We start from the raw sequence: 56,858 nt of genomic DNA on the forward strand, positions 1-56,858 counted from the left end.
ATCCTCACCGGTATGGCGCTGTTTCTGACCATGTTCATCATGGCGCCGGTCTTTGATCGGGTGAATCGGGATGCCTTGCAGCCTTACCTGGCCGAGAAGCTTACCGCTCAGGATGCCGTGGCCAAGGCGCAAGTACCGATCAAGGACTTCATGCTGGCGCAGACCCGCAGCAGCGACCTTGAGCTGTTCATGCGCCTGTCCAAACGCACGGACATCGCTACGCCAGATCAGGCTCCGTTGACCATCCTGGTGCCGGCTTTCGTGACGTCGGAACTGAAAACCGCATTCCAGATTGGTTTCATGATCTTCATTCCGTTCCTGATCATCGACCTGGTCGTCGCCAGTGTGCTGATGGCCATGGGTATGATGATGCTCTCGCCGCTGATCATTTCGCTGCCGTTCAAAATCATGTTGTTTGTGCTGGTGGATGGCTGGGCATTGATCATCGGTACGCTGGCGAGCAGTTTCGGTGGCGTTTAGAACCTTGTGGGCGGGTAGGGCGATATGACTCCTGAAGTTGCGGTAGACCTGTTCCGGGAAGCACTCTGGCTGACCACCATGATGGTCGCCATACTGGTCGTTCCGAGTTTGCTGGTGGGCCTGCTGGTGGCGATGTTTCAGGCTGCCACCCAGATCAACGAACAGACCCTGAGTTTCCTGCCGCGTTTGCTGGTGATGCTGGTGACCCTGATCGTTGCCGGCCCTTGGCTGATACAAACGTTCATGGAATACATCCTGCGCTTGTACACCAGTATTCCGCAGTTGATCGGCTAAGCCATGTCGTTGCTGGCGCTGACCGACGCGCAAATCAGTACCTGGGTGGCGAGCTTCATGCTGCCGCTGTTCCGGGTCGGCGCGGTGCTGATGACCATGCCGGTCTTCGGCACGACCCTGGTGCCCAGGCGTATACGGATGTATTTCGCGCTGGCGATAACGGTGGTCATCACGCCGGGCCTGCCGCCGATGCCGCAGGTCAATCCGCTGGATTTGAGTGGTCTGCTGCTGATTGCCGAACAGATCCTCATTGGCTCACTGCTGGGGTTCTCCTTGCAGTTGTTCTTCCAGGCGTTTGTCGTCGCCGGTCAAATTATTTCGATCCAGATGGGCATGGGCTTCGCGTCCATGGTCGACCCCACCAACGGCGTATCGGCGGCGGTGATCGGGCAGTTTCTGACGATGCTGGTGACGCTACTGTTCCTGGGGATGAACGGCCATCTGGTGGTGTTCGAAGTCCTCACTGAAAGCTTCACTACGTTGCCGGTCGGCAGCGCAACGCTGGTCAATCATTTCTGGGAAATGGCCGGCAAGATGGGCTGGGTGCTGGGAGCGGCAATGTTGCTGGTATTACCGGCAATCACCGCGCTGCTGGTGGTCAACATTGCCTTCGGGATCATGACCCGCGCGGCACCGCAGCTCAATATCTTCTCTATCGGTTTTCCGCTGACCCTGGTGCTGGGCCTGGTGATTTTCTGGGTCAGTCTGGGGGACATTCTCAATCAGTACCAACCGTTGGCCACCGAGGCCTTGCAGTTGTTGCGTGATATGGCACAGGCGCGCTGAGTCATGGCTGAAAGCGAGAGCGGTCAGGACAAGACGGAAGACCCCACGGAGAAGCGCAAAAAGGATTCCCGTGAAAAGGGCGAGATCGCCCGCTCCAAAGAACTCAATACCTTGGCGGTGATGCTGGCCGGGGCGGGTGCGCTGCTGATCTACGGCGGTGGACTGGCGCTGGACCTGCTGGAAATCATGCGCCTGAATTTCTCGCTGCCTCGTGAAGTGGTGCTCACTCCAGGCGCCATGGGCCTGTATTTGCTGAACTCGGGCAAGATCGCGATTCTCGCGGTGCAACCGGTGCTGATCAGCTTGCTGCTGGCGGCAATCATTGGTCCGATTTCTCTGGGGGGCTGGCTGTTTGCGGGCAGCAGCCTGGCGCCCAAGTTCAGTCGAATGAACCCGGCCAACGGCCTCAAGCGGATGTTTTCCTCCACGGCGTTGATCGAGTTGCTCAAGGCCCTGGCAAAATTCCTGCTGGTGCTGTTCGTTGCGCTAAGCGTGCTGCGCTCGGACATCGACGACTTGTTGCGAATCGCCCATGAACCGCTGGAACAGGCGATTATCCACAGTGTGCAACTGGTGGGTTGGAGCACCTTATGGATGGCCTGCGGGTTGATTCTGATCGCCGCAGTCGATGTGCCGGTTCAGTTGTACCAGAGCCACAAGAAACTGCTGATGACCAAGCAGGAAGTGCGCGATGAGCACAAGGACCAGGAAGGTCGCCCTGAGGTTAAACAGCGGATTCGCCAGCTACAGCGTGAAATGTCTCAGCGGCGGATGATGGCGGCCATTCCTGAGGCCGATGTGATCATCACCAACCCGACCCACTATGCCGTGGCGCTCAAGTACGACCCGGAAAAGGGCGGCGCGCCGATGCTGGTGGCCAAGGGTAACGACTTCCTGGCGCTGAAAATCCGCGAAATCGCTGTGGCAAACGGGGTCCTGTTGCTTGAATCGCCGGCCCTGGCGCGTTCGATCTACTACTCCACCGAACTCGACCAGGAAATTCCCGGCGGGCTCTATCTGGCGGTCGCCCAGGTACTGGCCTACGTCTACCAGATCCGCCAGCACCGCGCTGGCAAGGGCAAACGCCCGGATCCGCTCAAGGACGATTTGCCGATTCCACCGGATCTGCGCCGCGATTCCTGACCGGCTCATCTCTTGGCGGTGTACGCCGATCAAAATTGGGGGAGCTTGCTTGCCTGCGATGGCGGCCTGACAGCCGGCCAACCCCTTACAGATGTACATCAATCAAAACTGTGGGAGCTGGCTTGCCTGCGAAGACGGCCTGACAGTCGACCCATCTCCCGCAGACGTACACCAATCAAAACTGTGGGAGCGAGCCTGCTCGCGAAGGCCGCACCGCGGTGTATCAGGAGAATCGCTAATAGCTGTTTGAGCTGATGACCAAACACCTGAAAGCCCCCGCCTTCAAGAGACGCGCGGGGCTTTTTATTCAATCGCGATTATTACCTGGCGCCTCCAGCACCTTCACCACGTCATCGATGACGGCTTTGCTCATCTCCTGCAAGTAGTGGGAGGCCCAGGCATAGCGGTCGGTTTTGCGCTCCATCGCTGCATCTTCGGCCAGCATCTTGGAGAGGTGGAGCAAGTCGGACACGTGGGACAAGGCTTCGTGGATCGAGACGCCACTGTTGACGCGGAACAGGGCTTGATCGTTGTGGATGGAGAAGGGGGTGAGGCCGGCGGTTTTTAAATCATGGAGGTGCGAAGGTTTGTTCATGGCGAGGATCTCGTTTACTGGTTGGAGCTGCCACGTTCGTTTCCAAGCGAATGGGTGGCAGCTGTACGCAGGTTGGAAAACCGGGGTAAACGAGCCCGGCAGACCCCGAAGGTCTCCCGCGCACAGCCGCCATAAAGCATGGGCGTAAAAAAGCGCCAGCATACGTTATGAAGGGCGCTTTTGCGCCGTTTACTCGCCGGGTTTCCAAGCCCGGCCGCTGATTTGGCAGCGACTGCCGAAGACTAGCGATGCCACTTCCGAGCGGCAACCTTGAAAACCTGTCGGAAGTTTCCCTGTGTTGATCGTTCCCACAGGAGTGTGGGAGCGATCCGGATTTGCCGATTCCACCGGATCTGCGTCGCGACGCTTGATGACGCCTACCGTTCGTCTTAAAAGTGCCACCGCCTGTTAGTTCTGACAGTAGACCCCGACGGCTTTACATCATTTGATGAGTGCTGGGGCCTGATGCGGGTTTGGAGGCTGTACACCGGGCCATGATTGACTACTCAGTGAGGCAAGTATCATGAGCGATCGTCTGTACAGGCGGCTTGAAGGCATGGCGTTGGAGTTTGTATCCGGGGTGCTGGAAGAGAAACCGGCAGAGGGAGCCATCGGTTATACGGTGACGTTTAAGTTGCTCTTGGATTTTACGCATTTTGTGCACATGGCCAATCGGTACATTCCTGGGTACCTGGAGAGTCCGATCAACGCGATTCGTCCCGAGCTTGGTGGGTTGGCCTACCATCTTTCTTACGACTACTTTTCTGGTGCTGCTGGCAACATTCACTCCTCGCAAGCGTTGTTCAACATCTTCTCAAACCCTGAGTTTTATATGAGTGAGTGGTCAAGTGGTGGTCTTTCAAGGCGCTATGCGAATCCTGACCTCAAGGTGGAGGGTAACGAGTTAATTATCAAAGCGACTCAAGACTTCCGTTGGGACAAGGATAAGCGCCAGGTGGTCATTGGCGACTTGCCGGTGATTGGATTTAACTGGGCGCTCAACCTTTTACAGGGACATACAACGGCGCCAGATATCCAGGCGCCGACGACCAAAGTGGTTTTGGGGTATGCCCAAGAAGACAGCGTGATCGTCGAGGGTGCCAAGATGCTTCGGGGAACGCTCTACATGACCGCAAGCAAGCTGCGGTTTGGCGCCATCACCGCAAGCGATATCAAGGTCGCGTAATAGTCCGCGTGGCGGTTTTTTGCTGTATCGGAACGCTAAGCGCTGATTTCGCCATCTTCAAGCGATCTGCCGATTTTGCCAGATTTGCGTCTGGCCCCTGAGCCCCTCTATTCCCGTCCCCTGCAAAAGTTGGAAGGCTTCTTGCAATAGCCCGCCTGCGCCCGCTTCAGGCGTCAAAAGTTTGCTTCAAGGAACGGGGAATACCGGTGGATCGCTCTCAGTTAATCAACAGTGCCCGCAGCAACCTGGCAGACCTCAGTCGAGGCAATCTGGGTGTGCCGCTGTTGCTGTTGGTCATGCTGGCCATGATGATGTTGCCGGTTCCGCCGTTCCTGCTCGACGTGTTCTTCACCTTCAACATTGCGCTGTCGATTGTCGTGCTGCTGGTCTGCGTCTACGCCTTGCGGCCGCTGGACTTTGCGGTGTTTCCGACCATCCTGCTGGTCGCCACGCTGTTGCGACTGGCATTGAACGTGGCCTCGACCCGGGTGGTGATGCTTCACGGTCAGGACGGCCATGCCGCCGCCGGTAAGGTGATCCAGGCCTTCGGTGAGGTGGTGATCGGCGGTAACTACGTGGTCGGTATCGTGGTGTTCGCGATTTTGATGATCATCAACTTCGTCGTGGTGACCAAAGGTGCCGGACGGATTTCCGAGGTCAGCGCGCGCTTCACCCTCGATGCGATGCCGGGCAAACAGATGGCGATCGATGCCGACTTGAACGCCGGCCTGATCGACCAGCCCCAGGCCAAGCTGCGCCGTATGGAAGTGGCCCAGGAGGCCGAGTTCTACGGTTCGATGGACGGTGCCAGCAAGTTCGTGCGCGGTGACGCCATTGCCGGTCTGCTGATTCTGTTCATCAACCTGATCGGCGGCATGGCGGTCGGGATCTTTCAGCACGGTATGACCTTCGGTGATGCCGGCAAGGTCTACGCGTTGCTGACCATCGGTGACGGTTTGGTGGCGCAATTGCCATCACTGCTGCTGTCCACCGCAGCGGCGATCATGGTGACCCGTGCTTCCGGTTCGGAAGACATGGGCAAGCAGATCAATCGGCAGATGTTCGCCTCGCCAAAAGCCTTGGCGGTGGCGGCCGGTTTGATGGCGGTCATGGGCCTGGTGCCAGGCATGCCGCACTTCTCCTTTCTCAGCATGGCCGCCGTGGCGGCGGGTGCTGCGTATCTGTTCTGGAAGAAGCAGAACATCGTCAAGGTTCAGGCTCTGGAAGAGGTCAAGCGCCAGCAGGAGCTGCTGCCGTCGCCGGCACGGGCCATGGAAACCAAAGAGCTGGGCTGGGATGACGTGACCCCGATCGACATGATCGGCCTGGAAGTCGGTTACCGGCTGATTCCACTGGTGGATCGCAACCAGGGCGGTCAGTTGCTGGCGCGAATCAAGGGTGTGCGCAAGAAGCTTTCCCAGGACCTGGGCTTCCTGATGCCGACCGTGCACATCCGCGACAACCTCGACCTGGCACCGAGCGCCTACCGCCTGACGCTGATGGGGGTGATCCTCGCCGAGGCGGAGATTTATCCGGATCGCGAGCTGGCGATCAACCCTGGGCAGGTCTACGGCTCACTCAATGGCATTACCGCCAAAGATCCGGCCTTCGGTCTGGAGGCGGTCTGGATCGAAATCAGCCAGCGTGCTCAGGCGCAGTCTCTGGGTTACACCGTGGTCGACGCCAGCACGGTGGTGGCGACTCACCTCAATCAGATTTTGTACAAGCACTCCAGTGAACTGATCGGCCACGAAGAAGTTCAGCAGCTCATGCAGTTGCTGGCCAAAAGCTCGCCAAAACTGGCCGAGGAACTGGTGCCGGGTGTTGTTTCGCTGTCGCAGCTGCTCAAAGTACTGCAAGCCTTGTTGGCCGAACAGGTTCCGGTTCGCGACATTCGCAGCATTGCCGAAGCCATCGCCAACAATGCCTCCAAGAGTCAAGATACTGCCGCTCTGGTGGCCGCCGTACGGGTAGGCGTATCACGCGCTATCGTCCAAAGCATTGTAGGTACTGAGTCCGAGCTGCCTGTCATCACCTTGGAACCAAGGTTGGAACAAATATTGCTCAATAGTCTTCAGAAGGCAGGACAAGGCTCGGAAGAGGGTGTTCTGCTGGAGCCAAGCATGGCAGAGAAGCTGCAGCGCTCGTTGATCGAAGCCGCGCAGCGTCAGGAAATGCAAGGTCATCCGGTAATTCTGTTGGTAGCAGGTCCGGTTCGCGCGATGCTTTCGCGATTCGGACGTCTGGCAGTCCCGGGGTTGCATGTGTTGGCGTACCAGGAAATTCCTGACAACAAGCAAGTGACCATCGTTGCGACAGTAGGGCCCAACGGCTGAGGTAGTGGTTTATGCAAGTTAAGCGTTTTTTCGCCGCCGATATGCGTCAGGCCATGAAGCTGGTTCGCGATGAGCTGGGCGCTGATGCCGCCATTATCGGTAATCGCCGGATCGCCGGCGGTGTCGAGCTGACGGCTGCCCTGGATTACAAGCTGTCGGCGCTGGCCCCGCGTGTGCCGAACATCGAACTCGAAGACGAGCTGCGCAAGACCCAGTCGCGGATCGTCACGGCTCAGGCCGAATTGAGCCTGCGTGGCGAGGGTGATGTCGATGCGAGCGCCGGCACCAATCGCCAGCTGTTCGCCGGCCTGCCGCTGACCGCTGCGGAACCTTTGATCGAGCCGACCTTTGCTGAGCGGCCGCGTCCTGCCCCCGCGCCGACGCCGTCCGCCGGGGTCGACCCACGGGCTTTCGACTCGATGCGTTTCGAACTCAATGGTCTGCGTGAGTTACTTGAAGTGCAGCTGGGTTCTCTGGCCTGGAACCAGCTGCAAGGCAGTCGCCCGCAACAAGCCAACCTCTGGCGTCGCCTGCAGCGCATCGGCCTGTCCGGTCCGCTGTCGCGCGATCTGCTGGAGCTGATTACCGAAATTGAAGAGCCTCGTCAGGCCTGGCGCATGCTGTTGGCGCACCTGGCGCGGATGATCGTCACCCCCGAGATCGAACCGCTCGAAGAGGGTGGTGTGATTGCCATGGTCGGCCCTGCCGGCATGGGCAAGACCACGACGCTGGCCAAGCTCGCCGCCCGTTATGTGCTCAAGTACGGCGCGCAGAACATCGCGCTGGTGAGCATGGACAGCTACCGCATTGGTGCTCAGGAACAACTCAAGACCCTGGGGCGTATCCTCAATGTCTCGGTGACTCACGTCGACCCGGGCCAGTCCCTGGCGCAAGCCCTTGATCCGCTGCTGCGCAAGCGTGTGGTGTTGATCGACACTGCCGGTCTGCAAGCCAGTGACCCGGCGTTGCGCATGCAACTGGAAAGCCTCGCCGGTCGCGGGATCAAGTCAAAGAATTATCTGGTGCTGGCCACTACCAGTCAGAAACAGGTGCTGACTGCCGCTTATCACAGTTACAAGCGTTGCGGGCTGGCAGGCTGCATCCTGACTAAACTGGATGAGACGGCGAGCCTGGGCGAAGTGTTGAGCCTGGCGATCAGTCACGAATTACCTGTTGCCTATCTGACTGACGGGCCGCGGATTCCAGATGATCTACATTTACCGCGCCGGCATCAGTTGGTCAGTCGCGCCGTGAGTGTGCAGATGCAGGAAGAACCCAGCGAAGAAGCCATGGCTGATATGTTCGCTGACCTCTACCACAGCCCGACCAAGCGCGTCGGCTGAGGTAATAATGAATAGATTTGTATCTACATCGATGGCCTGCCACGCATTGTTCCGAAGTGAACGCGCAGCCAGTCATGTAGCCCGCGTCTAAGCAAGACAAGGTAAAGAAAGAACATGGGCAGCATGCATCCCGTACAGGTGATCGCGGTGACCGGCGGCAAAGGTGGCGTCGGGAAGACTAACGTGTCAGTGAACTTGTCCTTGGCTCTCGCTGAGCTCGGCCGGCGCGTCATGCTGCTGGACGCCGATCTGGGGCTGGCGAACGTCGACGTCCTGCTGGGGCTGACACCCAAACGTACGCTGGCCGACGTCATCGAGGGCCGCTGTGAGCTGCGCGATGTATTACTGCAGGGGCCGGGCGGAATTCGTATTGTTCCAGCAGCGTCCGGTACCCAGAGCATGGTCCACCTGAGCCCGGCCCAGCATGCTGGCCTGATTCAGGCGTTCAGCGATATCGGCGATAACCTCGACGTATTGGTGATCGACACGGCGGCGGGTATTGGTGAATCGGTCGTCAGTTTTGTTCGCGCAGCCCAGGAAGTGTTGCTGGTGGTGTGCGACGAGCCGACCTCGATCACCGACGCCTACGCGCTGATCAAGTTGCTGAACCGCGATTACGGCATGAACCGCTTCCGCGTGTTGGCCAACATGGCGCAAAGCCCTCAGGAAGGGCGAAACCTGTTCGCCAAGTTGACCAAGGTCACGGATCGCTTCCTGGACGTCGCCTTACAATACGTCGGTGCGGTGCCTTACGACGAAAGCGTGCGCAAGGCCGTGCAGAAACAACGCGCCGTGTATGAAGCCTTTCCGCGTTCCAAATGTGCACTGGCGTTCAAGGCCATCGCGCAGAAAGTCGATACCTGGCCGCTGCCTGCCAACCCGCGTGGGCACCTGGAGTTTTTCGTCGAGCGTCTGGTGCAGCAAACTGCGGGTCCGGTGTTATGACAGCCAGCGGTTACAACCTGTACAAGAAGTCGGCGCGTGACGCGCAGTACGAACTGATCGAGCGTTACGCGCCACTGGTAAAACGCATTGCCTATCACCTGTTGGCACGCTTGCCGGCCAGTGTTCAGGTCGAAGACCTGATCCAGGCCGGAATGATCGGGTTGCTCGAAGTGTCGACCAAATACGACGCGAGCAAAGGTGCGAGTTTCGAGACGTATGCGGGGATCCGTATCCGTGGTGCGATGCTCGATGAAGTCCGCAAGGGTGACTGGGCGCCACGCTCGGTACACCGTAATACCCGGATGGTGAGTGACGCGATTCGCTCAATTGAAGCTAAAACCGGACGTGACGCTAAAGATCACGAGGTTGCGGCCGAACTCCAATTGAGTCTCGACGATTATTACGGGATTTTGAACGATACCTTGGGCAGTCGCCTGTTCAGCTTCGACGACCTGTTGCAGGACGGCGAGCATGAAGGGCTGCACGAGGATGGCGCGAGTGCTCATCTCGAACCGTCGCGCGACCTGGAAGATGAACGTTTCCAGGCTGCGCTGGCGGATGCGATTGCCAATTTGCCGGAGCGTGAGCGACTGGTGTTGGCGCTGTACTACGACGAAGAGCTGAACCTCAAGGAAATCGGTGAGGTCCTGGGGGTCAGTGAATCGCGGGTCAGCCAGTTACACAGCCAGTGCGCGGCCCGTTTGCGGGGGCGTTTGGGGGAGTGGCGAGCGCGCTGACAGCAGTGTGGGGACACTGCGAACGAAACAGGTATGGCGTCACGCTGTGCCGGTCTCAATCCGTTGTGCTCCAGACAGTCGTTGAGTGCTCTGCCTGATTGATTGAATGGCGCGTTCAGGTGCTGGACGCGTTTAAGACTGCTTGGAGGTCGAATTGGACAAGAACATGAAAATCCTCATCGTTGATGACTTCTCAACGATGCGGCGGATCATAAAAAACCTGTTGCGTGACCTTGGGTTCACCAACACGGTCGAGGCGGACGACGGTACTACCGCCATTCCCGTCCTCAACAGCGGGAGCATCGACTTTCTGGTAACGGACTGGAACATGCCTGGCATGACCGGTATCGATCTACTGCGCCATGTGCGCGCCGATGAAAAGCTCAAGCACCTGCCAGTGCTGATGGTTACCGCCGAAGCCAAGCGCGAGCAGATCATCGAAGCCGCTCAAGCCGGTGTAAACGGCTATGTGGTCAAACCCTTCACGGCCCAGGCGTTGAAAGAGAAGATCGAAAAAATCTTCGAACGCATCGGTTGATGTGTGAAGCCACTGCGCCACGGGGGAGCTATGGAGCAAAGAGAATCTTCACAGGGCGATTTTGAGTCGACCCTGAAAAAACATGCCCACGAACTGGTCGAAAGCCTTGAAAAGGGCAGGTTCGGCGACGCTGTGCAACTGATCCATGAGCTCAATCAGACCCGTGACCGCGGCCTGTACCAGGAAGTGGGCAAGCTCACTCGCGAACTGCATAGCGCGATCGTCAATTTTCAGATTGACCCGCACATGCCGCAAGCCGAGGAAGTCTCGCAGATCACGGATGCCACCGAACGCCTGTCCTATGTGGTCAAGCTGACCGAGGCGGCTGCGAACCGCACCATGGACCTGGTTGAGAACAGCACTCCGCTGGTCAGCGGTCTGAGCACTGACGCCCAGGCCTTGAGCGCGGACTGGGGGCGTTTCATGCGCCGCGAAGTCGGTGCCGAAGAATTCCGCGAGCTGGCCCGACGTGTCGACGGTTTCCTGACGCGTAGCGTTGAGCAGACCCAGGTCGTCTCGGGCAACCTCAACGATATCCTGCTGGCTCAGGATTACCAGGATCTAACCGGTCAGGTAATCAAGCGCGTGACCCAATTGGTCACCGAAGTCGAAAGCAACCTGCTCAAGCTCGTGCTCATGGCAAGTCAGGTGGACCGCTTTGCGGGCATCGAACACGACCATGAAGCGATGCTGGCTGAAAAAGATCCGCAAAAACATCTCTCGCAGGGTGAAGGTCCGCAGATTCATGCCGATAAACGAGAAGACGTTGTGTCCGGTCAGGACGATGTGGACGATTTGCTATCCAGTCTTGGATTTTAGGTTTTTTAGGTTTTTAGACCTTTAGGAGCACCCCCTTAATGAGCTTCGGCGCCGATGAAGAGATCCTTCAGGATTTCCTGGTTGAGGCCGGCGAGATTCTAGAGCAACTGTCCGAGCAACTGGTTGAGCTGGAAAGCCGACCAGATGATGCGGATCTGCTCAATGCAATTTTTCGCGGTTTTCACACTGTAAAAGGGGGCGCCGGCTTCCTCCAGCTCAACGAGTTGGTGGAGTGCTGTCACATCGCCGAGAACGTGTTCGACATCCTGCGCAAGGGTGAGCGTCGCGTCGACTCGGAGCTGATGGACGTGGTTCTCGAAGCGCTGGACGCGGTGAACAGCATGTTCAGCGAAGTCCGTGAGCGTGCACCGATCACTGCGGCTACGCCGGAACTGCTGGCGGCTCTGGCCCGTCTGGCCGAGCCTCAAACGGCCGATGAGGCGCAACCTGTTGCTGAAGTGGCCGAAGCACCAGCGGCTGAAAGCGAATCGGGCGACATCACTGACAACGAATTCGAACTGCTGCTCGACTCGTTGAACGCGGTCAAGGCGCAAGCGCAAGCCGTGGCGTCCGTTGCCCAGGCACCTGGAGCGGCTGCCGGCAGCGATGAAATCACCGATGCCGAGTTCGAGTCGTTGCTCGATCAACTGCACGGTAAGGGCCAGTTCGCCGTCGATGCGGTAGCAGCGCCAACCGCGCCGGCTACCCCGAAAGCGGCAGGCGACAGCTCCGACATTACCGATGATGAATTCGAAGCATTGCTCGATCAGTTGCATGGCAAGGGCAACTTTGCCGTTGATGCACTGGAATCGGCAATTGCCGCCGTTCCGGCGCCAGCCGCACCTGTGGCCGCGGCCGCCGGCAGCGACCTGATCTCCGATCACGAGTTCGAGTCGCTGCTCGACGAATTGCATGGCAAAGGCAAGTTCACTGAGGTCGGCACAGGTTCTGCTGCTTCGGTGGCGGCGCCAGTCGCCAAGGCCGCGGCACCCAAGCCTGTTGCCAAAGCACCCGAGCCAAAAGCCGAAGCGCCGAAGCCTGCTGCCGCTGCTGCACCGGCCCCGGCCCGCGCACCGGCTTCACCGCCACCTGAAAAACCGGCCAGTGAAGCCGAGACCACCGTGCGTGTGGATACCGCACGTCTCGACGAAATCATGAACATGGTCGGCGAGCTGGTGCTGGTGCGTAACCGTCTGGTTCGTCTGGGACTCAACAGCGGCGACGAAGCCATGTCCAAGGCCGTGTCGAACCTCGACGTGGTCACGGCCGACTTGCAGACCGCGGTGATGAAGACCCGGATGCAGCCGATCAAGAAAGTCTTCGGGCGCTTCCCGCGACTGGTTCGCGACCTCGCGCGTCAGTTGAAGAAAGAGATCAACCTTGAGCTGGTCGGCGAAGAAACCGACCTCGACAAGAACCTCGTCGAGGCCCTGGCCGACCCGCTGGTCCACTTGGTGCGCAACGCAGTCGACCACGGCATCGAGTCGCCGGAAGAGCGCGAAGCGTCGGGCAAGGCCCGCGGCGGCAAGGTGATTCTGGCGGCCGAACAGGAAGGCGATCACATCCTGCTGTCGATCTCCGATGACGGCAAAGGCATGGACCCTAATGTCCTGCGCTCGATCGCGGTAAAACGCGGTGTGATGGACAAGGATGCCGCCGATCGTCTGAGCGACACCGAATGCTACAACCTGATTTTTGCGCCAGGGTTCTCGACCAAGACCGAAATCTCCGACGTGTCCGGGCGTGGCGTGGGCATGGACGTGGTGAAAACCAAGATTTCCCAGCTCAACGGTTCGATCAATATTTACTCGACCAAGGGCCAGGGCTCGAAGATCGTCATCAAGGTCCCGTTGACCCTGGCGATCATGCCGACGCTGATGGTCATGCTTGGCAACCAGGCTTTCGCCTTCCCGCTGGTCAACGTCAACGAAATCTTCCACCTCGATCTGTCGCGCACCAATGTGGTCGACGGTCAGGAAGTGGTGATCGTGCGCGACAAGGCGTTGCCACTGTTCTACCTCAAGCGCTGGCTGGTCAGCTCCGCCGCTCATGAAGAGCAGCGTGAAGGCCATGTGGTGATCCTTTCGGTGGGCACTCAGCGGATCGGCTTCGTCGTCGACCAACTGGTGGGCCAGGAAGAAGTGGTCATCAAGCCATTGGGCAAAATGCTTCAGGGAACCCCGGGCATGTCCGGCGCCACCATTACCGGTGACGGCCGCATTGCCTTGATTCTCGATGTTCCGAGCATGCTCAAGCGTTACGCCGCACGGCGTATTTGATTCTGGTGGAGCGGGGCGACTGAGCCTCGCCCCGCCTAACGGAGTGTTTATGGCAGTCAAAGTCCTGGTGGTGGATGATTCGGGTTTTTTCCGCCGCCGCGTCTCGGAAATTCTCTCAGCGGATCCGAATATCCAGGTCGTCGGTACGGCGACCAACGGTAAAGAGGCGATCGATCAGGCCCTGGCCCTCAAGCCAGATGTGATCACCATGGACTACGAGATGCCGATGATGGATGGCATCACGGCGGTGCGGCACATCATGCAGCGCTGTCCGACCCCGGTTTTGATGTTCTCTTCGCTGACGCACGAAGGCGCTCGGGTCACCCTCGATGCGCTGGACGCTGGTGCGGTGGATTTCCTGCCGAAAAATTTCGAAGACATCTCGCGCAACCCCGAGAAGGTCAAGCAACTGCTGTGTGAAAAGGTGCACAGCATCTCGCGCAGTAACCGTCGTTTCAGCGCCTACAGCGCCCCGGCACCTGCTGTTGCCCCGACGCCAGCACCTTCGACTGTCAGCAATTTCGGCAGCAGTGTGCATGCACCTGCACCTGCACCTGCATCTGCGCGTCCGGCTCCGGCACCGATTCCTGCCCGGGCGCCGGTTGCCAGTGCGTCGTCGCCGGCACCGAAACGCAAGGCCTACAAACTGGTTGCCATTGGTACTTCAACCGGTGGCCCGGTGGCGTTGCAGCGGGTGCTGACTCAGTTGCCGGCAAACTTCCCGGCGCCGATCGTACTGGTCCAGCACATGCCGGCGGCGTTCACCAAGGCTTTCGCCGAGCGTCTGGACAAGCTTTGCCAGATCAGCGTCAAGGAAGCCGAGGATGGTGACATCCTGCGTCCAGGCCTGGCCTTGCTGGCGCCGGGTGGCAAGCAAATGATGATCGACGGCCGTGGTGCGGTGAAAATCCTCCCGGGCGACGAGCGTCTGAACTACAAGCCGTGCGTGGATATCACCTTCGGTTCGGCGGCCAAGTCCTACGGCGACAAAGTTCTGGCGGTGGTACTCACCGGCATGGGCGCCGATGGTCGCGAAGGCGCGCGCTTGCTCAAGCAGGGCGGCAGTGCAGTCTGGGCTCAGGATGAAGCCAGTTGCGTGATCTACGGCATGCCAATGGCGATCGTCAAAGCCAATCTGGCAGACGCGATTTACGGCCTCGACGAGATCGGCAAGCACCTGGCCGAGGCGTGCATCTGATGGACGTTTTAAGCCTCATCGGGATCATCATGGCGTTCATCGCCATTATTGGCGGCAACTACCTGGAAGGTGGTCACCTCGGTGCGTTGGCCAATGGCCCGGCGGCGTTGATCGTGCTCGGCGGCACTATTGGCGCTGCGTTGTTGCAGTCGCCGATGAGTGCCTTCAAGCGCGCCATGCAGATTCTCGGCTGGATCCTGTTTCCACCTCGCGTCGATTTGGCCGGTGGCATCGATCGAGTGGTCAACTGGAGCCTCACCGCACGCAAGGAAGGCTTGCTCGGGCTTGAAGGGGTGGCGGATACCGAATCCGACAGCTATTCGCGCAAAGGCTTGCAATTGCTGGTCGACGGAGCCGAGCCTGAGTCGATTCGCAGCATCCTGGAAGTGGATTTCTACACTCAGGAAAGTCGTGACATCGAAGCCGCCAAAGTCTTTGAAAGCATGGGCGGCTATGCGCCGACGATCGGTATCATCGGTGCGGTCATGGGCCTGATCCACGTCATGGGCAACCTCGGCGATCCGTCGCAACTGGGCAGCGGCATTGCCGTGGCCTTCGTCGCGACCATCTACGGCGTGGCCAGCGCCAACCTGGTGCTGCTGCCGATTGCCAGCAAGCTCAAATCCATTGCGTTGCGGCAATCGCGTTATCGCGAAATGTTGTTGGAAGGCATTCTGTCGATCGCCGAAGGTGAAAACCCTCGCTCCATTGAGTTGAAGCTTCAGGGCTTCATGGATTAAGGGAATAACCTCATGGCACGCCGCCGTCAGCACGATGAACACGTCAATCACGAGCGCTGGCTGGTGTCCTACGCGGATTTCATCACGCTGCTGTTTGCCTTTTTCGTGGTGATGTACTCCATCTCTTCGATCAACGAAGGCAAGTACAAGGAAATTTCCGAAGCGTTGGTGGGGGTTTTTACCAACTCTGACCACGCCCTCAAGCCGATCCCCATCGGCGACGAGCGTCCGAAGACAGTCACCCCGGCCAAACCGCTGGTCAAGGACAGCGAGCAGATCGATGCCGGCATCGCCCAGGCCAGCAAGGACCCGCTCAAGAGCATTGCCGATGACATCAGTGCGGCGTTTGGCGATTTGATCAGCTCCAATCAGATGACCGTGCGTGGCAACGAGTTGTGGGTCGAAATCGAACTGAACTCCAGTTTGTTGTTCGGCAGCGGCGATGCCATGCCCAGCGATATCGCGTTCAACATCATCGACAAGGTCGCGGCGATTCTGAAGCCGTTCGACAACCCGATTCACGTTGAAGGTTTCACCGACGATCAGCCTATCCGCACAGCGCAGTACCCGACCAACTGGGAGCTGTCCTCGGCCCGTTCGGCGAGCATCGTGCGCATGCTGGCCATGCAGGGCGTAAACCCCGGTCGTCTGGCCTCGGTGGGTTACGGTGAGTTCCAGCCGGTGGCCAATAACGCGACGGCCGAAGGGCGTGCACGTAACCGGCGGGTGGTGCTGGTGGTGTCGCGCAATCTCGATGTTCGCCGCAGCCTGACCGGCACCGGAACCGCTAATGCAAAACCGGACGCCGCGTTGAAGCGTGCTGGCACACAAACTGCACCCACGACTGTCAAGTCGCCGGGGCGCGAGAGTGCCGTCAATTCTCCGTCACCTGGCTTATAACGTTGAGCTATTTCTCGGTTGTATCTGTTCGACCGGGAGGAACAATCTGAATGAGAGTCTGGGCAGTCGCCAATCAAAAGGGTGGTGTCGGTAAAACCACTTCCTCCATCGCTTTAGCCGGTTTGCTGGCTGAGGCGGGCAAGCGCGTGGTTGTGGTCGATCTCGACCCGCACGGTTCCATGACCAGCTACTTCGGTTATGACCCCGACAGCCTGGAACACAGCAGCTACGACCTGTTTCTGCACAAGGGCAGCGTGCCGCAAGGCTTGCCCGGGCAGCTGCTGCTGCCGACCAGCGACGAACGTATTTCCCTGTTGCCGTCGAGCACCGCACTGGCCACCCTCGAGCGCCAGTCGCCAGGGCAGAGCGGCCTGGGCCTGGTGATCGCCAAGAGCCTGGCGCAATTGTGGCAGGACTTCGATTACGCGTTGATCGACAGCCCCCCGTTGCTCGGCGTGCTGATGGTCAATGCCTTGGCGGCCAGCCAGCAGTTGGTGATTCCGGTGCAGACCGAGCACCTGGCGGTGAAAGGCCTGGAGCGCATGGTCAACACCCTGGCGATGATCAACCGTTCGCGTAAACAAGCGTTGCCGTTCAGCATCGTGCCGACCTTGTTCGACCGTCGCACCCAGGCTTCGCTGGGAACCTTGCGGGTGCTGCGCGACATGTACCCGGAAGAAATCTGGCAAGGCTACATCCCGGTCGATACCCGACTGCGTGATGCCAGCCGTGCCGGCCTGACACCTTCGCAGTTCGACGGCAAGAGCCGTGGAGTACTGGCTTATCGTGCATTGCTTAAACACCTGCTGGCCCAACAACTTGTTCCGCAGGTGGCTTAAGGTGAGTCTTTTTTCTGCCGGGGTGGTGCGCCAATGAATCGGCCGGTGAAGATCACTTCGCGTCCACAACTGGCGTTGCAGTCCTATCTGGATGCGTTGTTGCAAGACGCGACCGAGGAATGGCCCTCAGAGGTCGAGGTATTACCTGAGGTTGCTGAAGTCGTCGAGGTCGTCGAAGCCATTGAGGTTCAAGGCGCACTGGACGAGTTCCAGGCCGCAGTGCTTGAAGAGCAGGCCCGTGATGCACAGAAACCCGTGGCTGCAGCCCCCGTTGTAGCACCGGTTGCCAAGGCGCCCATCGTGCTGCCGGTACTGGAAGCACCTGCACCGATTCTGGCGCCGGTCTCATCCGTCGCACCGTTGTTGCAAGCGCTGGTGCCGCCGGTGGTCGAAGTCCACCTGCCACCGAGCAACACGCCACCGCCGGTGGAAAGTGACGGCCGGCCGAGTTGGGCTGCCGAACCGTTCGAATGCCTGCTGTTCGACGTCGCCGGTTTGACCCTGGCCGTGCCGCTGGTCTGCCTGGGTTCGATCTACCCGTTGGCCGGTCATGAGCTGACACCGTTGTTCGGCCAGCCGGAGTGGTTCCTGGGGATTCTGCCGAGCCAGGCAGGCAACCTGAAGGTGCTGGATACCGCGCGCTGGGTCATGCCCGATCGCTATCGCGATGACTTCCGCCAGGGCCTGCAATACGTGATCTCGGTTCAGGGCTATGAGTGGGGGCTGGCGGTGCATCAGGTCAGCCGCTCGTTGCGCCTGGACCCGAACGAAATCAAATGGCGCAGTCACCGGGGGCAACGGCCATGGCTGGCCGGTACGGTGATTGAGCACATGTGTGCGTTGCTGGATGTCTCGGAGCTGGCGGAGCTGATCGCCAGCGGTGGTGCCAAGCATATGGGCGGCAGCAAACCGGCCCACAAACCTACATAACAAACAGCTGGCCGCATACAAGGTGCAGCCGGACAGAACACACACCGCCACAGGCGGTTTTTCGAGGGGTCAGGGTATGAATGATAAGGCGTCGTCTGCAAAGGGTTCCGAAGATCCGATCCTGCAATGGGTAACCTTCAAGCTGGACAATGAAACCTACGGCATCAACGTGATGCGTGTTCAGGAAGTCCTGCGTTATACCGAGATCGCTCCGGTTCCGGGTGCGCCAAGCTACGTGCTGGGCATCATCAACCTGCGCGGCAACGTGGTGACCGTGATCGACACCCGTCAGCGCTTCGGCCTGATGAATGCCGAGATCAGCGACAACACCCGTATCGTGATCATCGAAGCCGACAAGCAAGTGGTCGGGATCATGGTCGACAGCGTGGCCGAAGTGGTTTACCTGCGTCAGTCGGAAATCGAAACCGCGCCTAACGTCGGTAACGAAGAATCGGCCAAGTTCATCCAGGGCGTGTGCAACAAGAACAACGAGCTGCTGATTCTGGTCGAGCTGGACAAGATGATGAGCGAAGAAGAGTGGTCGGAACTGGAGAGTATCTGATTGATTCTCGAGGTTGCTGTCATTGTACTGGGGCTCCTGTGGGTAGGGACCCTGGCGATGTTCCTGGCTTACACGCGCAAACAGCGAGAGCTGGCGGCGCTGCAAGCCAAGGGTGATGCATTGCGTGATCAGCGCATCAAGGACCTGGCCAAGCGCGTCGACGACTACCAGAACGGTAACGTGCGCATGGGTGAAGACCTGCATGAACTGCGTGCCGTGGTCGGCCCCCTTCCAGACAAGCTGGCCCAGCTTGAGCAGCGCGATCCGTCGAGCTTGTCATTCGCCCAGGCGGCACGTCTGGTCGGCATGGGCGCGAGCGTCGACGAATTGACCCAGTCCTGCGGCCTGACCCAGGCAGAGGCGGAGTTGATGAGCAAGTTGCACAAGAGCTGATTTTTTGCGATTGGGCTGAGATAGCTATTCGCGAGCAAGCCCGCTCCCACAAGGACAACACCATCCCTGTGGGAGCGGGCTTGCTCGCGAAGGTGTCCTTGAAACCTCAGTAATCATCCCCGCGTTCTGTCACATCCCGCTCCGCTATCGTTTTCTCAGAATTATGCCCTTCCGGAAACTTGCCCTTGAGTTTCCAGGCAAACGTAATGATCTCGGCAATCGTGCGGTACAACTCCTCTGGAATACTGTCTCCCAGCTCCATCCTCGCCAGCAACTTCACCAGCTCGGCGTTCTCATAAATAGGCACTTCATAGTCGCGGGCGATCTTCAGAATGGCTTCGGCCAGTTCGTCATCGCCTTTGGTGGTGAGTGTCGTCCCAGCGTTGTTCGAGGCGGATTTGACGGTCTGGTGGTAAGACATGCAATCAAAAAAGGGGGCAGATTTAATGACTGCGCTACGAAAAGGAAATTATTCCTACGACTCGTTACCCTTCCTCAGACCAAGACCACACCGCCTTAGTTTTCTACCTACAATTCTGCCGGACTCCGCCGGCTTGTGATTATTACAGGCCATTGGTAACTTGATTCTCGATTGGATTTGGCCGCCCATGTTAGATAATAACCAGGATTTTTATATTTTGTGGTGGAAGTTCCGTACGGACGATTCAATGCATAAAGGGAGAGTGGTTTTTTAAGCTGTCTTTTATGGATGCCGAGTATGCAGGCAAGCATAAACAGTTTTTTCGTGAACGCTTTTTGATCGAAATGCACGAATATTGGTGGAGCTTATTTAAAGGTGTTGGATGAGTGATGGTTGTCAAGGAGAAGTAAATGCCTATAAAGGATATCTACGCACTTGCATGTGCCGGTCTCAAAAAATTGGCGCTGAATCAAGCGTGTCGGGACGGGTTCAATAAGGACTCATTGTTTTTCAAGTTGTTTGAACAGGCTGCCCAGCATTACATTGTCTCGTCGGATAGGCACGAGCTTAGTAGTAAGTTGCACGTGTTGTCCGATAAAGGGTATCGACTGGGCGTTGAATACGTCGGTGAAGAAAATCATGATCCATGTATTGTACAAGCTTTTGTCGATGAGTACTTGGTATCTATTCAACTATTTGCCAAGGCCGGACTAATCCCGCAGTTGGGTTTCGATTTGAGTGCGGTGGGATTGCTTGCATCCCAAGAAACAGCCTATCTGAATGCAACCACTATCGTGTCTGCTGCAGCCGAATACAATATTCCTGTAATGATTAGCATGGAGCATTCTTCGGCAGTCGATAAGATTTTAGAGGTTTATGCCGAACTGGCGCCTGCCCATCTCAATGTCGGTATTACAGTACAGGCGCACTTGCATAGAACAATCAATGATTTACCTGGAATCATTGGTTATGGGCGAAAAATCAGGCTGGTTAAAGGGGTTTATAACGAGTCTCAGGAAATCGCTCTTCCCCGTGGGAGTGAGCTTGATGAGCGCTATCTGAAATTGCTTGGCGATGTGCTGGCCGCCAATGTTCCGGTCAGTTGCGCGACTCAGGACTCGAGCTTGATCAAGCGTATTTTCGATCAGTCTTACCACCTGGATATCCAGGAGCTGGAAATGCTCCATGGGGTGCAACCCGAGGTGTTGCGCAAAGCTAAGGAGGCGGGGCTCGCCTGTCGTATTGCCGCGGTTTACGGCAATAGTTGGTATCTGCACTTTCTGCATCGTCTGGCGGAATCGCCGGACAATGTCCTCGAGGCATTAGCCGACTTCTATGACCCCTCTCGCATCACTTTTGGCGCAGGTTACTAACGGAGCATTTATGTTTATCGATCTGAGAAGCGATACGGTGACCAAGCCAACGGAAGGCATGCGCAAGGCGATTTATCAGGCAGAAGTCGGTGATGAGTGCTTTGGTGAAGATCCTAGTGTGCGTGCGCTGGAGGAGTTCTGCGCCGATTATTTCCAGAAGGAAGTGGCGCTCTTCACCACGGGCGGCACATTGAGTAACCAGTTGGCAATCAAGGCCCTCACCAACCCCGGCGATGAGATCTTTCTCGACGCTTCCTACCACATCAATTTCTATGAGTCGGCGTCGAGTTCGGCTTTTTCCGGGGTCAATTTTTCGCTTTCCTGTCATGAAAACGGACTGTTTGAAGTTAGTGATCTGGAAAAGCTCTACGCCTCCAAATGCCGCTGGAGTCAAAACTATGCCGTTCCGCGGGTGGTGGTGATTGAAAATACTCTCGGATGCAAGGGCGGCGCGATCTTTCCTTTGCCGCAAATGAACGATGTCTTTACTTACGCCAAGGGCATTGGTGCCTATTGTTACCTGGATGGTGCACGAATCCTCCATGCATCTATCGCCTCTGGCATTGACGTGACTTCCTACACTGAAAACGCCGACCTCTTGTCCATGTGCCTGTCCAAGGGACTTGGGGCGCCTATTGGTTCGATCATGGTGGGTTCCAGGGAGCTGATAGAACGCGCCAAAAAATACCGTAAATGGTTCGGGGGCGATCTCCATCAGGCAGGGATGATGGCCGCCGCTGGGCTGTATGCGATGCACAACCACATTGAACGGTTGGCCGAAGACCACGAGCATGCGGCGCTGCTGCACCAGTTGCTCGGCGATATCGATGAGACGCCCGCCCACTATAAGGGGACCAATATGGTTACTTTGGATATCTCCTCGTTGGGCATTTCCCCCGTGCAATTCGGTAGTTACCTTAGCCAGAAAGGTGTCGGCAGCTTGCCTTACAACGCCACGGAAATGCGCTTCATGCCTCATATCAACATTACCCGCGCGGATATTCACAAGGCTGCCGGAATCATCAAGGAAGCAGTCCGAGAGTTCAGTCTGACGCGGGAGGCAGTCAAGTGATCTTCAAGAAGAATATCATCCTGATCGTTGATGCCTATTCCACCGGGAGCTTGATCGCGCCCGCGTTCATCTCTCGCGGATTTGAATGTGTACACGTGCGTTCGACCGCTGACGTTAACGCGTTCTACGAAACCTGGTTCCGCACTGGGGATTTCATCAAAGACATTCTCTATAGCTCGGACGCAGAGCTACACTTGGCGTTATCCGGGTATTCCGTACAGTTTGTGCTTGCCGGTTGCGAGTTTGGCGTCGAGCTGGCAGCTCATCTGGCCGCAGAATTCAAGATCTCTCGGCACAATGATCCGACCCACGCTATTCGCTGGCGCGACAAGTTCGAGATGCACGAAGCCTTGTCTCAGGCGGGTGTACGCTCGATCAGACACTTCAAGTCGGATTCGTTGCCGAAGATATTGGAGTGGGTAAACGAGCATAAGATGCTGCCGGTCGTGTTGAAGCCGATCAAAAGCGCCGGGTCCGACAATATTCATATTTGCACCCAGGAAAGCGAAATCAAACATGCCTTCCAGGTCATAAAATCGAGCCGGAACATCTTTCTGGAAAGCAACGAAGAGATCTTGGTACAGCAATATCTGGACAACTCAGATTTCAAATCCGAGTTGTTGCTTAGCAAGTCCAAGGATGTGGACATCGAATACTGCATCAACACCGTGAGTGTTGACGGCTTGCACTATGTCAGCGAAATCATTCGCGTGTATCGCACCCGTATCGGCGCCTCGCCAGTGCATGACTATAACCAGCTGATGTGTCCAGTGGGCAATGCCGACGTGTACAGTCGTCTGTCACAGTACATTTACTCCGTGCTCGATGCTCTAGGAATCCAGCAGGGCGTGGGTCACAGCGAGTTGATGATCGTCGACGATCAGCCCGTATTGCTGGAGACGGCTGCTCGTATGCCGGGCGGTATTGATCTTTCAGCCTATACCCCGGCCTTGGGGCATAACCAGTTGAGCCTTTGGATAGACTCGCTGATCAACCCGCAAGCCTTTCTCGAATACCGGCAACGGCCAAGAAACAAACTCTACTTTCATTCCAGTTGTGTGTTCCTTATCGCTCGCCAGGCTGGGCCGATCAAGCGGGCACCGAACATCGCACCCTGGAAGGCGATCCCCGGCGTGCACAGCATAAAAATCCTGGATAAAGGAACCCTTAAGGAAACCATCTCCCTGGAAAACTGCCCCGGTCACGTTTTCATCCTGAACAACGACCGCGTAGCCATTCAGGACAGCATTCAGTTGCTGCGTGAGCACGAGCCCTACGTCTACAAGGAAATGCTGGGATGAAGGAAGTATCGGGAGAGCTGGCCATGCAAGGCGGGGCCAAGGTCTATGTGAGGCCTGTGATTCTGCTACTGTCGGCGACCTTTATCTTGACCATTGCCCGGGCGCTGGCCTTGCCCTACCTGGTAGTTTACTTCTCCCAAACTTTCGGTCTGGGAGTGGTAGATATTGGTCTTGCGGTTGGCGGGGCGCTGATCGTCAGCTCGATTCTTGGGGTGTATGGCGGCTTCCTGGTGGACAGGTTCTCCAACTACCGGATCCTGCTCAGCGCAGCCACGGTGTTCGCACTGGCCTTCGCAGTGGCCTTTCAGGTAACCAGCCTGGTGCCGTTCATCATCGCCATTGTGGTGGTGAACCTGTCCTATGCGGTGATCGATATCGCGGTGAAATCTGGAATAGGTTTTTTGGTGGCGCCGGACAAGAGGGGAAGCGTGTTCTCTATTAAGTACACACTGACCAACGTCGGTTACGCCATAGGCCCTTTTCTCGGCATGCTGTTCGCGAAAGTAAGCCCCGGTCTACCGTTTGCGGTTTCGGCCTTGATCGGGTTGGCTTTTGTAGTGCTGTACGGAGTGCTGGGTGAACGGATCCCTCGCCAGGTGGGTAGTGAGCGTTCGGGTGACGGTTTTGCCAGCGTGCTGGTTCATTTACTGAGCAACTATCGATTGGTCTGCTTTACGGTCGGGGGAATTCTCAGTGCGATCGTGTTTGGGCAGTTCACCGCCTATCTTTCGCAATACCTGATCGTGACAAGTGACCCGGAAAACACCTATCACATTATCAACTACCTAGTCACCACCAACGCCTGTGTGGTCATTAGTCTTCAATACCTGATCGGCTCCCGAATTAACCAGAATAACCTGTTCCGCATGTTAATGTTGGGGATGTTATTTTTCGTGGTAGGACTCATGGGCTTTTGTTATGCGCAGGTGCATGTCGTCTGGATAGTAGCCATGATAGTTTTTACTTTGGGCGAGATAATAATTATCCCGGCGGAATATCTGTTTATTGATTGCATTGCGCCGGAGGATATGCGAGGTATTTATTACGGAGCGCAGAATTTGTCCAATCTTGGGGCTGCGCTCGGGCCAGTATTATGTGGTGTTGCACTATCTTTTTATGCTCCTCAAGCGATGTTCTACGTCTTGTCCTTGTGCATTGTATTGGCGAGTTATTTCTACTTCATAGGTTCAAGGCGCAGAGGTTGATTGATGATTCACTTTAATACTGCGGGTTCGGGACTTGTATCCGCTGAGACACTGAGCTTGATGCAGCGTTATCTGCAAACGGAATCTGAGTTGGGAGCTTATGAGACCGAATTGGGTTTCGCGCCAATCCTGGATGTTGAAGTTTATGACAACATAGCCCGATTGCTGGGAACCGAGGCGCGTAATGTTGCACTTTTCGATGGTGCTACGAAGGCCTGGGTGACCGCGCTGGACTCGTTAACCTGGTTCGACGGCGCGCGCGTTCTGGTCACCGCTTACGAGTACGCCGGCAACCTCATTGCGCTGTCGGCATTGCAGCGTCTGCATGGGGTCGTGGTCGAGGTCATGCCGCTGCTGGCCAATGGCGATCTGGACCTGCAATGGCTGGCGCGACACATGAGTGAAGAAGTGAAGCTGGTCTCGGTGGTGCATGTACCCTCTTGCTGCGGCATCGTGAATGACGTTGAGGCAGTGGGTAATATAGTGCGCGGTTACCCCTGCCTGTACTTTGTCGATGCCTGTCAATCGGCGGGCATGCTCCCTCTGGATGTGCAGGCTATCAGCTGCGACGTGTTGACCGCAGCGGGCAGGAAATTCCTTTGCGGGCCCAGGGGCACTGGGTTTGCCTACCTGTCCGAGCGTTTTCTGGCGGTTGCTCACCCGCGTTTCACTGATTTGAGCAGGGCCAGTGTTGATGTGTTGGGGATGGTCAACTTGGGGATTGAAGATGCCCGGCGTTTTGAGTATGCCGAGCGCAACAATGCGGCAGTGGTTGGTTTGAATCAGGCGATCAAAGAACGACTCTCCGGTGCTTATGGAGTTGAGCTTGAGATCTACCAAAACCTCTATTACAGCTTGGCACAGGCTCCGCACGTCAGCTTGATCGCGCCGGGTGTGCACCAGGAGGGGATCATTGCGTTTACCCATAGTCGCTGTTCGGCAACGGAGGTCGTTAGCTATCTACGAGCCCAAGGGGTGAACTGCTGGCCGGGATATGCTTCGCACACGCCGTATTATATGTTGGGGCAGGGTTACAAACGCTTTGTGCGAGTATCAATCAATGCCAAGAACAGCTTTAAGGATGTTGATATATTCATGTCTTTGCTGGCAAGGCTGTAACAGCATATTTGTATAAAGGTTGGTGCGTTACACATATTGTCTTCGGTCGGTGATGTCGAGTTGATTGTCCGTTAGAGAATAGTCGTGGGCTGTCTGATAGTTTGCTATTTACGCTGATTGCCTCGAATTAAAGAAAGGGAATTCTGATGAATAATGTGAATAGGTTCAATCCTTCTGCTGACGTAAGGCAGCGCCTTCGTCCGCTGTACAAAAAGGATAATTGGCACTGGCTGTTGGGCATACTTGCGGATCTGGCCGTTATTGCGCTAGCCGTGTTCCTGGCTAATCGCTACAACTACCTGTACCCACTCGCAGTCCTGTTTATTGGTTCTCGACAACGGGCCCTGGCTTCGCTTCTTCACGAAGCGGCGCACATGACGTTGACCCAAAGCAAAACGCTCAACAAATTCGTTGGCGAGTACCTGCTGGGCTACCCCATCTTTCAGAACTATGAAGCCTATCGTCGATCTCATGTGCAACTGCACCATCACAATCTCGGTGACCAGCATAAAGATCCCGACCATCGCTATTACATCGAATCTGGTTTGTACAATGCGCAAGACCGCTTCGATTTCTTGGTCAACCATCTACTCAAGAGCTTGACGCTGGTCAACACCCATCAGTACTTACTCTATCTGGTGAAGAACCGTGCCGGGGCCATCTTGGCCAATCCGTTACAGGGCGTGAAGCTTCTGGCTGTTCACACGGTGATGTTGCTGGTCTTCGGCTATTTCATCAGCCCATGGGCATATGTGCTGTTCTGGCTGATTCCTTACTTCACGGTCTTTCAGGTGATTGGCTGGCTCTCCGAGATTTCCGAGCACTTCGGTATGTTCGGCCTCTCCAATGACGAGGTGCAGCTCACGCGTAATCGCTTCCCCACCTTGATCGAGCGCGCGATCATCGGAATGCATGGCGATAACTACCACCTGACACACCACCTGTTTGCCGGCGTTCCGTTCTGGAATTTGAAGCGAGCACACGAGGTGCTAATGGACGACGAAAACTACGCTGCAGCCAACCGCGGCTGTGGCGGAATTTTCACCGCGATGGGCGGTGCCAAATCCAGTATCGATCAGATATTCGATGCCTATCGCAGCGGAAAAATCAGCACCATCATCGTCGCCAAGTAAAGTGTTGCGCTCCTGCATTCTGGCGCTCCATCCGTACGCACCTACGAAGGATATCTGACCGGCGCCTGACGCGGTGATCAAGAACGTCGCCATCTGGCAGCGTTCTCATTCCTGCCCTGTAGGCGTTATATCTCGTTCTACCCTCGGCGCATCCGTGTCATGCCCTTGCGGAAACTTGCCCTTGAGTTTCCACGCAAACGCAATGATCTCGGCAATCGTGCGGTAGAGCTCTTCAGGGATGCTGTCACCCAGCTCCATTCTGGCCAGCAGTTTCACCAGCTCGGCGTTCTCATAAATTGGCACTTCATAATCGCGGGCGATCTTCAGAATGGCTTCGGCCAGTTCGTCATCGCCTTTGGCGGTGAGCGTTGGGGCATGTTGACCGTCGTATTTGAGGGCGATGGCCTGGCGCGGTGGATTGGGGCTTTTCATGCGGTTTCGTCGACCCAGCGTTGTTCGAGGCGGGTTTGATTGCCTTGGGGCGGTGTGCCGAGGTGGCAATTCAGATCGCCAACATTCAGACCTGATGCCAGCAACTGCGCACGCAATCCGCCTAAGTTACTTTCGATCAGGCTGGCGGTATAAGGCCGTTCGGCCCAGAGCTGGCTGGAGAGTTTGCCCTGGGCTAGCTGTGCCTGAATTTGCAGCGGCCCGAGCGGTTCCATGTCGAACGCCAGTTCGACCCGCCAAAGCCGCTGTTTCGGTTCGCGCTCGGCGAGTTTCTCGTGCTGTTCTTTCTCGGGTGTGTCCTCACGCTGAAACTTGACCTGCAACGGCACGATGTCTTGCAGGTTACGCATGGGGATTTCCAGCTGCCAGGTGGTTTGCAGCTTGCCATCCTCAGTCATGCCGGTTTGCTCCAGGCTCGACAATTGATGGCTTTGCAGGCGAGAAACGGCCGCCGCAGCCAGACGCAGCAAGTGTTCCAGATCACCTTCACCCACCAGGCTTTGCAGCAACCGCGAGGGCAGGGGGAAGTTGCTCGGCTGCGGTTTGGCACTGACCTGGCCGAGCGTGCCGAGGGCGCTACGCACAAAGCTGGGCAGCGTCTGGGCCAGGGTGTTGGCGGCGATGATTGCGTTGAAACTGGTATTGGCCGGCAGGCCGGGGGCCAATTGTGCGATCAGTCGCAGCAAATTGCCTTTCATGTCCGGCGTCAGCGCCGGGTTCTGCCCGGTGAGCAGTTTGGATTCCAGAAACAACCCACTGTTGGCCAGCGCCTGAGCCAGGCCCTTGGGCGTACTCAGTTGTTGAGCATCCGGCAGGTCGGCGAGCAATTTGTCGACGGCAGCACGCAGGTCGTCCGAGGTGGTGTCGGCGTCTGGCAGGTTTTGCAGGGCGTCGATCAGCCCGCTCAAAGAGCCTTGGCGACTTTGCTGGGCCAGCAACTGCTGACTCACCGCCAGTTGCTCCTGACGACCGGCCAGCGGTACGAAACTCAGGCTTTGTGTGCCTTGGACCAAGGCACTGAGCAGGCTGCCGATGCGCAACGGTTGCGGGCTGTCGAGGCTCAAGGTGCTGCCGCTTAGCGCGGTATTGAGCAAACTCACCAGCGAGCGATAGACCGCCGGTTGCCCCGGTGTTTGCGGCATCAGTTGGCTAGTCAGGACTTTACCTTGCAGCAAGGTGCCAACCGGCAACTGCGACGTGTCGAGGTGGGTGAGGGTGGCTACGTTGGAAGCAATGGCCTGCTGCACGGTGATCGCCAGACTGCTGGCTGAAGGCTGGCTGACCGTCAGGTTGGTGCCCTGAGGCAACGGTTGGTTGCTGGTGGCTTGCACCGTGGTCTGGCGGCCGCCGTCGAGGGTGACCTTGAGCAGCAGCTGGAACGTCTGGTCGTTCTGTTTGAGCGACAGCACTTCAGCGCTGGCGCTCTGGCCGGCGGCGATCAAGCCGTCCATCGGCGTCTGCAGCTTGAGCAACTCACCACTGACCACGAGCGGGCGCGAAGTGGCCGGCGCGGTAGGGGGCAGTGGAAGGATGTTCATGTCACCAGTCATCAAGTCACACCCTGTCGAAATTGCCCTCTTGAGAGTAGGACATGACATGTATAATGCCGCCCCGTTGTTGTCGGGGCGCGGAAAACATCGCAAATGTTTGACGCAGCTCTCTAGAACAGGCCGTCAATGCATCTATGCTGCATCACTTTAACGGCCGCTCCACTGCCGACTTGAACCGTAAAGGCCCGCGATCTCTTGACCATCCCTCTACTAGAAGCCGTAGCGCTCGCCTGTGAGCGAGACTGGCGGATGCTCTTCGAAAACCTCGAGTTGCGTCTGGGCAGCGGTGACATGTTGCAGATCAGTGGCCCCAACGGCAGCGGCAAGACCAGCCTGCTGCGCCTGCTCGCCGGTTTGATGCAGCCGACCAGCGGCCAGGTGTTGCTCAATGGCCAGCCTTTGAACACGCAACGCCCGGAGCTGGCCCACAACCTGTTGTGGATCGGCCATGCCGCCGGCATCAAGGACCTGTTGACCCCCGAAGAGAACCTCAGCTGGCTGTGTGCGTTGCATCAGCCCGCCACCCATGAGGCGATCTGGCAGGCGCTGGCAGCGGTAGGACTGCGTGGTTTTGAAGATGTTCCTTGTCACACCCTGTCAGCTGGTCAGCAACGCCGCGTGGCCCTGGCCCGCTTGTATCTGGGCAGCCCGGCGCTGTGGATTCTCGACGAGCCGTTTACTGCGCTGGATAAACAAGGCGTGGCCCAGCTGGAAGAACACCTGGCCGCGCACTGCGAGCGAGGTGGTATGGTGATTCTGACCACTCACCACACGTTGACCCGGATGCCGGCCGGTTACCGCGACATCGATTTGGGGCAGTGGGCCATATGAGTGTTTTCGCACTGTTGGTCGCCCGTGAGGCGCGTTTGCTGTGTCGTCGTCCTGCCGAGCTTGCCAACCCCCTCGTATTCTTCGCCATTGTTGTCGCATTGTTCCCATTGGCGGTCGGACCTGAGACACAATTGTTGCAAACCTTGTCACCGGGACTGGTCTGGGTAGCCGCCCTTTTATCGGTCTTGCTCTCGCTGGACGGGCTTTTCCGCAGTGATTTCGAGGACGGATCCCTTGAGCAGTGGGTCCTTTCGTCGCACCCACTGCCTCTTCTGGTTTTGGCAAAGGTACTGGCACACTGGGCGTTTTCCGGCTTGGCACTGGTGTTGCTTGCCCCGTTGTTGGCGTTGATGCTCGGTTTGCCTGCCGCTTGTCTGCCGGTTTTGCTCTTGTCGCTGTTGCTCGGTACACCGGTACTGAGTTTGCTCGGTGCAGTGGGCGCGGCGCTGACGGTCGGTTTGAAGCGCGGCGGCTTGCTGCTGGCCTTGTTGATTCTGCCGTTGTACATCCCGGTGCTGATTCTTGGCAGTGGCGCCTTGCAGGCTGCCTTGCAGGGCATGCCGGCAACCGGTTATTTGCTGTGGCTTGGTAGCCTGACCGCCCTGGCGATAACCCTGACACCTTTTGCAATAGCCGCTGGCCTGAAGATCAGCGTCGGCGAATAATAATGAGGTCTGGTTAAATTTTAACCGCTTTCTTTTTAAGAAAGGCAGACCCTGACTGCTCGTGATGGCGAGCAGCAACCGTGATGGAAACAGTAATGAACTGGACCTGGTTTCATAAGCTCGGCTCGCCCAAATGGTTTTACGGCATCAGCGGCAAACTGCTGCCCTGGCTGAGCGTCGCGGCGTTGCTACTGATCGGCATCGGCGTGGTCTGGGGCCTGGCCTTTGCACCGCCGGACTACCAGCAAGGCAACAGTTTTCGGATCATCTACATTCACGTGCCGGCCGCCATGCTGGCGCAGTCCTGCTATGTGATGCTGGCGGTCTGCGGTATCGTCGGGCTGGTGTGGAAGATGAAACTGGCCGACGTCGCCCTGCAATGCGCCGCGCCGATCGGTGCCTGGATGACCGCCGTGGCGCTGGTCACCGGGGCGATCTGGGGCAAACCAACCTGGGGCTCGTGGTGGGTCTGGGATGCACGCCTGACGTCGATGCTGATTCTGCTGTTTCTGTATTTCGGTCTTATTGCACTGGGCAATGCCATCAGCAATCGTGACAGCGCGGCCAAGGCCTGCGCGGTGTTGGCGATTGTCGGTGTGATCAACATCCCGATCATCAAGTACTCGGTGGAGTGGTGGAATACCCTGCACCAGGGCGCGACCTTCAGCCTCACCGAAAAACCGGCAATGCCGGCCGAGATGTGGTTGCCGTTGCTGCTGACGGTGCTGGGTTTCTACTGTTTCTTCGGCGCCGTGCTGTTGCTGCGCATGCGCCTTGAAGTGCTCAAGCGCGAAGCCCGTGCAAGCTGGGTAAAAGCCGAAGTGCAAAACAGCCTGGAGGCCGCGTAATGAGTTTTGCTTCATTCGGCGACTTCCTCGCCATGGGCCATCACGGTCTTTATGTCTGGTCGGCTTATGGCATTTGCCTGTCGGTACTGGCCCTCAACGTGGCTGCGCCGATCCTGGCCCGCAAGCGTTATCTGCAACAAGAGGCGCGTCGTTTGCGCCGGGAGAACAGCAAGTGAATCCGCTGCGTAAAAAGCGTCTTATCATCATTTTCGCGATTCTGGTCGGGGTCGGCGCAGCCGTTGGCCTGGCCCTGAGTGCCTTGCAGCAGAACATCAACCTGTTTTACACACCGACCCAGATCGCCAATGGCGAAGCCCCGCAAGACACGCGCATTCGTGCTGGCGGGATGGTCGAGAAGGGCTCGTTGCAACGTTCCGGCGATTCGCTGGACGTGAAGTTCATCGTCACCGACTTCAACAAATCCGTGACCATCACCTACCGGGGCATCCTCCCGGACCTGTTCCGCGAAGGGCAGGGCATCGTTGCCCTCGGCAAGCTCAACGCAGAGGGCGTGGTGGTCGCTGACGAAGTGCTGGCCAAGCACGACGAGAAGTACATGCCGCCAGAAGTGACCAAGGCCCTGAAAGACAGCGGTCAGTCCGCCCCCACACCCGCGAAGGAGGGTTGATCCATGACCTCAGGCATCTTCATTCCCGAGTTGGGCCATCTGGCGATGATCCTCGCCCTGTGCTTCGCCCTCGTTCAGGCCACGGTGCCGTTGCTCGGTGCCTGGCGTGGTGACCGGATGTGGATGGGCCTGGCGCAGCCTGCGGCCTGGGGCCAGTTCACCTTTCTGGTGTTCGCCTTCGGCTGCCTGACTTACGCCTTCATGACCGATGATTTTTCTGTCGCGTATGTTGCCAGTAACTCCAACAGCACCTTGCCGTGGTACTACAAGTTCAGTGCGGTGTGGGGTGCCCACGAAGGTTCGTTGCTGTTGTGGGCGTTGATTCTCGGCGGCTGGACCTTTGCCGTATCGATCTTCTCCCGGCAGTTGCCGCAGGTCATGCTGGCTCGCGTGTTGGCAGTGATGGGCATGATCAGCACCGGTTTCCTGCTGTTTCTGATCCTCACCTCGAACCCGTTCAAACGCATCCTGCCGCAGATACCGACTGATGGCGCTGACCTCAATCCATTGCTGCAAGACATCGGTCTGATCGTCCACCCGCCAATGCTCTACATGGGCTACGTCGGTTTCTCGGTGGCTTTCGCGTTCGCCATTGCCGCATTGATGGGCGGTCGTCTCGATGCTGCGTGGGCCCGCTGGTCTCGTCCATGGACCTTGGTCGCCTGGGCGTTCCTCGGCATCGGCATCACCTTGGGCTCCTGGTGGGCCTACTACGAACTCGGCTGGGGCGGCTGGTGGTTCTGGGACCCGGTGGAAAACGCTTCCTTCATGCCTTGGCTGGTCGGTACGGCGCTGATTCACTCATTGGCCGTTACTGAAAAACGCGGTGTGTTCAAAAGCTGGACCGTGTTGCTGGCGATTGCCGCGTTCTCGCTGAGCCTGCTGGGAACCTTCCTGGTGCGTTCCGGCGTGCTGACTTCGGTGCACGCGTTTGCCTCGGACCCCGAGCGTGGCGTGTTCATTCTGATCTTCCTGTTGTTCGTGGTCGGCGGTTCACTGACGCTGTTCGCCCTGCGCGCGCCGGTGGTCAAGAGCCACGTCGGCTTCAACCTGTGGTCACGAGAAACTCTGCTGCTGGGTAATAACCTGGTGCTGGTGGTCGCGGCTTCGATGATTCTGCTCGGCACCTTGTATCCGCTGGTGCTCGATGCTCTGACCGGCGCCAAGCTGTCGGTCGGCCCGCCGTACTTCAACGCATTGTTCGTTCCGTTGATGGCGTTGCTGATGGTGGTGATGGCGGTCGGGGTACTGGTGCGCTGGAAAGACACGCCGGTGAAATGGCTGGTCAGCATGCTGACCCCGGTGTTGCTCGGCAGTGCCGCATTGGCGGTCGTGGCCGGGATCGCGTACGGCGACTTCAACTGGGCCGTGCTGGCGACCTTCATGCTCGCGGCGTGGGTGTTGCTGGCCGGTGTGCGCGATATCCTCGACAAGACCCGCAACAAAGGCCTGATAAAAGGTCTGCCGACCTTGACCCGCAGTTACTGGGGCATGCAGGTCGCACACCTGGGCATCGCCGTCTGCGCTTTGGGCGTAGTGCTTTCGAGCCAGAACAGCGCCGAGCGCGACCTGCGTCTGGCGCCGGGCGAGTCTATGGATCTGGCCGGTTATCACTTCATCTTTGAAGGCGCCAAGCACTTTCAAGGACCGAACTTCACCTCCGACAAGGGCACCATTCGGGTGATCCGCGGCGGCAAGGAAGTGGCGGTGCTGCACCCGGAAAAACGTCTGTACACCGTACAGAGCTCGATGATGACCGAAGCCGGCATCGACGCCGGTTTCACTCGCGACCTGTACGTGGCCCTCGGCGAGCCGCTGGACAATGGCGCCTGGGCCGTGCGCGTACACGTCAAGCCGTTCGTGCGCTGGATCTGGTTCGGCGGTTTGCTGACAGGTTTCGGCGGCCTGCTGGCAGCGCTGGATCGTCGTTATCGGGTCAAGGTGAAGAGTCGCGTGCGTGAAGCGCTGGGTATGACGGGAGCCACTGCATGAGACGTTGGTTAATGGTGCTGCCACTGGCGCTGTTTCTGGTGGTGGTGGTGTTTCTTTACCGGGGTCTCTACCTGGACCCCGCCGAGTTACCCTCGGCGATGATCGGCAAGCCGTTCCCGGAGTTTTCCCTGCCGGCCGTGCAGGGTGACAAGACCCTGACCCGCACTGACCTGCTGGGCAAACCTGCACTGGTCAACGTCTGGGGCACCTGGTGCATTTCCTGCCGGGTCGAACACCCGGTGCTGAACAAACTGGCCCAGCAGGGCGTGATGATCTACGGCGTCAACTACAAGGACGTCAATGCCGACGCCTTGAAGTGGCTGGTGGAGTTTCACAACCCGTACCAGATGAACATCCGCGACGAGGAGGGCTCCCTGGGCCTGAACCTCGGCGTTTACGGCGCTCCGGAAACCTTCTTCATCGACGCCAAGGGCATCATCCGCGACAAATACGTCGGGGTGATCGACGAAGGGGTCTGGCGCGAAAAACTCGCGGCCAAGTATCAGGCGCTGGTCGATGAGGCCAAGCCATGAAGCGCTGGATTGCTGCGGCCGTACTCGGCCTGAGTATCGCCGGCGTCGCTCACGCGGCCATCGATACTTACGTGTTCGCCAATGACGCCGAGCGCGAGCGTTTTCACGAACTGACCAAAGAACTGCGTTGCCCCAAGTGCCAGAATCAGGACATTGCCGATTCCAACGCACCGATCGCCGCTGACCTGCGCAAAGAGATTTTCCGCATGCTCGGCGAGGGCAAGGACAACCAGCAGATCATCGATTTCATGGTCGACCGCTACGGCGATTTCGTGCGCTATAAGCCCGCCCTGACCGGCAAGACCGCGCTGTTGTGGTTTGGTCCGGCGGGGTTGCTGCTGGGGGGCGTGCTGGTGATTGCCTTGATCGTCCGTCGCCGTCGTGCCGAGCGCACTGCAGGCCCGGACACGCTTTCTGCCGAGGAACGCAAGCGCCTCGACCAACTGTTGGATAAAAACCAAGAATGATTGATTTCTGGCTCGCTGCAGGTCTGCTTCTACTGGTTGCCCTGAGTTTTCTGTTGATCCCGGTTCTGCGTGGCCGTCGCGTCCAGCGTGAAGAGGATCGTACTGCGCTGAATGTGGCGCTTTATCAAGAGCGTGTGGCTGAGTTGCAGACTCAGCAGGCTGAAGGCGTGCTCGATGCGGCGCAAATGAGTGCTGGCCGTGACGAAGCGGCCCGTGAGCTGCTGGCCGACACCGAAGGTGCCGACACGGGCCGGGTTTCCCGTCTGGGCAAGCCGCTGCCGCTGCTGGCTGCGATCCTGGTCCCAGTGTTGGGCTTGGGTCTGTATCTGCATTTCGGTGCCAGTGACAAAGTCGAACTGACCCGCGAATTCGCCCAGGCACCGCAATCGATGGAAGAGATGACCCGTCGTCTCGAACGTGCCGTTGCGGCTCAACCGGACTCTGCCGAAGGCCTGTATTTCCTGGGCCGTACTTACATGGCTCAGGACCGTCCAGCGGACGCGGCGAAAATCTTCGAACGCACTGTGGCGTTGGCTGGCCGTCAGCCTGAACTGCTCGGCCAGTGGGCTCAGGCGCAGTACTTTGCCGACAACAAAAAGTGGTCGGACAAGGTTCAGACACTGACCGACGAAGCGCTCAAAGCCGATCCTAAAGAAGTCACCAGCCTTGGGCTGTTGGGCATCGCGGCCTTCGAAAGTCAGCGTTATCAGGACGCTATCGACTACTGGAATCGTCTGCTGGCGCAACTGCCGCCAGAAGATAACTCTCGCAGTGCGCTGCAAGGCGGCATTGCACGGGCGACTGAAAAGCTGAAAGAGAGCGGCGGTACCGTCGCTCAGGCGCCCGTCGTAGCAACCAAGCCTGCAGCGCTGCTGAAAGTGACGGTCGATCTGGCGGCGAACTTGAAAGCCAAGGTACAGCCGGGCGACAGCGTGTTCATTTTCGCTCGCGCTACCTCGGGTCCTCCGGCCCCGTTGGCGGCCAAACGTCTGACCGTTGCCGACCTGCCAGCGACCGTCGAGCTGGGCGATGCCGACGCAATGATGCCGCAGTTGAAACTGTCTAACTTTCCTGAAGTCCAACTGGTCGCGCGTGTTTCCCGTGCCGGCCAACCGACTGCCGGCGAGTGGGTCGGTCGCAGTGAGCCTTTGGCCAGCAGCACCACCGCGCCGCAACAATTGACTATCGACAGCCCAGACAAATAATCAGGAAAACCGCTATGACCGCGATTGCTCGTATCACCCTGCTCAGTCTTGTCCTGGGGTTAAGCGCATGTGCGGTCCAGCAGCCAACACATGAAGGCACGTTGCCGCCGATCCAGCCATCGTATCCAGGCAGCAAATCGAGGCCGACGACCGCTCCTGGCCAGCCGGTGACCCCAAACAAACCCACCAAACCGCAGCCACGCACTTCGGCGAGTTTCGCCCCACCACCCGGCGGCAACAGCCACTGGGATGCGAAACTCGGTGTCTACGTCCTCGACAACCAGACCGACACGTTCTACCGCCAGCGCACCTACTACCGCTGGAACAACGGCTGGAGCCGCAGCATCAGCCCGAATGGACCGTGGGAAGAGACGGATATCCATGGCGTGCCGCCGGGATTGGGCAAGCAATACAGTCAGTAATGTGAACAGCGACCTCAGGGTCGCCGTTTTTGCAGGTGCGTTCAACGAAACAACCCGCTCACTCCTCTGAACAAATCACCGATCGATTCAACACCCTGTAAAACAACCGTACGTCATGCATCCACTTTTTGTGCTTGAGTATATATAACTCTAGAGTTATTTTTATTCGGGCCGGTGCAAGGAGGCGCGTGGTGCAAAGCAGGTTATTGATCAGAGAGCTTGAGGCGGCGGGTTGGAGGCTCGATCGGGTTACCGGCAGTCATCACATTTTCACTCACCCTTACAGCCCCTACACGATACCCGTACCTCATCCCAAGAAAGACTTGCCGATCGGGACGGTTAAAAGCATCAGGAGGCGAGCCGGGCTTCACTACCCGGTGGCCAGTTACGCAGGAGATCCATAATGCAATATCCAATCTGTATCGAGTGGGGCGACGAGAACACTGCTATCGGTATTCAGATCCCCGATATTCCGGGCGCTGTCACCGCAGGCGACACGTTTGAAGAGGCTTACAACGCAGCGGTCGAAGTTGCCCATATCCTGCTGCAGGACATCGCAGCAGGCGGGGAGGACATTCCGATGCCGACTTCAGCAGCGGCGCACCGGAGTAACCCGGACTTTACCGATATGGGCTGGGGCATGCTGGAACTCGACATCGCGCCTTACCTTGGCAAAACCGAGAAGGTCAACGTGACGTTGCCCGGCTACGTTATCCAGCGTATCGACCGTTATGTACGCGAGCACAACGTCAAAAGCCGCTCTTCGTTTTTAGCGGACGCGGCGTTGGAGAAGCTGGTGCGGCATTGAGTACCATTTGTGGGCGGCGCTTCGATGCCCGCGAAGCTTTCATCTTGTTCCGTAGCGCGCCTATGATCAGTGTAGGCGGTAGAGCCCTCGTGTATCAGTCATTGTTCAACGTTCCATCAGTGGAAATCGGTCCCATGAAAACGATGCTTGGTAGCCTGATACGCAATATTGGCGTGATTTTCCTGGGCAGCTTGCTGATCGCCAGTTCTGTTCTGGCCGAGGACGCACCGGGCATGCGTATCGGCGTGCGCGGTGAAATCACCGGCGTGTCCGAACAGGTCTTGGAAGTGCACGCCAACAGTGGTGAGAACGTGGTCATCCAGTTGACCAAGGACACCCAGGTTCGTGCCGTAACCCTGGCCAACATCGAAGACATCAAGCCCGGCAGCTACATTGGCTCGGCGGCAATACCGCAAGCCGATGGCACGCTCAAGGCGCTGGAAGTACACGTGTTCCCGCCTGAGATGGCCGGCACCGGCGAAGGCCACCGCCCGTTCGATCTGGTCAAGGGCAGCAGCATGACCAATGGCAGCGTCAGTGATCTGGTGGTCAGCAATGGCCGAATCCTGACCGTCAATTACAAGGGTGGCCAGCAGAAGATCCTGGTGCCGGAAGACGTGCCGATCGTCAACCTGACACCGGCTGACCGCAGCCTGCTTAAAGTCGGGGTCAAGGTTGTGTTGTTTGCCACCCAAAGCGCCGACGGCACGCTGACAGCGCAATCGATCTCGGCCGGCAAGGATGGCGTGGCGCCGCCGATGTGAGTCACCGGCGAGTATAAAAAAGGCGACCTGCGAAGGTCGCCTTTTTCATGACTGGTCCAGCGCTTACTGACCGCTGGAAATCTGGTCGAAAATCCCGCCATCGTTGAAGTGGGTCTTTTGCACAGTGCGCCAGTCACCGAAGGTTTTTTCCACCGACAGGAAGTCGACTTTCGGGAAGCGATCGGTGTGCTTGGCAAGTACCGCAGGGTCACGCGGACGCAGGTAGTTGGCGGCGGCGATTTCCTGGCCTTCCGGGGACCACAGGTACTTGAGGTATTCCTCGGCGGCCGCGCGGGTGCCTTTCTTGTCGACGACTTTGTCGACCACGCTCACCGGCGGCTCGGCTTCGGCGGAGACGCTTGGGTAAATCACTTCGAACTGGTCGCGGCCGAACTCGCGGGCGATCATTTCCGCTTCGTTTTCGAAGGTCACCAGCACATCGCCGATCTGGTTGGTCATGAAAGTAGTAGTGGCTGCACGGCCGCCGGTGTCGAGTACCGGGGCTTGTTTGAACAGTTTGCCGACGAAGGCCTTGGCCTTGTTCTCGTCACCGCCGTTTTTCAGCACATAGCCCCAGGCTGACAAATACGTGTAGCGGCCATTGCCCGAGGTTTTCGGGTTCGGCACGATCACTTGCACGCCGTCCTTGAGCAGGTCCGGCCAGTCTTTCAGGGCTTTGGGGTTGCCCTTGCGCACGATAAACACCGTGGCCGAGGTGAAGGGGGCGCTGTGGTCCGGCAGGCGAGTCACCCAGTTGTCCGGCACCAGTTTGCCGTTATCGGCCAAGGCGTTGATGTCGGTGGCCATGTTCATGGTGATGACGTCAGCCGGCAGGCCATCGATCACGGAGCGGGCCTGTTTGCTGGAGCCACCGAAGGACATCTGCAAGGTGATGTTTTCGTTGTGCTCGGCTTGCCAGTGTTTCTGGAAGGCAGTGTTGTAGTCCTTGTAGAAGTCGCGCATCACGTCGTAGGACACGTTGAGCAGGGTTGGCGCGGCCTGGGCTACGCTCGCGAGGGCCAGGCCTGCGGCCAGAAGTGAGGCGCCAAAGATCTTTTTCACTGCACATTCCTTTTGTTCGAGATGAAGGCAATTTGCCGTCGACTATAGCCGGGGCTGCATATCCCTTTAAAGATTAAAAAGTACTTTGCTTATTCCATTTTCTTGAATAGTGCATTGCCGCAACGGGAGCAGAACGCCGCACTGGGTTCATGCTGGTTCTTGCTGCACACCGGGCAGTCATGTTGCTGCTGTTCGCCGCGCATGGCGTTGGCCAGTTCGGCGGTAAAAATCCCGGTGGGGACGGCGATGATCGAGTAACCGGTGACCATCACCATCGCCGAGATGACCTGCCCCAAAGCGGTCTTGGGCACGATGTCGCCGTAGCCGACGGTGGTCAGGGTGACGATAGCCCAATAGATCCCTTTGGGAATGCTGGTAAAGCCATGCTCCGGGCCTTCGACCACGTACATCAGCGTGCCGAACACGGTGACCAGGGTGCAGACACTGAGCAGGAACACGATGATTTTCTGCTTGCTGCCGCGCAGGGCGTCGAGCAGGTAATGGGCCTGCTTCAGGTAGGGGAGCAGTTTGAGCACACGAAAGATCCGCAGCATACGGATGATTCGGATGATCAGCAGGTACTGCGCGTCGCTGTAATACAGCGCAAGGATACCTGGAACAATCGCCAGCAAATCCACAAGCCCATAGAAGCTGAAGGCGTAACGCAGCGGCCGGGGCGAGCAGTACAGGCGCAACACGTACTCGACCAGGAAGATCAGGGTGAAGCCCCACTCGATGTACGCCAGCGTATTGGCGAAGTTCTGATGAACCTCATCGATGCTGTCGAGGATCACCACCACCAGGCTGGCGAGGATGATCAGCAACAGCGTGCTGTCGAAGCGCCGTCCGGCCACCGTGTCGGTATGGAAAATGATCACGTACAGGCGGTTGCGCCACGTGTCGTTGCTGTTCATTCAAATCGCCTTGGCCATAAATCAGCGCAGCCTAGGTTGATTCTCCGAGGTTTGGCAAGGCGCACTGTCTGTGGTCGTTTGGCCCAGCAGGCGAATACCTACGAGAAGCAGCCAGCAGGCGAGGATGAACGGGGCGGTCAATGTGGCCAGACCCAGGGCGGCGAAGCCCGGCGTCAGGAGGATCGCTAGTGCGATACCCAGCAATGGCAACCAGGGTTGGCGACGTTGCTGGCTGAAGGCGAGGGCGGCGAGTGCCGGGTTGTAGCCATAGAGGCCGAGCAAGGCGCCGGAAGTTTCGTTGAGCCACAAGGCGCAGGCCAGGCCTGCACAAGAACCGAGCAGCGCCCAGGCGGCGGCGCGGCGGCTGGCAAGCAGTAGCCCGCAGGCAATCATGACGCCAGCCAAGGGGTGGTCGAGAAATACGACCTGGCCCAGGCCTTTGAACTCGGCACCGAGCAGGTTCAGGAAGTCGAGTTCGGGTAGTGGCGCAGGTGTTGAGTGCTGTGGTGCGGCAAAGCTCAGCAGTAACCAGCCCATTCCCACGAAGGGTGCGGTGTAGGCGGGCAGGAAATACTGATCGCGAGCACGCTTGAGCCAGTGCTCAGTGACGATCGCGCTCAGTCCACCGCAGGCGATGATCAGCGGCGGCAGCATCACCGACCAACGCAATTGCAGGCTCAGCAACAGCCCGAGCAAGACGCCGTTGTAGCTGAAGAGCCCGGCCTGGCGATCAGCCTTGGCGTAGCCGCGACGTTGCGCGGTGAGCAGTCCGGCCAAGCCACCCAGCAGGGCGCCGCCGAGCAACGTCGGCGCGGTAAACAGGATGGCCAACAGGCACAGCAGGCCGCACAGCGGATGGCGCTGGAGGAAAATCTGACTGAAGCCGTTGAGCAGGGCAGTGGCCCAGTCGGGGCAGTGGGTGTTGAAGTGGTTGGCAGGCATGATGGGGTCTGTGGAGTTCAGGTGAACCGTGTCGCCTGCATCGCGAGCAGGCTCGCTCCCACACTGAATCTCTGTTCAGTCATTGGATCTGTGAGCAACACAAAATCCATGTGGGAGCGAGCCTGCTTGCGAAGAGGCCGGTACAGGCGCTAGATCAACGTCTCGATCCGCAACGAGTTAGTCGATCCTGGCTGGCCGAAAGGCACACCCGCGGTGATCAACAACGTGTCGCCGCGCTGGGCCATACCTTGCGCCTGGGCGATTTCCAGTGCGGTGGAGCACACCTCGTCGACCTGGCGTAGACGGTCGTTGACCACCGAGTGCACGCCCCACGCCACGCTCAAACGCCGCGCAGTTGAAAGGTTCGGCGTCAGGTTGAGGATCGGCACCGCTGGCCGCTCCCGCGCCGCCCGCAGACTCGAACTGCCAGATTCGCTGTAGTTCACCAACACCGCCACCGGCAGGATGTTGCTGATCCGGCGAATCGCGCAGCTGATGGCATCTGAAGTGGTGGCTTCGGCTTTTGGTCGGCTGACGTCCAGTTGCGCCTGATAATCCGGGCCGTTTTCGACCTGGCGGATGATCTTGCTCATCATCTGCACCGCTTCGAGCGGGTAATCACCCGAGGCGGTTTCCGCTGACAGCATCACCGCGTCAGCACCTTCGGCCACGGCGTTGGCGACGTCGGTCACTTCGGCGCGGGTCGGTGCCGGGGAGAAGCGCATCGACTCCAGCATCTGGGTCGCCACGACCACCGGTTTACCGAGCTGGCGGCAGGTGCTGATGATGTCTTTCTGGATCTGCGGCACGCTCTCGGCCGGTACTTCCACGCCCAGGTCACCACGGGCGACCATGATCGCGTCGCTCAGCTCAGCGATCTCACGCAGTTGTTCCACGGCCGACGGCTTCTCGATTTTCGCCATCAAAAAGGCTTTGTCGCCGATCAGCGCGCGGGCTTCACGAATGTCTTCCGGACGTTGCACAAACGACAGTGCAACCCAGTCCACGCCCAGTTCCAGACCAAAACTCAGATCGCGACGATCCTTGGCGGTCAACGGGCTGAGTTCGAGTACCGCTTGCGGCACGTTGACGCCTTTGCGATCCGACAGTTCGCCACCGTTGAGCACCGTGGTGTCGATGGCGTCGGCGTACTTGGTCACCACCCGCAAACGCAGTTTGCCGTCGTCCAGCAGCAGGTCCATGCCGGGTTCCAGGGCGGCGATGATTTCCGGGTGCGGCAGGTTGACCCGACGCTCGTCACCCGGCGTGGCGTCGAGGTCCAGGCGCAGGGCCTGACCGCGCACCAGTTGCACCTTGCCCTCGGCAAACTTGCCGACTCGCAGTTTCGGGCCTTGCAGGTCCATCAGAATGCCGAGCGGGTAATTGAGTTGGCGCTCGACTTCGCGGATCCATTGATAGCGCTGGGCATGGTCGGCGTGCTCGCCATGGCTGAAGTTCAGGCGAAAGATGTTCACCCCGGCTTCGACCAGCTCACGGATGTTATCGATTCCGTCGGTGGCGGGGCCGAGGGTGGCGAGGATTTTGACCTTTTTATCAGGCGTCATTTTCAGGGCTCTCGAGGATCAGGATGGCGCGGAAGTCGTTGACGTTGGTGCGCGTCGGCTCGGTGACGATCAGCCCGTCGAGCGCCGCGAAATAGCCATAACCATTGTTGTTGTCCAGTTCATCGCTGGCGCTCAAGCCGAGGGCGGCGGCGCGGGCGTAGCTGTCCGGGGTCATGATCGCGCCGGCGTTGTCTTCGGAGCCGTCGATGCCGTCGGTATCACCAGCCAGCGCGTAGACGCCAGGCAGGCCTTTGAGGCTGTCGGTCAGGCTCAGCAGGAACTCGGCGTTGCGTCCACCACGACCATTGCCGCGCACGGTGACAGTGGTTTCGCCACCAGAGAGGATCACGCACGGCGCTGCCAGTGGCTGACCGTGCAGCACTACCTGACGCGCGATGCCGGCGTGGACCTTCGCCACTTCGCGGGACTCACCCTCCAGATCGCCAAGGATCAATGGGCTGAAACCGGCCTGACGGGCTTTCACTGCCGCCGCTTCAAGGGATTGCTGCGGACGGGCGATCAGTTGGAAATGATTGCGGGCCAAGCTCGGATCGCCGGGTTTTACGGTTTCCGATTCTGGGCTTTGCAACCAGCTGCGCACCGAAGCTGGAACCTCGATGGCGTAGCGTTTGAGGATCGCCAGGGCTTCGGCCGAGGTGCTCGGATCGGCCACGGTCGGGCCGGAAGCGATCACGGTGGCGAGATCGCCCGGGACATCGGAAATGGCATAGGTGTAAACGGTTGCTGGCCAGCAGGCCTTGCCCAGGCGGCCACCCTTGATGGCCGAGAGGTGCTTGCGCACGCAGTTCATCTCGCCAATGGTCGCGCCGGATTTGAGCAGGGCTTTGTTGATCGACTGCTTGTCGGCCAGGGTAATGCCGGCTGCGGGCAGGGCCAGCAAGGCCGAACCGCCGCCTGAGAGCAGGAAGATCACCCGATCGTTTTCGCTCAGGTTGCTGACCAGTTCCAGTACCCGTTTGGCCACAGCCAGACCTGCCGCATCAGGCACCGGGTGAGCCGCTTCGACCACTTCGATTTTTTCGCAAGGGGCGCCGTGACCATAGCGGGTGACCACCAGGCCAGACACTTCACCCTGCCAGCAGCGCTCGACCACCTGGGCCATGGCAGCGGCGGCTTTGCCGGCACCGATGACGATCACTCGACCGCTACGATCTTTGGGCAAATGGGCTTCTAGAACGTGCTGCGGATGGGCCGCGTCGATAGCTGTGGCGAACAGCTCGCGCAGGAATTGTTGCGGATCGACCGACATGGCGGGCTCCCGGAATTCTTGTTATTGGGATAGTGCAGCCGAGTGTGAGTGCACTCGGTTCCCTGTGGGAGCGAGCCTGCTCGCGATTCAGACACCGCGGTGTGTCAGGTAACACCTTGGCGATGCCATCGCGAGCAGGCTCGCTCCCACAGGTTTGATGCAGGGCTTACTTATCGCGAATCGAGAAGTTCGCCATGTGTTCCAGACCCTTGATCAGCGCCGAATGGTCCCAGTTGCTGCCACCGATGGCTGCGCAGGTGCTGAACACTTGCTGGGTATTGGCAGTGTTCGGCAGGTTGATGCCCAGTTCGCGAGCACCGGCCAGCGCCAGGTTGAGGTCCTTCTGGTGCAGGCTGATGCGGAAGCCTGGATCGAAGGTGCCCTTGATCATGCGCTCACCGTGCACTTCGAGGATCTTCGAGGAGGCGAAACCGCCCATCAGCGCTTCACGTACCTTGGCTGGATCGGCACCGTTTTTCGAGGCGAACAGCAGGGCTTCGGCCACGGCCTGGATGTTCAGCGCAACGATGATCTGGTTCGCCACTTTAGCGGTTTGACCGTCGCCGTTGCCGCCGACCAGGGTGATGTTCTTGCCCATGCTCTGGAACAGCGGCAGCGCGCGTTCGAAAGCATCGCTGTCGCCGCCGACCATGATGCTCAGGGTCGCGGCCTTGGCGCCGACTTCACCACCGGACACCGGGGCGTCGAGGTATTGCGCGCCTTTCTCGTTGATCTTCGCCGCGAACGTTTTGGTCGCGGTCGGCGAGATCGAGCTCATGTCGATGACCACCTTGCCTTTGCCAACACCAGCGGCGACGCCGTCGGCACGGAACAGCACGTCGTCGACCTGCGGGGTATCCGGCACCATGACGATGATGAATTCGGCTTCCTGAGCGACTTCTTTCGGGGTCGCCAGAGCGACCGCGCCAGCGGCGACCAGGTCAGCCGGGGCAGGGTCGTGGTGCGCCGACAGGAACAGGCTGTGACCGGCTTTCTGCAGGTTCAACGCCATTGGGTGGCCCATGATGCCGGTGCCGATAAATCCGATTTTAGCCATGAGAAAATCCTCTTGTTTTTATTGCTGCTTCAAGCAAATAGGGACGCGCTTTTTGTGGGAGCGAGCCTGCTCGCGATGAGGCCGTCAGATTCAGCATCTGTGTTGACTGGTACATCGCTATCGCGAGCAGGCTCGCTCCCACAGGGGGAATCACTTCAAATTACGTTATGGGTTTTCAACCAGCCCAGACCCGCTTCAGTGGTGGTCAGCGGCTTGTATTCACAGCCGACCCAGCCCTGGTAACCGATGCGGTCCAGGTGTTCGAACAGGAAGCGGTAGTTGATTTCACCGGTGCCCGGCTCGTTGCGGCCCGGGTTGTCGGCCAGTTGAATGTGGTTGATCTCGCCCAGGTGCGTGGCCATGGTGCGGGCCAGGTCGCCCTCCATGATTTGCATGTGGTAGATGTCGTATTGCAGGAACAGGTTGGCGCTGCCCACTTGTTCGCGAATCGACAACGCCTGAGCGGTGTTGTTCAGGTAGAAGCCCGGGATGTCGCGGGTGTTGATGGCTTCCATCACCAGCTTGATACCCACCGCTTGCAGCTTGTCGGCGGCGTATTTGAGGTTGGCGACAAAGGTCTTTTCCACGGTGGCATCGTCGACGCCTTGTGGGCGGATACCGGCCAGGCAGTTCACTTGGGTGTTGCCCAGGACTTGAGCATAAGCGATCGCCAGATCGACGCCGGCGCGAAACTCTTCCACGCGATCCGGATGACAGGCGATCCCGCGTTCACCCTTGGCCCAGTCACCGGCCGGCAGGTTGAACAGCACTTGGGTCAGGCCGTGCGCATCCAGTTGTGCCTTGATTTCGGCGGAGCTGAAGTCGTACGGGAACAGGTATTCGACACCACTGAAGCCGGCTTTGGCGGCAGCTTCGAAGCGGGCAAGAAAATCCTGCTCGGTAAACAGCATGGACAGGTTGGCTGCGAAACGCGGCATGGTGGTCTCCTGTAAATTTGTGAAGGCCCCTGTGGGAGCGAGCCTGCTCGCGATAGCGGTGTGCCAGACAGCATGGAACTTGAATGTGCCGGCCTCATCGCGAGCAGGCTCGCTCCCACACGGGTATCGTTCAACCGTTAGTCAAGCAACGAAATCGCAGTCGGTGCGTCGGCGCCGACCAGCGCCAGGTCTTCGAATTCGTTGACGGCGTTGATCTCGGTGCCCATGGAAATGTTGGTCACGCGCTCCAGGATAATCTCGACGATCACCGGAACCTTGAACTCCTCGATCAGCTCTTGCGCCTTGCGCAGGGCAGGGGCGATGTCAGCCGGCTCGAACACGCGCAATGCCTTGCAACCCAGGCCTTCGGCAACCGCGACGTGGTCAACCCCGTAGCCGTTGAGCTCCGGTGCGTTGAGGTTGTCGAAGGACAGCTGCACGCAGTAGTCCATGTCGAAACCGCGCTGGGCCTGACGGATCAGCCCCAGGTACGAGTTGTTCACCACGACGTGGATGTACGGCAGTTTGAACTGCGCGCCCACTGCCAGTTCTTCGATCATGAACTGGAAGTCGTAGTCGCCCGAGAGTGCCACAACCTTGCGACTCGGGTCAGCCTTGACCACGCCCAGCGCTGCCGGAATGGTCCAGCCCAGAGGGCCTGCCTGACCGCAGTTGATCCAGTGACGCGGTTTGTAGACGTGCAGGAACTGCGCGCCGGCAATCTGCGACAGACCGATGGTGCTGACGTAGCAGGTGTCTTTGCCAAACACCTGGTTCATCTCTTCATACACGCGCTGCGGCTTGACCGGCACGTTGTCGAAGTGAGTCTTGCGGTGCAGGCTGGCTTTACGCTGCTGGCAGTCTTGCAACCAGGCGCTACGGTCCTTCAGCTTGCCGGCGGCTTTCCACTCGCGGGCCACTTCGATGAACATTTTCAGTGCCAGGCCAGCGTCGGAAACGATGCCCTGATCCGGCGTGAACACTCGGCCGATCTGGGTCGGCTCGATGTCGACGTGAATGAATTTGCGGCCTTCGGTGTACACGTCAATAGAACCGGTGTGACGGTTGGCCCAACGGTTACCGACGCCCAGCACCACGTCGGACTTGAGCATGGTGGCGTTGCCGTAACGGTGCGAAGTCTGCAAACCGACCATGCCGACCATCAGCGGGTGATCGTCCGGGATCGTGCCCCAGCCCATCAGGGTCGGGATAACCGGGATGCCGGTCAGCTCGGCAAATTCCACCAGCAGATCGCTGGCATCGGCGTTGATGATGCCGCCGCCGGCCACCAACAATGGACGCTCAGCCTGATCGAGCATGGCCAGGGCTTTCTCGACTTGCTTGCGGGTTGCCGCGGGTTTGGCCAGTGGCAGTGGCTCGTAAGCGTCGATGTCGAATTCGATTTCCGCCATCTGCACGTCGAATGGCAGGTCGATCAGCACCGGGCCTGGGCGGCCGGAGCGCATTTCATAGAAGGCTTTCTGGAACGCGTAAGGTACTTGGCCTGGTTCCATGACAGTGGTTGCCCACTTGGTCACCGGCTTGACGATGGTGGTGATGTCAACGGCCTGGAAGTCTTCCTTGTGCATACGGGCGCGGGGTGCTTGCCCGGTGATGCAAAGAATCGGGATCGAGTCGGCCGAGGCGCTGTAGAGCCCGGTGACCATGTCGGTGCCGGCAGGGCCGGAGGTGCCGATGCACACGCCGATGTTGCCAGCCTTGGTGCGGGTGTAACCCTCGGCCATGTGCGAGGCGCCTTCAACGTGGCGAGCGAGGACGTGATCGATGCCGCCGACCTTTTGCAGGGCGGAGTACAGCGGGTTGATTGCGGCACCCGGGATGCCAAAAGCGGTATCAACCCCTTCACGGCGCATCACCAGAACGGCGGCTTCGATTGCTCTCATTTTGCTCATGGTTTTGTGCCTCTTTACGTTTTGTAATTGTATACAAGTGGCTTTGCGCAGAGTGTATTCACGGCGGACGGCGCAGGTCAATCCATTTTCTCAAGCGGCTGTTTCATTCGTCGGAGGGCCATAAATACTGTGGCGTTTCGTCGCATGAGCTGCTTTTCGAGGATTATTGTATACAAAAAAATAATTCATTGTGTTCTATTTGTCGTATCGGGCTTCTCAACAAGCAGAAACCCCAAGGCTTTCCCATAACAAGATAAGGACGGCACCATGAGCGCTTTAACCTTGAAAGTCGCAGTCAGCCTCACCGGTCAGGCCATCGTTGCGGGGCGCAAGATCGCCGCGGCACCGCTGACCATTGCAGTACTGGATGCCGGCGGGCATTTGTTGAGCTTGCAACGCGAAGACGGCGCCAGCCTGCTTCGTCCGCAAATCGCCATTGGCAAAGCCTGGGGCGCGATCGCCATGGGCAAGGGCTCGCGGCTGTTGGCGCTGGACGCGCAGCAGCGCCCGGCGTTTATCGCTGCGTTGAACAGCCTGGGTCAGGGCAGCGTCGTACCCGCGCCGGGCGGGGTGCTGATTCGTGATCAGGATGGGGTTGTGCTGGGGGCGATTGGCATCAGCGGCGACACCTCGGACATCGACGAACAATGCGCGATCAGCGCCATCGAGGCGCAGGGGTTGCAGGCGGATGCGGGTGTGACTGCCTGATGCGTGCTGACTGATCTACCGCCATCGCGAGCAGGCTCGCTCCCACAGTGGACTTGGGATGAACACAAAATATGTGTACACCAGCAATCCCTGTGGGAGCGAGCCTGCTCGCGATGACTCTCCACCAGACACATCCAGCTAAAAGTCTGTCCCGCTTTCCGGCATTCGCGGAGCTAGCCTTGTTCATGACTTAATCATGCAAGGGGCGAAGGAATGCCTGATATTCCCGCTTCACATCGTCTGCGCGTCGGCCGCTTTGCCGAACCCCACCGGATTTACCTGCTGACTGCCAACACATTCGGAAGAGAACCTGTTTTCAACGACTTTGTCTTGGGCAGATTAGTCGTTGCACAATTTCGCGCCGCGCAGGATCAAGGCTGTGCTAACTCATTGGCCTGGGTTGTCATGCCCGATCACTTTCATTGGTTGGTCGAGTTGCAGCAGGGGTCGCTGAGTGGGCTGATGCAAAAGACCAAATCGTTGAGTACCAAAGCGGTAAACCGGTCCACCGGTCGTAAGATCAACCTTTGGCAGCAAGGCTTTCATGACCGAGCGCTGCGCCGTGAGGACGACTTGATAAAGTTGGCTCGGTACATCGTGGCAAATCCATTACGCGCGGGATTGGTGGAGCGACTGGGCGATTATCCGCTGTGGGATGCTGCCTGGATTTGACTGAAAACCGAGTTGCCCCCATCGCGAGCAGGCTCGCTCCCACAGTGGATCTCCTGTGTTCACAAATCCCTTGTGGGAGCGAGCTTGCTCGCGATGGGCGCGACTCGGTCTACCTGTCAGGCTCGCAGCCCTTGAGTACCAACCGAATGATGGTCTGCGCTGCCGCTTCATAATCGCTTTCATCCAGCTTGGCCTTGCCGGTGACGGCGGAGATCTGCCAGTCGAAGTCGGCGTAGGTCTGGGTCGCGGCCCAGATGCTGAACATCAGGTGGTTGGGGTCGATCGGGGCGATCTGGCCGCGATCGATCCAGGTCTGGATGCAGTCGATGTTGTGCTTGGCCTGGCTGTTGAGCTGTTCGACCAGGTCGGCGCTCAGGTGCGGTGCGCCGTGCATGATTTCGCTGGCAAACACCTTGGATGCAAACGGCAGGTCACGGGAGATGCGAATTTTCGAGCGAATGTAGCCGCTGAGCACGTCGCTCGGCACGCCATCAGCATTGAATGGCGTCGAGGCCGCAAGGATCGGCTCGATGATGCTTTCAAGGACCTCGCGGTAGAGGTTTTCCTTGGATTTGAAGTAGTAATAGACGTTGGGCTTGGGCAACCCCGCCTTGGCCGCGATGTCACTGGTTTTGGTCGCAGCGAAGCCTTTGTCGGCAAACTCTTCACTGGCGGCACGCAGGATCAGTTCTTTATTGCGCTCGCGGATAGTGCTCATAAACCAGGTGATTCCTTGCCTGTGCTGGCGGTTGCGCATGGTAGCACCGGCCTCGCGCGGCGCTCAAGAATGCCGCCTGCCGGCCCTCATCGTTTGAGCCTGTCGCGGCGCTGAACAAACGCGCAGATTGGCGGGTGAACGGCAGGCGCACTGCTAAAGTTCAAATCAGCGATCAGGCCTTTGGCCGTTCTCCTGCGTAAACGGCCCTGGCATTCACTTGCATCGTTGCATTCGATGTTCAGCCCGTTTGAGTGAGAAACCGTGGTGAAGAGCAAGCGAGGCAAATTCGCTCTGGTGATCTGGGGCTTGCTGCTGGTGGTGTTGGCTGCCGCGCTGTGGTTTTACCGGGAGAGCGGGCAACACAAAGGCAAGCCGCCAGCGCCTGCCGAGCCGGTAGCGGTCTCGGCGGTGACCTTGCAGGATATGCCGGTGTACATCGACGCCCTGGGTACGGTCACACCCACCCGCAGTGTGACCGTGGTGACGCAGGTCGACGGTATTCTTGCCTCGGTCGAGTTCAAGGAGGGCCAGCAGGTACGCAAGGGGCAGGTCATTGCGCGGATCGACGACCGGGAGCTAAAGGCACAACTGGCAGTGGCCAAAGGCACCCAGGCCCATGATCAAGCGCTATTGAGCAACTCCCAACGTGATCTGGCGCGTTTTCGCGAATTGATCAAGGTCGGCTCCACCAGCCAGCAAACCCTCGATACACAGGCATCCCTGGTACAGCAGCAACAGGGCACGGTCGCTGCCGATCAAGGCAATGTGCAGAACCTTGAAGTCCAGTTGAGTTACTGCACCATCACCTCACCGGTCGATGGCGTGGTCGGTTTGCGGCAGGTCGATCCGGGCAACTACGTGACCACCACCAGTACCACGGGCATTGCGGTGATTACCCAGATGCACCCGGCGACGGTGGTGTTTGCGGTGCCCGAGGATGACTTGGGAGCGATCGGCCAGGCGATGGCCAAAGGGCCGGTGACGGTGTTGGCCTACGACCGCAACAAGCACGGCCTGCTAGGCACCGGCAACCTGCTGGCGCTGGATAACCAGGTCGATACCAGTACCGGCACGATCAAGGTCAAGGCGCAGTTCGACGACTCCGGCAATGCGTTGTTTCCCAACCAGTTCGTCAACGCCCGGCTCAAGGCCGACACCCTCATCCAGGTGCCGGTGACGCCGACCACCGCGATTCAACATGGCAGCAAAGGCGACTTCGTGTTCGTGGTCAATGGTGACAAGGCCAGCCTGCGCAACATCAAGGCAGGTCCTTCGATGGGCGATGTCACGGCCATTCTCGATAACGGTCTCAAGCCCGGCGAGCAGGTGATCACCGAGGGCGCCGACAAACTTGATGACGGCTCACCCGTGAAGGTCGTCGCCCAATGAACAGCCGCCAGCCATGAACGTCTCGCGGCCCTTTATCGAGCGGCCGGTCGCCACCACGCTGTTGATGGTAGCGGTGTTGCTGTTGGGGATGCTGGGTTATCACTTGCTGTCGGTGTCGGCGCTGCCCGAGGTCGATTACCCGACCATTCAGGTCTTTACCCAATACACCGGCGCCAGTCCGCAGGTGGTCAGTTCGTCGATCACCGCACCACTGGAGCGCCAGCTCGGCGAGATGCCGGGGCTCAAGTCGATGAACTCCACCAGCTCCGATGGCGCCTCGGTGATTACCCTGCAATTTGATCTGGCCCTGTCGCTGGATATCGCCGAACAAGAGGTGCAAGCGGCGATCAACGCGGCCGGGACGTTCCTGCCGACGAACCTGCCGTACCCGCCGGTCTACAGCAAGGTCAACCCGGCGGACGCCCCGGTGCTCACCTTGTCGCTGACCTCCGACGTACTGCCCCTGACCAAAATCGAAGACCTTGCCGATACTCGGCTGGCGCAGAAAATCTCGCAAATTACCGGTGTCGGCCTGGTGACTATCAGCGGCGGTCAACGCCCTGCGGTGCGGGTTCAGGCCAATACCTCAGCGCTGAACAGCCTGGGCCTGTCACTGGAAGATCTGCGCACGGCGCTGGGCAATGCCAACGTCAACCAGGCCAAGGGCAACATCGATGGCAAGTTCCAGGCGTACTCGATTGGCGGCAACGATCAGCTGCAATCGGCGGATGAATATCACGATCTGGTGATTGCCTATAAAAACGGCGCGCCGATTCGTCTTGCGCAAATCGCCAGTTCCATTCAGGGGCCGGAGAACCCGCGTCAGGCGGCCTGGACCAACAGCACGCCTTCGATTCTGCTGAACATCCAGCGCCAGCCGGGGGCCAACGTGATTGATGTGGTCGACCGGGTCCAGCAGCTGTTGCCGAAGCTGCGTGCCAGTCTGCCCGGCACCCTGAAGGTCGCCGTGCTCACCGACCGCACCCAGACCATCCGCGCCTCGGTCACCGACGTGCAGTACGAACTGTCGGTGGCGGTGGTGCTGGTGGTGCTGGTGATATTTGTTTTCCTGCGTGAGATCCCGGCAACGGTGATTCCCGCCGTGACGGTGCCGCTGACCCTGATCGGTACGCTGGCGGTGGCCTACGCGTTGGGTTTCTCTCTGAACAACCTGACGCTGATGGCGCTGACCATCGCCATTGGGTTTGTGGTCGATGACGCTATCGTCATGATCGAGAACATCACGCGCTACATCGAGGCCGGAGAGCCGCCGCTGCAGGCCGCGCTCAAGGGCTCGGCACAAATCGGCTTCACCATCATTTCGCTGTCGGTGGCGCTGATTGCGGTGATGATTCCGCTGCTGTTCATGGGGGATGTGGTGGGCCGGTTGTTTCGCGAGTTCGCCATGACCGTGGCGGTGACCATCATTATTTCTACGCTGATCTCGCTGACCCTGACGCCGATGATGTGCGCGCGGATGCTCAAGCCCCGGCAGCAGGAACGGCGGGTCGACTTCTTCGACCGGATCAATGGCCACTACCTGCGCGGTCTGGACTGGGTGCTGGAACACCAGTTGCTGACGCTGATCTCGGTGGTCTGCACCGCGATGCTGACCCTGTTGATGATCGTGGTCATGCCCAAGGGCTTTTTTCCCGAACAGGACACCGGACTGATTCAGGGCATCTCCCAGGCCTCGCCGACCATTTCGTTCCAGCAGATGCAGGTCGAGCAGCAACGACTGGCGGCGAGGGTTCTGCGTGATCCGGCGGTCGAGAGCCTGTCGTCCTTTGTCGGCATCGACCAGACCAACCCGACGATCAATCAGGGCAACCTGCTGATCAACCTCAAGCCCCGTGGTGTGCGCGACAGCAGTGCGGCGGTGATCCGCAGGCTCTCGGATGCGAACAGCGATGACGCCGGTATTCGTCTGTACCTGCATGCGGTGCAGGACTTGACCCTGGATGCCACGGTGTCGACCACCAGCTATCGCGTCGGCCTGCAAGCCACCGACCCGCAGGTGTTGGCGCTGTGGACCGGCAAGATGCTGACGGCGCTCAAGCACGACCCGATGTTCACCGATGTGCAAAGCCAGGCGCTGCAGTTCGGCAATCAAATCCAGCTGACCTTCGACCGCGCCACGGCTTCGCGTCTGGGCATTACCCCGCAAGCCATCGACGACGTGCTGTACGACGCGTTCGGTCAGCGTCAGGTGTCGACCCTCTACACCCAGCTCAACCAGTATCACGTGGTGCTGGCCACCGATCGCCCGCCGCACAATCTGGCCGATCTGCTCACCGGTTTGTATGTGGACATTCCACGTGGCGGGGTGGCGCCGTTGTCGAGCATGGCGAATATGCAGCTGGTGCGCACGCCAATTACCATCAACCGACTCGGGCAGTTTCCGTACGCCGACGTGTCGTTCAACCTCGCGCCCGGTCAGACCCTGGGCGCAGCGGTGAGCCAACTCAAGGTCATCGAGGCGCAACTCGGCTTGCCGCTGACTGTTCAGGCATCGCTGGAGGGCGCGGCGGCGACTTTTGAGGCGTCACTCTCCAATCAGGTGTCTCTGGTGCTCGCGGCGATTGTCGTGGTGTACCTGATGCTGGGGATTCTCTACGAAAGTTTCGTGCACCCGGTGACGATTCTTTCGACCTTGCTGTCGGCAGCGCTGGGTGCGTTGCTGGCGCTGCTGATCACCGGCACGCAGTTCGACATCATTGGCCTGATCGGCATCGTGCTGCTGATCGGCATCGTCATGAAAAACGGCATCATGATGGTCGATTTCGCCCTGGAGCTGGAGCGCAAGGGCGGTTTGAGTGCGCAGGCGGCGATTCGTCAGGCGGCCGAACTGCGTTTTCGGCCGATCCTGATGACCAGCATGGCCTCGCTGTTCGGTGCGGTGCCACTGGCGCTGGGTACGGGGATCGGCTCGGAGCTGCGGCATCCGCTGGGGATCGCGATTATCGGTGGTTTGCTGCTCAGCCAATTGCTGACGCTGTTCTCCACACCGGTGATTTTCCTCGCCATGCATGGGCTGGAACGCCGCTTCAGTGGGCGGCGTTCGGTCGTTGAAGGCTGACGGCGATGAACCTCAGCGCGCCGTTCATCCAGCGCCCGATTGCCACTACCCTGCTGGCGGCGGGGCTGGCGCTGGCAGGGGTACTGGCGTTTTTACTGCTGCCGGTGGCGCCATTGCCAGAGGTGGATTTTCCGACCATCAGCGTCCGTGCATCGCTGCCCGGCGCCGACCCGAGCACCGTCGCCAGTTCGGTGGCAACGCCACTGGAGCGCCAATTCGGACAGATCGCCGGCGTCACCCAGATGACCTCGTCCAGTACATTGGGCGCGACCCGGATTAACCTGCAATTCGATTTGAACCGCGACATCAACGGCGCTGCGCGGGACGTGCAGGCGGCGATCAACGCGGCGCGAACCAACCTGCCGAGTGACCTGTCAGGCAACCCGACCTACCGCAAGGTCAACCCCGCCGATTCGCCGATCCTGGTGATCAGCCTGACCTCGGACAGCGCCACACCGGGGCAAATGTACGATGTCGCCTCGACCCTGCTTGCACAGCGCTTGTTGCAAACCAGCGGCGTCGGCGACGTCATCGTCGGTGGCGGCGCCTTGCCGGCGGTGCGCATTGAGCTGAACCCGGATCGCCTCAACCACTACGGCGTCAGCCTGGAGCAGGTGCGAGCGGTGATTGCTTCCTCCAACGCCAACCTGCCCAAGGGTTCGGTGGCTGTCGGAGGCCAATCCCAGGGGATTGCGGCTAACGACATGCTCTACAGGATGGATGATTACGCGCCGCTGGTGGTCAAGCAGCACAACGGCGATGTGGTGCGCATTTCCGACCTTGGTTATGTACGCGAAGACGTCGAGGATTTACGCAACTTCGGTTTGTCCAACGGCAAGTCAGCGGTGCTGCTGGTGGTGTTCAAACAACCAGGGGCGAACGTCATCAACGCCGTGGATGCGGTGAAAGCCGAGCTGCCGTTCCTGCAAAGCTCGATTCCGGCGAGCATCAAACTCGATATCCTGATGGACCGCACCACCACCATTCGTGCGTCGCTGCACGATGTCGAGCTGTCGCTGATTGCCTCGATTGTGCTGGTGACGCTGGTGACGTTCGGGTTCTTTCGCGATTGGCGCAGCACCCTGGTGCCGGCCATTGCGGTGCCGCTGTCGCTGCTGGGCACCTTTGGGGCGATGTATTTTCTCGGTTACAGCCTGAACAACCTGTCGCTGATGGCGCTGACTATTTCCACCGGGTTCGTGGTGGACGATGCGATCGTGGTGGTCGAGAACATCATGCGTCACCTGGAAAAAGGCGAGAGTCGTCTGCACGCAGCCCTGGTGGGCGCGCAGGAGGTGGGCTTCACCGTACTGAGCATCAGCGTGTCGCTGGTGGCGGTGTTCATTCCATTGCTGCTGATGGGCGGGATTGTCGGGCGGCTGTTTCGCGAGTTTTCGATCACCTTGTCGGTGGCGATCATGATTTCCATGCTGATCTCGCTGACGGTTACACCGATGTTGTCCAGCCTATTGCTGCGTACTCAGGAGCAAGCGGCGAAGGGCGGCGATCAACCTGACTCGCGATTTCACCGGTTTTACGACCGTACCCTCGGCTGGGTCATCGATCACTCGATGCTGATGGGCCTGCTTACGCTGCTGGTGATCGTGTTCGCCGGTGTGTTGTATGTGCTGGTGCCCAAGGGTTTTTTTCCACAGGAAGACACCGGGCGTCTGTCCGGCAGCATTGTGGCGCCACAAAGCGTTTCCTACACGGCGATGCAACGCAGTTTCAGGGAGATCAACCAGAAGGTACTGGGCAATCCGAACGTACTGACGGTTGGCGGTTTTGTGGGCGGTGGTGGGGCGATCAACACGGCGCAATTGTTCATTTCCCTCAAGCCACTGGCCGAGCGCCGTGACAGCGCCGATCAGGTGATCGCACAGATCCGCCACACCCTTGGCGAGATGCCGGGCACGCGCCTGTATTTGCAGTCGGCTCAGGACATCACCGTCGGTGGTCGCCAGAGTGGCGCGCAGTACCAGTACACGATGACGGCCGATGACCAGAGCGCGCTGGATGAATGGGTGCCCAAGGTGCTGGCGGTGTTGCATACGCTGCCGCAACTGACTGACATCAACACCGATCAGCAGGACAACAGCCTGCTGGCCAACGTGAAGATCAATCGCGATACGGCGGCTCGGCTCGGCGTCAGCGTTTCGGCCATCGACCAGACCCTTTACGACGCCTTTGGTCAGCGCCAGGTGTCGACCATTTACCGCGCCGCCAATCAATACCACATAGTGATGGAAGTGGCGCCGCCATACTGGACCGACCCGGCAACGCTCACCTCAATCTATGTACCGGTGGGGGCTGTTGCGGTGAGCAAGGGCAGCAGTGTCGCGCCGAACCTGAGCGCCAGCGCCAACCCGCAGTTGGTGCCGTTATCGGCGCTGGCCGATTACTCGGTGGATCGCACGGCCATTTCCATCAGCCACCAAGGGACTTTTCCGGCGGTGACGGCGTCGTTCAACCTTGCCCCCGGCGTGTCCATCGGCCAGGCCACGGCACTGGTGGACAACGCCGTGGTGCAGCTGCGGATGCCGGCCAGCGTGGTCGGGCAGTTCGCGGGTACGGCGCAGGTGTTCCAGTCATCGGTGGCCAGCGAGCCGTTGCTGATCGTCGCGGCGCTGCTGTCGGTGTACATCGTGCTGGGCATGCTCTATGAAAACCTGACACACCCGCTGACGATCCTTTCGACCTTGCCGTCGGCCGGTGTAGGGGCGCTGATCGCCTTGCTGTTTACCGGCACCGAGCTGTCGATCATTGCGCTGGTGGGGGTGATTTTGCTGATCGGTATCGTC

General features: G+C 58.8%; 56 protein-coding genes (2 of these 56 cut by a window edge). 43 read left to right on the top strand and 13 right to left on the bottom strand.

The annotated features are described in order from the left end of the window. The 4 genes in view from fliP to flhB are tightly spaced (at most 24 nt apart) and all read left to right on the top strand, a layout consistent with a single transcriptional unit that may run on beyond the window. A protein-coding gene (gene fliP / locus NTD87_RS24055; RefSeq protein WP_262116687.1) for a flagellar type III secretion system pore protein FliP crosses the window boundary here: on the top strand, positions 1-480 show its 3' portion. 270 nt of this gene lie to the left of the window's left edge; the window shows 480 of its 750 coding nt (coding positions 271-750); its start codon lies beyond the left edge, outside the window; it ends in the stop codon at positions 478-480. Between the two features lie 24 nt (positions 481-504). After that, a complete protein-coding gene (gene fliQ, locus NTD87_RS24060) occupies positions 505-774 on the top strand; it encodes a flagellar biosynthesis protein FliQ (protein ID WP_262116688.1) in 270 nt (89 codons plus the stop codon). 3 nt (positions 775-777) lie between these two features. Next, entirely contained in the window at positions 778-1,560 is a 783-nt protein-coding gene (fliR, locus tag NTD87_RS24065; RefSeq protein WP_262116689.1) for a flagellar biosynthetic protein FliR, read from the top strand. 3 nt (positions 1,561-1,563) lie between these two features. Next, entirely contained in the window at positions 1,564-2,703 is a 1,140-nt protein-coding gene (gene flhB, locus NTD87_RS24070; RefSeq protein WP_262116690.1) for a flagellar biosynthesis protein FlhB, read from the top strand. Between the two features lie 307 nt (positions 2,704-3,010). Here the strand turns inward: flhB and NTD87_RS24075 are convergent, their stop codons facing one another. Further along, positions 3,011-3,298, bottom strand: a complete 288-nt coding sequence (locus NTD87_RS24075; RefSeq protein ID WP_262116691.1) for a DUF3077 domain-containing protein — start codon at positions 3,296-3,298, stop codon at positions 3,011-3,013. A gap of 523 nt (positions 3,299-3,821) precedes the next feature. Between NTD87_RS24075 and NTD87_RS24080 the strand changes: the two genes are divergently transcribed. The 15 genes from NTD87_RS24080 (at position 3,822) to NTD87_RS24150 (ending at position 19,043) form a co-directional block, all read left to right on the top strand. Further along, positions 3,822-4,484 (top strand): hypothetical protein, encoded by a 663-nt coding sequence (locus tag NTD87_RS24080; protein ID WP_262116692.1) that lies wholly within the window; start codon positions 3,822-3,824, stop codon positions 4,482-4,484. A 206-nt stretch (positions 4,485-4,690) separates the two neighbouring features. Next, positions 4,691-6,820, top strand: coding sequence for a flagellar biosynthesis protein FlhA (gene flhA, locus NTD87_RS24085; protein WP_262116693.1), 2,130 nt, complete (start codon positions 4,691-4,693; stop codon positions 6,818-6,820). Between the two features lie 11 nt (positions 6,821-6,831). Continuing rightward, complete coding sequence (gene flhF / locus NTD87_RS24090; protein WP_262116694.1) at positions 6,832-8,163, top strand: flagellar biosynthesis protein FlhF; 1,332 nt, start codon at positions 6,832-6,834, stop codon at positions 8,161-8,163. Positions 8,164-8,277: 114 nt separating this feature from the next. Beyond that, a complete protein-coding gene (gene fleN, locus NTD87_RS24095; protein WP_093417037.1) occupies positions 8,278-9,108 on the top strand; it encodes a flagellar synthesis regulator FleN in 831 nt (276 codons plus the stop codon). Beyond that, positions 9,105-9,845 (top strand): RNA polymerase sigma factor FliA, encoded by a 741-nt coding sequence (gene fliA / locus NTD87_RS24100; protein WP_007894214.1) that lies wholly within the window; start codon positions 9,105-9,107, stop codon positions 9,843-9,845. The genes fleN and fliA overlap by 4 nt, the downstream gene beginning before the upstream one ends. Positions 9,846-10,011: 166 nt before the next feature. Further along, positions 10,012-10,383: a chemotaxis response regulator CheY gene (locus tag NTD87_RS24105; protein WP_003183998.1), complete on the top strand. Its 372-nt coding sequence runs from the start codon at positions 10,012-10,014 to the stop codon at positions 10,381-10,383. A 30-nt stretch (positions 10,384-10,413) separates the two neighbouring features. Further along, a complete protein-coding gene (locus tag NTD87_RS24110; protein ID WP_262116695.1) occupies positions 10,414-11,202 on the top strand; it encodes a protein phosphatase CheZ in 789 nt (262 codons plus the stop codon). Between the two features lie 38 nt (positions 11,203-11,240). Further along, entirely contained in the window at positions 11,241-13,481 is a 2,241-nt protein-coding gene (locus NTD87_RS24115) for a chemotaxis protein CheA (protein ID WP_262116696.1), read from the top strand. A 49-nt stretch (positions 13,482-13,530) separates the two neighbouring features. After that, on the top strand, positions 13,531-14,679 hold the full coding sequence (locus tag NTD87_RS24120) for a chemotaxis response regulator protein-glutamate methylesterase (RefSeq protein WP_262116697.1): 1,149 nt from the start codon (positions 13,531-13,533) through the stop codon (positions 14,677-14,679). Beyond that, positions 14,679-15,419 (top strand): flagellar motor protein, encoded by a 741-nt coding sequence (locus tag NTD87_RS24125; protein ID WP_262116698.1) that lies wholly within the window; start codon positions 14,679-14,681, stop codon positions 15,417-15,419. The genes NTD87_RS24120 and NTD87_RS24125 overlap by 1 nt, the downstream gene beginning before the upstream one ends. Positions 15,420-15,431: 12 nt before the next feature. Continuing rightward, positions 15,432-16,319: a flagellar motor protein MotD gene (gene motD / locus NTD87_RS24130; protein ID WP_262116699.1), complete on the top strand. Its 888-nt coding sequence runs from the start codon at positions 15,432-15,434 to the stop codon at positions 16,317-16,319. 50 nt (positions 16,320-16,369) lie between these two features. Continuing rightward, the gene (locus tag NTD87_RS24135) at positions 16,370-17,158 is read left to right on the top strand and encodes a ParA family protein (RefSeq protein ID WP_054596306.1); all 789 of its coding nucleotides are present in this window, start codon (positions 16,370-16,372) and stop codon (positions 17,156-17,158) included. Between the two features lie 33 nt (positions 17,159-17,191). Further along, positions 17,192-18,088, top strand: a complete 897-nt coding sequence (locus NTD87_RS24140; protein ID WP_262116700.1) for a CheW domain-containing protein — start codon at positions 17,192-17,194, stop codon at positions 18,086-18,088. Positions 18,089-18,164: 76 nt separating this feature from the next. Further along, on the top strand, positions 18,165-18,650 hold the full coding sequence (locus NTD87_RS24145; RefSeq protein ID WP_008024622.1) for a chemotaxis protein CheW: 486 nt from the start codon (positions 18,165-18,167) through the stop codon (positions 18,648-18,650). Continuing rightward, a complete protein-coding gene (locus NTD87_RS24150; RefSeq protein ID WP_262116701.1) occupies positions 18,651-19,043 on the top strand; it encodes a DUF2802 domain-containing protein in 393 nt (130 codons plus the stop codon). 106 nt (positions 19,044-19,149) lie between these two features. Here NTD87_RS24150 and NTD87_RS24155 read toward each other — a convergent pair whose 3' ends face one another. After that, positions 19,150-19,464 (bottom strand): EscU/YscU/HrcU family type III secretion system export apparatus switch protein, encoded by a 315-nt coding sequence (locus NTD87_RS24155; protein WP_410017515.1) that lies wholly within the window; start codon positions 19,462-19,464, stop codon positions 19,150-19,152. A gap of 410 nt (positions 19,465-19,874) precedes the next feature. Here NTD87_RS24155 and NTD87_RS24160 point away from each other — a divergent pair, with 410 nt between their 5' ends. The 6 genes from NTD87_RS24160 to gntB all read left to right on the top strand — a co-directional run bounded on the left by NTD87_RS24160 (position 19,875) and on the right by gntB (position 26,667). Next, positions 19,875-20,837 (top strand): proline dehydrogenase family protein, encoded by a 963-nt coding sequence (locus NTD87_RS24160; RefSeq protein ID WP_262116702.1) that lies wholly within the window; start codon positions 19,875-19,877, stop codon positions 20,835-20,837. 10 nt (positions 20,838-20,847) lie between these two features. Next, positions 20,848-21,909 carry a threonine aldolase family protein gene (locus NTD87_RS24165; RefSeq protein ID WP_262116703.1) on the top strand — a complete coding sequence of 354 codons (1,062 nt, stop codon included), beginning with the start codon at positions 20,848-20,850 and terminating at the stop codon, positions 21,907-21,909. Then, positions 21,906-23,210 carry a hypothetical protein gene (locus tag NTD87_RS24170; protein ID WP_262116704.1) on the top strand — a complete coding sequence of 435 codons (1,305 nt, stop codon included), beginning with the start codon at positions 21,906-21,908 and terminating at the stop codon, positions 23,208-23,210. Before NTD87_RS24165 ends, NTD87_RS24170 begins: the two co-directional genes overlap by 4 nt. A gap of 23 nt (positions 23,211-23,233) precedes the next feature. Next, positions 23,234-24,415 (top strand): MFS transporter, encoded by a 1,182-nt coding sequence (locus NTD87_RS24175; RefSeq protein WP_410017518.1) that lies wholly within the window; start codon positions 23,234-23,236, stop codon positions 24,413-24,415. Between the two features lie 60 nt (positions 24,416-24,475). Continuing rightward, the gene (locus tag NTD87_RS24180) at positions 24,476-25,534 is read left to right on the top strand and encodes an aminotransferase class V-fold PLP-dependent enzyme (RefSeq protein WP_262116706.1); all 1,059 of its coding nucleotides are present in this window, start codon (positions 24,476-24,478) and stop codon (positions 25,532-25,534) included. A 146-nt stretch (positions 25,535-25,680) separates the two neighbouring features. Then, positions 25,681-26,667 carry a guanitoxin biosynthesis L-arginine gamma (S) hydroxylase gene (gene gntB / locus NTD87_RS24185; protein WP_262116707.1) on the top strand — a complete coding sequence of 329 codons (987 nt, stop codon included), beginning with the start codon at positions 25,681-25,683 and terminating at the stop codon, positions 26,665-26,667. A 105-nt stretch (positions 26,668-26,772) separates the two neighbouring features. Here the strand turns inward: gntB and NTD87_RS24190 are convergent, their stop codons facing one another. Both NTD87_RS24190 and NTD87_RS24195 read right to left on the bottom strand, forming a co-directional pair. Beyond that, positions 26,773-27,099: an EscU/YscU/HrcU family type III secretion system export apparatus switch protein gene (locus tag NTD87_RS24190; protein ID WP_262116708.1), complete on the bottom strand. Its 327-nt coding sequence runs from the start codon at positions 27,097-27,099 to the stop codon at positions 26,773-26,775. Further along, positions 27,096-28,667: a flagellar hook-length control protein FliK gene (locus NTD87_RS24195; RefSeq protein ID WP_262116709.1), complete on the bottom strand. Its 1,572-nt coding sequence runs from the start codon at positions 28,665-28,667 to the stop codon at positions 27,096-27,098. The genes NTD87_RS24190 and NTD87_RS24195 overlap by 4 nt, the downstream gene beginning before the upstream one ends. A gap of 249 nt (positions 28,668-28,916) precedes the next feature. Between NTD87_RS24195 and ccmA the strand changes: the two genes are divergently transcribed. The 13 genes from ccmA to NTD87_RS24260 all read left to right on the top strand — a co-directional run bounded on the left by ccmA (position 28,917) and on the right by NTD87_RS24260 (position 37,830). After that, entirely contained in the window at positions 28,917-29,498 is a 582-nt protein-coding gene (gene ccmA / locus NTD87_RS24200; RefSeq protein ID WP_262116710.1) for a cytochrome c biogenesis heme-transporting ATPase CcmA, read from the top strand. Beyond that, a complete protein-coding gene (ccmB, locus tag NTD87_RS24205) occupies positions 29,495-30,163 on the top strand; it encodes a heme exporter protein CcmB (RefSeq protein ID WP_262116711.1) in 669 nt (222 codons plus the stop codon). Before ccmA ends, ccmB begins: the two co-directional genes overlap by 4 nt. A 95-nt stretch (positions 30,164-30,258) precedes the next feature. Then, positions 30,259-31,011, top strand: a complete 753-nt coding sequence (locus tag NTD87_RS24210) for a heme ABC transporter permease (RefSeq protein ID WP_262116712.1) — start codon at positions 30,259-30,261, stop codon at positions 31,009-31,011. Then, positions 31,011-31,187, top strand: coding sequence for a heme exporter protein CcmD (gene ccmD / locus NTD87_RS24215; RefSeq protein WP_262116713.1), 177 nt, complete (start codon positions 31,011-31,013; stop codon positions 31,185-31,187). Before NTD87_RS24210 ends, ccmD begins: the two co-directional genes overlap by 1 nt. Further along, positions 31,184-31,639, top strand: coding sequence for a cytochrome c maturation protein CcmE (ccmE, locus tag NTD87_RS24220; RefSeq protein ID WP_262116714.1), 456 nt, complete (start codon positions 31,184-31,186; stop codon positions 31,637-31,639). The genes ccmD and ccmE overlap by 4 nt, the downstream gene beginning before the upstream one ends. Positions 31,640-31,642: 3 nt before the next feature. After that, complete coding sequence (locus NTD87_RS24225; RefSeq protein WP_262116715.1) at positions 31,643-33,631, top strand: heme lyase CcmF/NrfE family subunit; 1,989 nt, start codon at positions 31,643-31,645, stop codon at positions 33,629-33,631. Continuing rightward, complete coding sequence (locus NTD87_RS24230) at positions 33,628-34,164, top strand: DsbE family thiol:disulfide interchange protein (RefSeq protein WP_262116716.1); 537 nt, start codon at positions 33,628-33,630, stop codon at positions 34,162-34,164. Before NTD87_RS24225 ends, NTD87_RS24230 begins: the two co-directional genes overlap by 4 nt. After that, complete coding sequence (locus NTD87_RS24235; RefSeq protein ID WP_262116717.1) at positions 34,161-34,631, top strand: cytochrome c-type biogenesis protein; 471 nt, start codon at positions 34,161-34,163, stop codon at positions 34,629-34,631. Before NTD87_RS24230 ends, NTD87_RS24235 begins: the two co-directional genes overlap by 4 nt. Further along, entirely contained in the window at positions 34,628-35,836 is a 1,209-nt protein-coding gene (gene ccmI, locus NTD87_RS24240) for a c-type cytochrome biogenesis protein CcmI (protein ID WP_262116718.1), read from the top strand. Before NTD87_RS24235 ends, ccmI begins: the two co-directional genes overlap by 4 nt. Positions 35,837-35,850: 14 nt before the next feature. Continuing rightward, a complete protein-coding gene (locus NTD87_RS24245; RefSeq protein WP_262116719.1) occupies positions 35,851-36,258 on the top strand; it encodes a hypothetical protein in 408 nt (135 codons plus the stop codon). Between the two features lie 191 nt (positions 36,259-36,449). Then, positions 36,450-36,662, top strand: coding sequence for a type II toxin-antitoxin system HicA family toxin (locus NTD87_RS24250; protein ID WP_262116720.1), 213 nt, complete (start codon positions 36,450-36,452; stop codon positions 36,660-36,662). Beyond that, positions 36,662-37,066 (top strand): type II toxin-antitoxin system HicB family antitoxin, encoded by a 405-nt coding sequence (locus NTD87_RS24255; protein WP_262116721.1) that lies wholly within the window; start codon positions 36,662-36,664, stop codon positions 37,064-37,066. The genes NTD87_RS24250 and NTD87_RS24255 overlap by 1 nt, the downstream gene beginning before the upstream one ends. A 134-nt stretch (positions 37,067-37,200) precedes the next feature. Next, positions 37,201-37,830: a DUF5666 domain-containing protein gene (locus NTD87_RS24260; protein ID WP_410017516.1), complete on the top strand. Its 630-nt coding sequence runs from the start codon at positions 37,201-37,203 to the stop codon at positions 37,828-37,830. 63 nt (positions 37,831-37,893) lie between these two features. Here the strand turns inward: NTD87_RS24260 and NTD87_RS24265 are convergent, their stop codons facing one another. The 8 genes from NTD87_RS24265 to gcl form a co-directional block, all read right to left on the bottom strand. Continuing rightward, positions 37,894-38,892 (bottom strand): sulfate ABC transporter substrate-binding protein, encoded by a 999-nt coding sequence (locus NTD87_RS24265; protein WP_262116722.1) that lies wholly within the window; start codon positions 38,890-38,892, stop codon positions 37,894-37,896. A gap of 89 nt (positions 38,893-38,981) precedes the next feature. Beyond that, positions 38,982-39,806 carry an ion transporter gene (locus tag NTD87_RS24270; protein WP_262116723.1) on the bottom strand — a complete coding sequence of 275 codons (825 nt, stop codon included), beginning with the start codon at positions 39,804-39,806 and terminating at the stop codon, positions 38,982-38,984. A 21-nt stretch (positions 39,807-39,827) separates the two neighbouring features. Beyond that, positions 39,828-40,748: an urea transporter gene (locus NTD87_RS24275; RefSeq protein ID WP_262116724.1), complete on the bottom strand. Its 921-nt coding sequence runs from the start codon at positions 40,746-40,748 to the stop codon at positions 39,828-39,830. Between the two features lie 149 nt (positions 40,749-40,897). Next, the gene (gene pyk, locus NTD87_RS24280) at positions 40,898-42,313 is read right to left on the bottom strand and encodes a pyruvate kinase (RefSeq protein ID WP_262116725.1); all 1,416 of its coding nucleotides are present in this window, start codon (positions 42,311-42,313) and stop codon (positions 40,898-40,900) included. After that, the gene (locus NTD87_RS24285) at positions 42,303-43,583 is read right to left on the bottom strand and encodes a glycerate kinase (protein ID WP_262116726.1); all 1,281 of its coding nucleotides are present in this window, start codon (positions 43,581-43,583) and stop codon (positions 42,303-42,305) included. Before NTD87_RS24285 ends, pyk begins: the two co-directional genes overlap by 11 nt. Before the next feature lie 166 nt (positions 43,584-43,749). Then, on the bottom strand, positions 43,750-44,640 hold the full coding sequence (locus tag NTD87_RS24290) for a 2-hydroxy-3-oxopropionate reductase (RefSeq protein WP_262116727.1): 891 nt from the start codon (positions 44,638-44,640) through the stop codon (positions 43,750-43,752). 155 nt (positions 44,641-44,795) lie between these two features. Continuing rightward, positions 44,796-45,578 (bottom strand): hydroxypyruvate isomerase, encoded by a 783-nt coding sequence (gene hyi, locus NTD87_RS24295; protein ID WP_262116728.1) that lies wholly within the window; start codon positions 45,576-45,578, stop codon positions 44,796-44,798. A 137-nt stretch (positions 45,579-45,715) separates the two neighbouring features. After that, positions 45,716-47,491, bottom strand: a complete 1,776-nt coding sequence (gene gcl, locus NTD87_RS24300; protein WP_262116729.1) for a glyoxylate carboligase — start codon at positions 47,489-47,491, stop codon at positions 45,716-45,718. A 267-nt stretch (positions 47,492-47,758) separates the two neighbouring features. Between gcl and NTD87_RS24305 the strand changes: the two genes are divergently transcribed. Next, on the top strand, positions 47,759-48,199 hold the full coding sequence (locus tag NTD87_RS24305) for a GlcG/HbpS family heme-binding protein (RefSeq protein WP_262116730.1): 441 nt from the start codon (positions 47,759-47,761) through the stop codon (positions 48,197-48,199). Between the two features lie 213 nt (positions 48,200-48,412). Next, complete coding sequence (locus NTD87_RS24310) at positions 48,413-48,871, top strand: REP-associated tyrosine transposase (protein ID WP_262116731.1); 459 nt, start codon at positions 48,413-48,415, stop codon at positions 48,869-48,871. Positions 48,872-48,980: 109 nt separating this feature from the next. Here NTD87_RS24310 and NTD87_RS24315 read toward each other — a convergent pair whose 3' ends face one another. Further along, entirely contained in the window at positions 48,981-49,589 is a 609-nt protein-coding gene (locus NTD87_RS24315; RefSeq protein ID WP_262116732.1) for a TetR/AcrR family transcriptional regulator, read from the bottom strand. 261 nt (positions 49,590-49,850) lie between these two features. Here NTD87_RS24315 and NTD87_RS24320 point away from each other — a divergent pair, with 261 nt between their 5' ends. The 3 genes in view from NTD87_RS24320 to NTD87_RS24330 are tightly spaced (at most 13 nt apart) and all read left to right on the top strand, a layout consistent with a single transcriptional unit that may run on beyond the window. Then, a complete protein-coding gene (locus NTD87_RS24320) occupies positions 49,851-50,978 on the top strand; it encodes an efflux RND transporter periplasmic adaptor subunit (RefSeq protein ID WP_262116733.1) in 1,128 nt (375 codons plus the stop codon). A gap of 13 nt (positions 50,979-50,991) precedes the next feature. Continuing rightward, complete coding sequence (locus tag NTD87_RS24325) at positions 50,992-54,057, top strand: efflux RND transporter permease subunit (RefSeq protein ID WP_262116734.1); 3,066 nt, start codon at positions 50,992-50,994, stop codon at positions 54,055-54,057. Positions 54,058-54,062: 5 nt separating this feature from the next. Continuing rightward, a protein-coding gene (locus NTD87_RS24330) for an efflux RND transporter permease subunit (protein WP_262116735.1) crosses the window boundary here: on the top strand, positions 54,063-56,858 show its 5' portion. Its footprint extends 318 nt past the window's final position; 2,796 of the gene's 3,114 nt are visible here — the first part of the coding sequence; it begins with the start codon at positions 54,063-54,065; the stop codon falls past the right edge of the window.

The sequence above is a fragment of the Pseudomonas sp. 6D_7.1_Bac1 genome (genome assembly GCF_025465945.1).
GTDB lineage: Bacteria > Pseudomonadota > Gammaproteobacteria > Pseudomonadales > Pseudomonadaceae > Aquipseudomonas.

Bases quoted from the DNA above. Each gene is read 5' to 3' on its own strand.
- gntB (WP_262116707.1), top strand. From the start codon at position 25,681: ATGAATAATGTGAATAGGTTCAATCCTTCTGCTGACGTAAGGCAGCGC.
- NTD87_RS24260 (WP_410017516.1), top strand. From the start codon at position 37,201: ATGAAAACGATGCTTGGTAGCCTGATACGCAATATTGGCGTGATTTTC.
- NTD87_RS24245 (WP_262116719.1), top strand. From the start codon at position 35,851: ATGACCGCGATTGCTCGTATCACCCTGCTCAGTCTTGTCCTGGGGTTA.
- ccmD (WP_262116713.1), top strand. From the start codon at position 31,011: ATGAGTTTTGCTTCATTCGGCGACTTCCTCGCCATGGGCCATCACGGT.
- fleN (WP_093417037.1), top strand. From the start codon at position 8,278: ATGGGCAGCATGCATCCCGTACAGGTGATCGCGGTGACCGGCGGCAAA.
- NTD87_RS24285 (WP_262116726.1), bottom strand. From the start codon at position 43,583: ATGTCGGTCGATCCGCAACAATTCCTGCGCGAGCTGTTCGCCACAGCT.
- NTD87_RS24115 (WP_262116696.1), top strand. From the start codon at position 11,241: ATGAGCTTCGGCGCCGATGAAGAGATCCTTCAGGATTTCCTGGTTGAG.
- NTD87_RS24075 (WP_262116691.1), bottom strand. From the start codon at position 3,298: ATGAACAAACCTTCGCACCTCCATGATTTAAAAACCGCCGGCCTCACC.
- flhB (WP_262116690.1), top strand. From the start codon at position 1,564: ATGGCTGAAAGCGAGAGCGGTCAGGACAAGACGGAAGACCCCACGGAG.
- hyi (WP_262116728.1), bottom strand. From the start codon at position 45,578: ATGCCGCGTTTCGCAGCCAACCTGTCCATGCTGTTTACCGAGCAGGAT.
- NTD87_RS24195 (WP_262116709.1), bottom strand. From the start codon at position 28,667: ATGACTGGTGACATGAACATCCTTCCACTGCCCCCTACCGCGCCGGCC.
- NTD87_RS24310 (WP_262116731.1), top strand. From the start codon at position 48,413: ATGCCTGATATTCCCGCTTCACATCGTCTGCGCGTCGGCCGCTTTGCC.
- ccmB (WP_262116711.1), top strand. From the start codon at position 29,495: ATGAGTGTTTTCGCACTGTTGGTCGCCCGTGAGGCGCGTTTGCTGTGT.
- NTD87_RS24305 (WP_262116730.1), top strand. From the start codon at position 47,759: ATGAGCGCTTTAACCTTGAAAGTCGCAGTCAGCCTCACCGGTCAGGCC.
- NTD87_RS24165 (WP_262116703.1), top strand. From the start codon at position 20,848: ATGTTTATCGATCTGAGAAGCGATACGGTGACCAAGCCAACGGAAGGC.
- NTD87_RS24255 (WP_262116721.1), top strand. From the start codon at position 36,662: ATGCAATATCCAATCTGTATCGAGTGGGGCGACGAGAACACTGCTATC.
- ccmA (WP_262116710.1), top strand. From the start codon at position 28,917: ATGCTCTTCGAAAACCTCGAGTTGCGTCTGGGCAGCGGTGACATGTTG.
- fliA (WP_007894214.1), top strand. From the start codon at position 9,105: ATGACAGCCAGCGGTTACAACCTGTACAAGAAGTCGGCGCGTGACGCG.
- NTD87_RS24155 (WP_410017515.1), bottom strand. From the start codon at position 19,464: ATGTCTTACCACCAGACCGTCAAATCCGCCTCGAACAACGCTGGGACG.
- NTD87_RS24110 (WP_262116695.1), top strand. From the start codon at position 10,414: ATGGAGCAAAGAGAATCTTCACAGGGCGATTTTGAGTCGACCCTGAAA.
- NTD87_RS24080 (WP_262116692.1), top strand. From the start codon at position 3,822: ATGAGCGATCGTCTGTACAGGCGGCTTGAAGGCATGGCGTTGGAGTTT.
- NTD87_RS24190 (WP_262116708.1), bottom strand. From the start codon at position 27,099: ATGAAAAGCCCCAATCCACCGCGCCAGGCCATCGCCCTCAAATACGAC.
- NTD87_RS24180 (WP_262116706.1), top strand. From the start codon at position 24,476: ATGCAGCGTTATCTGCAAACGGAATCTGAGTTGGGAGCTTATGAGACC.
- NTD87_RS24140 (WP_262116700.1), top strand. From the start codon at position 17,192: ATGAATCGGCCGGTGAAGATCACTTCGCGTCCACAACTGGCGTTGCAG.
- NTD87_RS24125 (WP_262116698.1), top strand. From the start codon at position 14,679: ATGGACGTTTTAAGCCTCATCGGGATCATCATGGCGTTCATCGCCATT.
- NTD87_RS24270 (WP_262116723.1), bottom strand. From the start codon at position 39,806: ATGAACAGCAACGACACGTGGCGCAACCGCCTGTACGTGATCATTTTC.
- NTD87_RS24225 (WP_262116715.1), top strand. From the start codon at position 31,643: ATGACCTCAGGCATCTTCATTCCCGAGTTGGGCCATCTGGCGATGATC.
- ccmI (WP_262116718.1), top strand. From the start codon at position 34,628: ATGATTGATTTCTGGCTCGCTGCAGGTCTGCTTCTACTGGTTGCCCTG.
- pyk (WP_262116725.1), bottom strand. From the start codon at position 42,313: ATGACGCCTGATAAAAAGGTCAAAATCCTCGCCACCCTCGGCCCCGCC.
- NTD87_RS24210 (WP_262116712.1), top strand. From the start codon at position 30,259: ATGAACTGGACCTGGTTTCATAAGCTCGGCTCGCCCAAATGGTTTTAC.
- NTD87_RS24175 (WP_410017518.1), top strand. From the start codon at position 23,234: ATGCAAGGCGGGGCCAAGGTCTATGTGAGGCCTGTGATTCTGCTACTG.
- NTD87_RS24315 (WP_262116732.1), bottom strand. From the start codon at position 49,589: ATGAGCACTATCCGCGAGCGCAATAAAGAACTGATCCTGCGTGCCGCC.
- motD (WP_262116699.1), top strand. From the start codon at position 15,432: ATGGCACGCCGCCGTCAGCACGATGAACACGTCAATCACGAGCGCTGG.
- fliR (WP_262116689.1), top strand. From the start codon at position 778: ATGTCGTTGCTGGCGCTGACCGACGCGCAAATCAGTACCTGGGTGGCG.
- NTD87_RS24290 (WP_262116727.1), bottom strand. From the start codon at position 44,640: ATGGCTAAAATCGGATTTATCGGCACCGGCATCATGGGCCACCCAATG.
- flhF (WP_262116694.1), top strand. From the start codon at position 6,832: ATGCAAGTTAAGCGTTTTTTCGCCGCCGATATGCGTCAGGCCATGAAG.
- gcl (WP_262116729.1), bottom strand. From the start codon at position 47,491: ATGAGCAAAATGAGAGCAATCGAAGCCGCCGTTCTGGTGATGCGCCGT.
- NTD87_RS24145 (WP_008024622.1), top strand. From the start codon at position 18,165: ATGAATGATAAGGCGTCGTCTGCAAAGGGTTCCGAAGATCCGATCCTG.
- NTD87_RS24160 (WP_262116702.1), top strand. From the start codon at position 19,875: ATGCCTATAAAGGATATCTACGCACTTGCATGTGCCGGTCTCAAAAAA.
- NTD87_RS24105 (WP_003183998.1), top strand. From the start codon at position 10,012: ATGAAAATCCTCATCGTTGATGACTTCTCAACGATGCGGCGGATCATA.
- NTD87_RS24120 (WP_262116697.1), top strand. From the start codon at position 13,531: ATGGCAGTCAAAGTCCTGGTGGTGGATGATTCGGGTTTTTTCCGCCGC.
- NTD87_RS24325 (WP_262116734.1), top strand. From the start codon at position 50,992: ATGAACGTCTCGCGGCCCTTTATCGAGCGGCCGGTCGCCACCACGCTG.
- NTD87_RS24135 (WP_054596306.1), top strand. From the start codon at position 16,370: ATGAGAGTCTGGGCAGTCGCCAATCAAAAGGGTGGTGTCGGTAAAACC.
- NTD87_RS24275 (WP_262116724.1), bottom strand. From the start codon at position 40,748: ATGCCTGCCAACCACTTCAACACCCACTGCCCCGACTGGGCCACTGCC.
- NTD87_RS24235 (WP_262116717.1), top strand. From the start codon at position 34,161: ATGAAGCGCTGGATTGCTGCGGCCGTACTCGGCCTGAGTATCGCCGGC.
- fliQ (WP_262116688.1), top strand. From the start codon at position 505: ATGACTCCTGAAGTTGCGGTAGACCTGTTCCGGGAAGCACTCTGGCTG.
- NTD87_RS24230 (WP_262116716.1), top strand. From the start codon at position 33,628: ATGAGACGTTGGTTAATGGTGCTGCCACTGGCGCTGTTTCTGGTGGTG.